The organism is Solibacillus sp., assembly GCF_040273735.1.
Taxonomy (GTDB): domain Bacteria; phylum Bacillota; class Bacilli; order Bacillales_A; family Planococcaceae; genus Solibacillus.
Window position 1 is genome coordinate 116,274 of record NZ_JBELZM010000006.1, and the last position, 57,671, is coordinate 173,944.

56 protein-coding genes (1 of these 56 only partly in view) are annotated in these 57,671 nt (G+C 38.9%); 24 read left to right on the forward strand and 32 right to left on the reverse strand.

The window, feature by feature from the left end; all coding sequences use genetic code 11:
* Positions 1 to 56: 56 nt before the first annotated feature.
* The gene (locus ABS917_RS08245) at positions 57 to 1,310 is read right to left on the reverse strand and encodes a Y-family DNA polymerase (protein WP_350478556.1); all 1,254 of its coding nucleotides are present in this window, start codon (positions 1,308 to 1,310) and stop codon (positions 57 to 59) included.
* Between the two features lie 177 nt (positions 1,311 to 1,487).
* The gene (locus ABS917_RS08250; RefSeq protein WP_350478557.1) at positions 1,488 to 2,279 is read right to left on the reverse strand and encodes a carbon-nitrogen family hydrolase; all 792 of its coding nucleotides are present in this window, start codon (positions 2,277 to 2,279) and stop codon (positions 1,488 to 1,490) included.
* A 151-nt stretch (positions 2,280 to 2,430) separates the two neighbouring features.
* Here ABS917_RS08250 and ABS917_RS08255 point away from each other — a divergent pair, with 151 nt between their 5' ends.
* Entirely contained in the window at positions 2,431 to 3,615 is a 1,185-nt protein-coding gene (locus tag ABS917_RS08255) for an aminotransferase class I/II-fold pyridoxal phosphate-dependent enzyme (RefSeq protein WP_483316052.1), read from the forward strand.
* Positions 3,616 to 3,845: 230 nt separating this feature from the next.
* Here the strand turns inward: ABS917_RS08255 and ABS917_RS08260 are convergent, their stop codons facing one another.
* From ABS917_RS08260 to ABS917_RS08275, 4 genes are all read right to left on the reverse strand, one after another.
* Positions 3,846 to 5,036, reverse strand: coding sequence for a glycine C-acetyltransferase (locus tag ABS917_RS08260; protein WP_350478558.1), 1,191 nt, complete (start codon positions 5,034 to 5,036; stop codon positions 3,846 to 3,848).
* 58 nt (positions 5,037 to 5,094) lie between these two features.
* Entirely contained in the window at positions 5,095 to 5,712 is a 618-nt protein-coding gene (locus ABS917_RS08265; protein ID WP_350478559.1) for a YczE/YyaS/YitT family protein, read from the reverse strand.
* Between the two features lie 14 nt (positions 5,713 to 5,726).
* Positions 5,727 to 6,215 (reverse strand): Cys-tRNA(Pro) deacylase, encoded by a 489-nt coding sequence (gene ybaK / locus ABS917_RS08270; RefSeq protein WP_350478560.1) that lies wholly within the window; start codon positions 6,213 to 6,215, stop codon positions 5,727 to 5,729.
* A gap of 127 nt (positions 6,216 to 6,342) precedes the next feature.
* Positions 6,343 to 6,957, reverse strand: a complete 615-nt coding sequence (locus ABS917_RS08275) for a hypothetical protein (RefSeq protein ID WP_350478561.1) — start codon at positions 6,955 to 6,957, stop codon at positions 6,343 to 6,345.
* A 270-nt stretch (positions 6,958 to 7,227) separates the two neighbouring features.
* Here ABS917_RS08275 and ABS917_RS08280 point away from each other — a divergent pair, with 270 nt between their 5' ends.
* Positions 7,228 to 8,088 carry an EAL domain-containing protein gene (locus ABS917_RS08280; RefSeq protein ID WP_350478562.1) on the forward strand — a complete coding sequence of 287 codons (861 nt, stop codon included), beginning with the start codon at positions 7,228 to 7,230 and terminating at the stop codon, positions 8,086 to 8,088.
* Between the two features lie 67 nt (positions 8,089 to 8,155).
* Here the strand turns inward: ABS917_RS08280 and ABS917_RS08285 are convergent, their stop codons facing one another.
* Positions 8,156 to 8,788, reverse strand: a complete 633-nt coding sequence (locus ABS917_RS08285) for a nitroreductase family protein (protein ID WP_350478563.1) — start codon at positions 8,786 to 8,788, stop codon at positions 8,156 to 8,158.
* A gap of 194 nt (positions 8,789 to 8,982) precedes the next feature.
* Between ABS917_RS08285 and ABS917_RS08290 the strand changes: the two genes are divergently transcribed.
* Both ABS917_RS08290 and ABS917_RS08295 read left to right on the forward strand, forming a co-directional pair.
* On the forward strand, positions 8,983 to 9,753 hold the full coding sequence (locus tag ABS917_RS08290) for an SDR family NAD(P)-dependent oxidoreductase (RefSeq protein ID WP_350478564.1): 771 nt from the start codon (positions 8,983 to 8,985) through the stop codon (positions 9,751 to 9,753).
* Between the two features lie 150 nt (positions 9,754 to 9,903).
* Positions 9,904 to 10,824 (forward strand): EamA family transporter, encoded by a 921-nt coding sequence (locus tag ABS917_RS08295; RefSeq protein WP_350478565.1) that lies wholly within the window; start codon positions 9,904 to 9,906, stop codon positions 10,822 to 10,824.
* A 134-nt stretch (positions 10,825 to 10,958) separates the two neighbouring features.
* Here the strand turns inward: ABS917_RS08295 and ABS917_RS08300 are convergent, their stop codons facing one another.
* Entirely contained in the window at positions 10,959 to 11,327 is a 369-nt protein-coding gene (locus tag ABS917_RS08300; protein ID WP_350478566.1) for a hypothetical protein, read from the reverse strand.
* A gap of 170 nt (positions 11,328 to 11,497) precedes the next feature.
* On the opposite strand from ABS917_RS08300, the gene ABS917_RS08305 reads away from it, so the two are divergent.
* From ABS917_RS08305 to ABS917_RS08320, 4 genes are all read left to right on the forward strand, one after another.
* Complete coding sequence (locus tag ABS917_RS08305; RefSeq protein ID WP_350478567.1) at positions 11,498 to 11,959, forward strand: staygreen family protein; 462 nt, start codon at positions 11,498 to 11,500, stop codon at positions 11,957 to 11,959.
* 107 nt (positions 11,960 to 12,066) lie between these two features.
* The gene (locus ABS917_RS08310) at positions 12,067 to 12,510 is read left to right on the forward strand and encodes a GNAT family N-acetyltransferase (protein ID WP_350478568.1); all 444 of its coding nucleotides are present in this window, start codon (positions 12,067 to 12,069) and stop codon (positions 12,508 to 12,510) included.
* Between the two features lie 11 nt (positions 12,511 to 12,521).
* Positions 12,522 to 12,977: a hypothetical protein gene (locus tag ABS917_RS08315; RefSeq protein WP_350478569.1), complete on the forward strand. Its 456-nt coding sequence runs from the start codon at positions 12,522 to 12,524 to the stop codon at positions 12,975 to 12,977.
* Positions 12,978 to 12,983: 6 nt separating this feature from the next.
* Entirely contained in the window at positions 12,984 to 13,337 is a 354-nt protein-coding gene (locus ABS917_RS08320) for a hypothetical protein (RefSeq protein WP_350478570.1), read from the forward strand.
* A gap of 34 nt (positions 13,338 to 13,371) precedes the next feature.
* On the opposite strand, the gene ABS917_RS08325 is transcribed toward ABS917_RS08320, so the two are convergent.
* Positions 13,372 to 14,346: a helix-turn-helix transcriptional regulator gene (locus ABS917_RS08325; protein WP_350478571.1), complete on the reverse strand. Its 975-nt coding sequence runs from the start codon at positions 14,344 to 14,346 to the stop codon at positions 13,372 to 13,374.
* A 109-nt stretch (positions 14,347 to 14,455) separates the two neighbouring features.
* Between ABS917_RS08325 and ABS917_RS08330 the strand changes: the two genes are divergently transcribed.
* Positions 14,456 to 14,935, forward strand: coding sequence for a GyrI-like domain-containing protein (locus ABS917_RS08330; RefSeq protein WP_350478572.1), 480 nt, complete (start codon positions 14,456 to 14,458; stop codon positions 14,933 to 14,935).
* Between the two features lie 87 nt (positions 14,936 to 15,022).
* On the opposite strand, the gene helD (ABS917_RS08335) is transcribed toward ABS917_RS08330, so the two are convergent.
* The 3 genes from helD (ABS917_RS08335) to ABS917_RS08345 form a co-directional block, all read right to left on the reverse strand.
* Positions 15,023 to 17,383 (reverse strand): RNA polymerase recycling motor HelD, encoded by a 2,361-nt coding sequence (helD, locus tag ABS917_RS08335; protein WP_350478573.1) that lies wholly within the window; start codon positions 17,381 to 17,383, stop codon positions 15,023 to 15,025.
* 363 nt (positions 17,384 to 17,746) lie between these two features.
* The gene (locus ABS917_RS08340) at positions 17,747 to 18,610 is read right to left on the reverse strand and encodes a glycine betaine ABC transporter substrate-binding protein (RefSeq protein ID WP_350478574.1); all 864 of its coding nucleotides are present in this window, start codon (positions 18,608 to 18,610) and stop codon (positions 17,747 to 17,749) included.
* 212 nt (positions 18,611 to 18,822) lie between these two features.
* A complete protein-coding gene (locus ABS917_RS08345; protein ID WP_350478575.1) occupies positions 18,823 to 19,671 on the reverse strand; it encodes an MBL fold metallo-hydrolase in 849 nt (282 codons plus the stop codon).
* A gap of 392 nt (positions 19,672 to 20,063) precedes the next feature.
* On the opposite strand from ABS917_RS08345, the gene ABS917_RS08350 reads away from it, so the two are divergent.
* Entirely contained in the window at positions 20,064 to 21,044 is a 981-nt protein-coding gene (locus tag ABS917_RS08350) for an SMP-30/gluconolactonase/LRE family protein (RefSeq protein ID WP_350478576.1), read from the forward strand.
* Between the two features lie 136 nt (positions 21,045 to 21,180).
* Here the strand turns inward: ABS917_RS08350 and ABS917_RS08355 are convergent, their stop codons facing one another.
* Together ABS917_RS08355 and ABS917_RS08360 are read right to left on the reverse strand one after the other, a co-directional pair.
* Positions 21,181 to 22,611 carry an alanine/glycine:cation symporter family protein gene (locus ABS917_RS08355; protein ID WP_350478577.1) on the reverse strand — a complete coding sequence of 477 codons (1,431 nt, stop codon included), beginning with the start codon at positions 22,609 to 22,611 and terminating at the stop codon, positions 21,181 to 21,183.
* A 260-nt stretch (positions 22,612 to 22,871) separates the two neighbouring features.
* On the reverse strand, positions 22,872 to 24,689 hold the full coding sequence (locus ABS917_RS08360) for a helix-turn-helix domain-containing protein (RefSeq protein WP_350478578.1): 1,818 nt from the start codon (positions 24,687 to 24,689) through the stop codon (positions 22,872 to 22,874).
* 142 nt (positions 24,690 to 24,831) lie between these two features.
* On the opposite strand from ABS917_RS08360, the gene ABS917_RS08365 reads away from it, so the two are divergent.
* From ABS917_RS08365 to ABS917_RS08385, 5 genes are all read left to right on the forward strand, one after another.
* The gene (locus ABS917_RS08365; protein ID WP_350478579.1) at positions 24,832 to 25,542 is read left to right on the forward strand and encodes a DUF5058 family protein; all 711 of its coding nucleotides are present in this window, start codon (positions 24,832 to 24,834) and stop codon (positions 25,540 to 25,542) included.
* Positions 25,543 to 25,561: 19 nt separating this feature from the next.
* Positions 25,562 to 26,269 (forward strand): small-conductance mechanosensitive channel, encoded by a 708-nt coding sequence (locus ABS917_RS08370; protein ID WP_350478580.1) that lies wholly within the window; start codon positions 25,562 to 25,564, stop codon positions 26,267 to 26,269.
* Complete coding sequence (locus tag ABS917_RS08375) at positions 26,266 to 27,456, forward strand: amidohydrolase (protein WP_350478581.1); 1,191 nt, start codon at positions 26,266 to 26,268, stop codon at positions 27,454 to 27,456. Before ABS917_RS08370 ends, ABS917_RS08375 begins: the two co-directional genes overlap by 4 nt.
* A gap of 140 nt (positions 27,457 to 27,596) precedes the next feature.
* The gene (locus tag ABS917_RS08380; protein WP_350478582.1) at positions 27,597 to 28,862 is read left to right on the forward strand and encodes a saccharopine dehydrogenase NADP-binding domain-containing protein; all 1,266 of its coding nucleotides are present in this window, start codon (positions 27,597 to 27,599) and stop codon (positions 28,860 to 28,862) included.
* Positions 28,863 to 29,105: 243 nt separating this feature from the next.
* Positions 29,106 to 29,690: an SET domain-containing protein gene (locus tag ABS917_RS08385; RefSeq protein ID WP_350478583.1), complete on the forward strand. Its 585-nt coding sequence runs from the start codon at positions 29,106 to 29,108 to the stop codon at positions 29,688 to 29,690.
* Between the two features lie 89 nt (positions 29,691 to 29,779).
* Here the strand turns inward: ABS917_RS08385 and ABS917_RS08390 are convergent, their stop codons facing one another.
* Entirely contained in the window at positions 29,780 to 31,969 is a 2,190-nt protein-coding gene (locus ABS917_RS08390) for a DNA topoisomerase III (protein ID WP_350478584.1), read from the reverse strand.
* Between the two features lie 568 nt (positions 31,970 to 32,537).
* Between ABS917_RS08390 and ABS917_RS08395 the strand changes: the two genes are divergently transcribed.
* Positions 32,538 to 32,738: a cold-shock protein gene (locus ABS917_RS08395; RefSeq protein WP_008404655.1), complete on the forward strand. Its 201-nt coding sequence runs from the start codon at positions 32,538 to 32,540 to the stop codon at positions 32,736 to 32,738.
* Positions 32,739 to 32,840: 102 nt separating this feature from the next.
* Here the strand turns inward: ABS917_RS08395 and ABS917_RS08400 are convergent, their stop codons facing one another.
* The 9 genes from ABS917_RS08400 to ABS917_RS08440 form a co-directional block, all read right to left on the reverse strand.
* Positions 32,841 to 33,059: a hypothetical protein gene (locus ABS917_RS08400; protein ID WP_350478585.1), complete on the reverse strand. Its 219-nt coding sequence runs from the start codon at positions 33,057 to 33,059 to the stop codon at positions 32,841 to 32,843.
* 142 nt (positions 33,060 to 33,201) lie between these two features.
* Complete coding sequence (locus tag ABS917_RS08405; RefSeq protein WP_350478586.1) at positions 33,202 to 33,357, reverse strand: LytTR family transcriptional regulator DNA-binding domain-containing protein; 156 nt, start codon at positions 33,355 to 33,357, stop codon at positions 33,202 to 33,204.
* A gap of 155 nt (positions 33,358 to 33,512) precedes the next feature.
* Complete coding sequence (locus ABS917_RS08410) at positions 33,513 to 34,679, reverse strand: aminotransferase-like domain-containing protein (protein ID WP_350478587.1); 1,167 nt, start codon at positions 34,677 to 34,679, stop codon at positions 33,513 to 33,515.
* A gap of 151 nt (positions 34,680 to 34,830) precedes the next feature.
* Positions 34,831 to 36,018 (reverse strand): MFS transporter, encoded by a 1,188-nt coding sequence (locus ABS917_RS08415; RefSeq protein ID WP_350478588.1) that lies wholly within the window; start codon positions 36,016 to 36,018, stop codon positions 34,831 to 34,833.
* Entirely contained in the window at positions 36,015 to 36,431 is a 417-nt protein-coding gene (locus ABS917_RS08420; protein WP_350478589.1) for a MarR family winged helix-turn-helix transcriptional regulator, read from the reverse strand. The genes ABS917_RS08415 and ABS917_RS08420 overlap by 4 nt, the downstream gene beginning before the upstream one ends.
* 289 nt (positions 36,432 to 36,720) lie before the next feature.
* Positions 36,721 to 37,536, reverse strand: coding sequence for an undecaprenyl-diphosphate phosphatase (locus ABS917_RS08425; RefSeq protein WP_350478590.1), 816 nt, complete (start codon positions 37,534 to 37,536; stop codon positions 36,721 to 36,723).
* Between the two features lie 49 nt (positions 37,537 to 37,585).
* Entirely contained in the window at positions 37,586 to 39,778 is a 2,193-nt protein-coding gene (gene helD / locus ABS917_RS08430; protein ID WP_350478591.1) for an RNA polymerase recycling motor HelD, read from the reverse strand.
* Positions 39,779 to 40,057: 279 nt separating this feature from the next.
* Positions 40,058 to 40,612 (reverse strand): NADPH-dependent FMN reductase, encoded by a 555-nt coding sequence (locus ABS917_RS08435; protein ID WP_350478592.1) that lies wholly within the window; start codon positions 40,610 to 40,612, stop codon positions 40,058 to 40,060.
* Positions 40,613 to 40,780: 168 nt separating this feature from the next.
* Entirely contained in the window at positions 40,781 to 41,581 is an 801-nt protein-coding gene (locus tag ABS917_RS08440) for an NAD(P)H-binding protein (protein WP_350478593.1), read from the reverse strand.
* Positions 41,582 to 41,692: 111 nt separating this feature from the next.
* On the opposite strand from ABS917_RS08440, the gene ABS917_RS08445 reads away from it, so the two are divergent.
* The 5 genes from ABS917_RS08445 to ABS917_RS08465 all read left to right on the forward strand — a co-directional run bounded on the left by ABS917_RS08445 (position 41,693) and on the right by ABS917_RS08465 (position 46,374).
* Positions 41,693 to 42,727: a PseG/SpsG family protein gene (locus ABS917_RS08445; RefSeq protein ID WP_350478594.1), complete on the forward strand. Its 1,035-nt coding sequence runs from the start codon at positions 41,693 to 41,695 to the stop codon at positions 42,725 to 42,727.
* Between the two features lie 263 nt (positions 42,728 to 42,990).
* A complete protein-coding gene (locus ABS917_RS08450) occupies positions 42,991 to 43,176 on the forward strand; it encodes an SE1832 family protein (protein WP_251689967.1) in 186 nt (61 codons plus the stop codon).
* A gap of 164 nt (positions 43,177 to 43,340) precedes the next feature.
* Positions 43,341 to 44,921 carry an ABC-F family ATP-binding cassette domain-containing protein gene (locus ABS917_RS08455; protein ID WP_350478595.1) on the forward strand — a complete coding sequence of 527 codons (1,581 nt, stop codon included), beginning with the start codon at positions 43,341 to 43,343 and terminating at the stop codon, positions 44,919 to 44,921.
* A 601-nt stretch (positions 44,922 to 45,522) separates the two neighbouring features.
* Positions 45,523 to 45,924 carry a transcriptional regulator SpxA gene (gene spxA, locus ABS917_RS08460; RefSeq protein WP_008404676.1) on the forward strand — a complete coding sequence of 134 codons (402 nt, stop codon included), beginning with the start codon at positions 45,523 to 45,525 and terminating at the stop codon, positions 45,922 to 45,924.
* 24 nt (positions 45,925 to 45,948) lie between these two features.
* Positions 45,949 to 46,374, forward strand: coding sequence for a MarR family winged helix-turn-helix transcriptional regulator (locus tag ABS917_RS08465; protein WP_350478596.1), 426 nt, complete (start codon positions 45,949 to 45,951; stop codon positions 46,372 to 46,374).
* Between the two features lie 462 nt (positions 46,375 to 46,836).
* On the opposite strand, the gene ABS917_RS08470 is transcribed toward ABS917_RS08465, so the two are convergent.
* The 6 genes from ABS917_RS08470 to ABS917_RS08495 form a co-directional block, all read right to left on the reverse strand.
* On the reverse strand, positions 46,837 to 47,403 hold the full coding sequence (locus tag ABS917_RS08470) for a TetR/AcrR family transcriptional regulator (protein WP_065216674.1): 567 nt from the start codon (positions 47,401 to 47,403) through the stop codon (positions 46,837 to 46,839).
* A gap of 101 nt (positions 47,404 to 47,504) precedes the next feature.
* Positions 47,505 to 47,819: a DMT family transporter gene (locus ABS917_RS08475; RefSeq protein WP_350478597.1), complete on the reverse strand. Its 315-nt coding sequence runs from the start codon at positions 47,817 to 47,819 to the stop codon at positions 47,505 to 47,507.
* On the reverse strand, positions 47,820 to 48,167 hold the full coding sequence (locus ABS917_RS08480; protein WP_008404683.1) for a DMT family transporter: 348 nt from the start codon (positions 48,165 to 48,167) through the stop codon (positions 47,820 to 47,822). It lies immediately after the preceding gene.
* Between the two features lie 151 nt (positions 48,168 to 48,318).
* Complete coding sequence (locus ABS917_RS08485) at positions 48,319 to 48,864, reverse strand: RNA polymerase sigma factor (protein WP_251689971.1); 546 nt, start codon at positions 48,862 to 48,864, stop codon at positions 48,319 to 48,321.
* Between the two features lie 209 nt (positions 48,865 to 49,073).
* Positions 49,074 to 50,591: an aminotransferase class V-fold PLP-dependent enzyme gene (locus ABS917_RS08490; RefSeq protein WP_350478598.1), complete on the reverse strand. Its 1,518-nt coding sequence runs from the start codon at positions 50,589 to 50,591 to the stop codon at positions 49,074 to 49,076.
* Positions 50,578 to 51,135, reverse strand: coding sequence for a glycerol-3-phosphate acyltransferase (locus tag ABS917_RS08495; RefSeq protein ID WP_350478599.1), 558 nt, complete (start codon positions 51,133 to 51,135; stop codon positions 50,578 to 50,580). Before ABS917_RS08495 ends, ABS917_RS08490 begins: the two co-directional genes overlap by 14 nt.
* 170 nt (positions 51,136 to 51,305) lie before the next feature.
* Between ABS917_RS08495 and ABS917_RS08500 the strand changes: the two genes are divergently transcribed.
* Together ABS917_RS08500 and ABS917_RS08505 are read left to right on the forward strand one after the other, a co-directional pair.
* Entirely contained in the window at positions 51,306 to 51,707 is a 402-nt protein-coding gene (locus tag ABS917_RS08500; RefSeq protein WP_350478600.1) for a YrvL family regulatory protein, read from the forward strand.
* Between the two features lie 62 nt (positions 51,708 to 51,769).
* Complete coding sequence (locus ABS917_RS08505) at positions 51,770 to 53,152, forward strand: dipeptidase (protein WP_350478601.1); 1,383 nt, start codon at positions 51,770 to 51,772, stop codon at positions 53,150 to 53,152.
* 651 nt (positions 53,153 to 53,803) lie between these two features.
* Here the strand turns inward: ABS917_RS08505 and cyoE are convergent.
* Together cyoE and ABS917_RS08515 are read right to left on the reverse strand one after the other, a co-directional pair.
* On the reverse strand, positions 53,804 to 54,700 hold the full coding sequence (gene cyoE, locus ABS917_RS08510; RefSeq protein ID WP_350478602.1) for a heme o synthase: 897 nt from the start codon (positions 54,698 to 54,700) through the stop codon (positions 53,804 to 53,806).
* 177 nt (positions 54,701 to 54,877) lie between these two features.
* Positions 54,878 to 55,894 (reverse strand): AbrB family transcriptional regulator, encoded by a 1,017-nt coding sequence (locus ABS917_RS08515; protein ID WP_350478603.1) that lies wholly within the window; start codon positions 55,892 to 55,894, stop codon positions 54,878 to 54,880.
* A 459-nt stretch (positions 55,895 to 56,353) separates the two neighbouring features.
* Between ABS917_RS08515 and exaC the strand changes: the two genes are divergently transcribed.
* Positions 56,354 to 57,671 carry the 5' portion of an acetaldehyde dehydrogenase ExaC gene (gene exaC / locus ABS917_RS08520; protein ID WP_014824816.1) on the forward strand. Its footprint extends 203 nt past the window's final position, so 1,318 of the gene's 1,521 nt are visible here — the first part of the coding sequence; its start codon is at positions 56,354 to 56,356; the stop codon falls past the right edge of the window.

Genomic DNA, 57,671 nt, shown 5'->3' on the forward strand with positions numbered 1-57,671 from the left:
AGCATCATTGCGCTCCATTTAATTGTTCCTCTATCTTTGTTCATCGCCTTCACTCCTTATTGTTTATGCCCGCCTACTAATTTAGCGCGTGTCAGTGCAGTACCGGCTTCCGTATAGGAAACCGCACGCAATATCGCTGTTGTGCCGTATTTTGTACGTAAACGGTCCATCGTTTCTCCAAGCTTGCGGTTACGCCAACGCATTTCATCGAACAGGCTGAGCTGCATTGAATATTCGCTTTCAATATTACTTAATGTAATCGTAACTTTGCGTGCCGGTCGTTCGGCGTAAAATTCGTCGAGTAGCTGCTTGCACACTTCGAAAATTTTCAGTGTATCGTTTGTCGGCTCATCGATCGTACGCGAACGATAAAACCCGCCCCCGAAAGCATCTTTACTGTAGCTGAGCCCTAATGAAATCGTCCGACCGATTTTTTTCGCTTCCCGCGCCCGCCTTGCTACGTCTTCGCACATTTCCAGCAATACGACTAAAATTTCCTTTCGACTGCGATAATCGCGCATCAGCATTTGCCCTTTACCGAAGCTGATTTGCCCTTGCATAATCGGAGCACCGACTGTCGAATGATCGATTCCCCATGCATGGTAATAAAGCTGATTGCCGAGAACTCCGAAGCGCTTTTCAAGTAACGCTAAATCGGCATGTGCCAGATCATAGACAGAGTAAATGCCCATATGATTCAGCGACCTTTCTGTACGGCTGCCGATGCCCCACATTGTGGAAAGCGGCATGATCGGCCACAGTTTTTCCGGTACATCATTATATGTCCATTTTGCAAATCCCGACTTTTTTGCTTCGATGTCGAGCGCCAGTTTTGCCATTAGCATATTTGGGCCGAACCCGACTGCACACGGAATTTCAAATTGATTGTAAACGAGCTGCTGAATGTATTTTGCCGTTTCTTCGGGCGGTCCCCATAACTTTTCGGTTCCGGTTAAATCGATAAAACTTTCATCGACGCTATATACATGAATGGCCTCTTTTGGAACGAACTCGTTGAACAGACGTGTAATTTCCATTGATATGCGAATAAATAATGACATCCGCGGCTCAAAAAGACGAATATCCGGATGTGGCGGGATTTCGTATAATCGTGAACCTGTGCGAATATTAAACCGCTTTTTCATCGGAGGAGACGCTGCAAGTACAACACTCCCCTTTTGCTGAAAATTTCCGACAATCGCAATTGGTACTTCCATTACATTTAAATTTTCAACCGATGCAATACAGCTTGCATAAAAACTGCGCATATCAATACAAATAATCGAACGTTCCGGCGCATTTTCATACATATAGCTCATCTCCTAATATCGAACATTTGTTCTTATATTAAAATGAGACGTGTGAGATGGCAAGTGGAAAGTAGTGGTTGTTTTGGTTGGGAGGAATTTTTTTGGTGTATCAGTGAGTTAATTTGCTGCTTAATGTAAAAAAAGCGTACCGGCATTCAACCAGTACGCTTTTAAACTTTATTCTTTTATCACTTTTTCATAAAGACCCGGACGGCGATCTTCGTATACAGGGATGCGGCCGCGCACTTCATCGACTGTTGAAAAATCAACGTCAATAATCGCCAGCTCCTCATCTTCTGCACCTGTCCAAAGCACTTCACCCCACGGTCCGATAATCATTGACTGACCATTGAAATTTTCCACTTTACGGGCAATACGATTTACCGCAACGACGAAGCACTGGTTTTCAATTGCTCGTGCCTGCAGTAATATTTTCCAGTGATCGATACGTGGTGTCGGCCATTGTGCTGGTATGAACAGCACCTTAGCACCATCCAACGCATGAGAACGAAGCCATTCCGGGAAGCGAATGTCATAGCAAATCGCTCCGCCTGCTTCAAGCTCGCCTAATGCGAAACGGTTCATGTCACTGCCGGATTCCAAATACAAATGCTCATCCATTAAGCGGAATAAATGTACTTTACTGTACTCGCCGACTAATTCACCATCGCGATTGTACGTGTACATCGTATTGTAAAACTTATCATCACGCTTCACCGATACCGACCCACCTACAATATGTACCGCTAATTCTTTTGAAAGACTGCTTAAAAATGCTTTCGTACGTTCACCATTTTCGTCTGCCAGCTCTTCCAGTTTTTCGAGCGCATAGCCCGTATTCCACATTTCCGGTAATACAATGATTTCAGCACCGCCTGCTGCGGCTTCGCGAATAAATTTCTCCGCGCGTTCATAGTTTTCATCTACCTTGCCAAAACCAACATTCAATTGAATACAACCGATTTTCATAACTGCCACCACCTTAAAAATTCCGTGCGAATCTATTTTCGCATATTCGTACTCATTGTAACATCTCACTTCAAGTTGTCAAAATCTTCACTTTACTTAAATGAAGTTTTAGACTAACATTAAGCTTACTATTTTTCAGAGGTGATAAAGAATGATCGAATTCTCGGAAAAGCTGCAACAGTTACCACCACAGTTTTTCGCAGCACTTGTAAACAAAGTAAATGAAGCGCTTGCTGAAGGGCGCGAAGTTATTAATTTAGGTCAGGGAAATCCGGACCAGCCAACACCGGCACATATTATTGAAGCACTGCAAAATGCGGCAAACGACCCGCAAACACATAAATATTCCCCATTCCGTGGTATTGCAGAGCTCAAGCAAGCAGCTGCGGACTTCTATAAACGTGAATATAACGTCGACATTGATCCCGCTACAGAGGTGGCCATCCTTGGCGGAACGAAAATCGGTTTAGTCGAACTTCCGCTTGGACTCCTGAATCCTGGCGATTATATGCTCCTCCCAGATCCGGGTTATCCGGATTACTTATCCGGTGTCGCACTTGCAGATGTAAAGTTTGATACGATGCCGCTTCAAGAGGAAAATCACTTTTTGCCAGATTATGAAGCATTATCCGCAGATATTAAACAACGGGCAAAATTGATGTATTTAAACTATCCGAATAACCCGACTGGCGGTGTCGCAACGCATGATTTTTTTGAACAGACCGTACAGTTCGCTAAAGAAAATAACATTGCGGTTGCCCATGACTTCGCTTACGGAGCACTAGGCTTTGATGGTGAGCGCCCGCCAAGCTTCCTGCAGGCACCCGGTGCAAAAGAAGTCGGCATTGAGCTTTATACATTGTCAAAATCGTACAATATGGCAGGCTGGCGTATTGGATTTGCTGTCGGTAATACAAAAATGATTGAAGCAATCAATATTATTCAGGACCACCTGTTTTGCAGCCAGTTCCCTGCGATTCAGCATGCAGCAGCAGTTGCACTGAATGAGGAGCAATCTTGTGTAGAGGAATTGCGTGCATTATATGAGCGTCGCCGCAATGTACTCGTTGAAGAAGCCCATAAAATCGGCTGGGAAATCACGGCACCGAAAGGCTCATTCTTTGCATGGCTCCCTGTTCCAGCACCATATACGAGTGAACTATTTGCCGACTTTTTACTGGAGAGAGCGGATATTGCCGTTGCAGCCGGCAATGGGTTTGGTGAGCATGGTGAAGGCTATATTCGCGTCGGGCTGCTCGTCGATGAAGAACGTTTGCGCGAAGCAATGCAGCGTGTCGCGAAGCTTGGTCTGTTTGAGGAGAAGGTTTTGAAATAACTTTGGATTATTCTTTATCGGAAATGCGGTATTTTATTTGCCGCATTTTTGTTGTTTATTCCTCAATTCCATTTAAATAATCCTCAATTCATACTCAATAATCCTCACTTGCTCTTACTTAATCCTCAGTTCACTATTTATAATCCTCAATATGCACCAATTAATCCTCAAATCCACTTTTAAATAAAAAAACTCAGCACCATCAAAAACAGTGCTGAGCTTAACATCGTTTATTTAATTACTTCTAACTCGCGGCCTACTTTTTCGTAAATCGCTAATGCTTCATCGAGCATTTCTTTCGTATGTGCCGCTGTTGGCATATTGCGCACGCGACCTGTTCCTTTTGGTACTGTCGGGAACACGATTGCTTTTGCGTACACACCTTCTTCAAGCAAGCGTTTCGAGAATTGTTGTGTCAGCTTTTCTTCGCCGATAATACATGGTGTAATCGGTGTTTCGGATTCACCGATATTAAAGCCAAGTTTTGCTAATCCGTCTTTTAAATATTGACCGTTTTCCCATAGCTTATCATGAAGCTCTGTTGATTCCATGATCATCTCTACCGCGCGTGTAATGGCAGCAACATCCCCTGGTGGTAATGCTGTTGAAAATAAAAACGGACGAGAGCGGACTTTTAGCCAGTCGATCAGATTTTTCTTCCCTGCTACATAGCCGCCGACAACACCGATTGCTTTTGATAATGTACCGATTTGGAAGTCGATATCGTGTTGCAGACCGAAATGCTTCACTGTTCCGGCACCTTTACCTGTAACGCCTGAACCATGTGCATCGTCCACATACGTGATTAAATCAAATTCTTTTGCGATTTCCACGATTTCCGGAAGCTTGGCAATATCGCCATCCATCGAGAAAACACCGTCTGTAATGACCATTACTTTATTGTAAAGGCCTGATTCTGTTGCATCTTTTGCTTTTGCTCGTAAATCATCCATATCCGCATGCGCAAATGGAATGATTTTTGCTTTAGATAAACGGCAGCCGTCGATAATTGAAGCATGGTTTAATGCATCCGATAAAATCGCATCATTTTTATCCATAACAGCAGAAATTGCCGCCATATTACAATTGAAGCCTGATTGATAGCTGATTGCTGCTTCTGTACCTTTAAATTTCGCTAATGTTTCTTCCAGTTTTACGTGTAGATCGAGCGTGCCGTTAATTGTACGAACAGCACCTGCACCAACACCATATGTGGCGATTGTGTCCTGAGCAATCTTTTTCAGCTCTTCGTTCGTCGCCAAACCTAAGTAGTTGTTTGAGGACAGGTTCACAAGCTGTTTGCCTCCAACTTTAATAATTGGACCGTTTGCTCCTTCTACCGGATCGATTTCGTTGTATAAACCTTGTGCTTGTAGTGCCAGTAAGTTTTCATCTAAAAAGGTGTTTAATACGTTTGACATGCGCGTTCATCCTTTCGATATCTATTTCCACTATATTTTAGCACAGAGAATGAAAATTTTATGTAAGTGGCTCTCCGATTATTTCCTCTAGCTTTCTTTTAAAGAAAAACAGTGACGGCTGAATGACATAACCTGTGCCAAGCGCTAAAATAACCGTCCCGAAACCAACAGGACCACCAAGCAACCATCCGGCACCTGTCGCAAAAACTTCCATTACGAGCCGCCCTGTTTTCACAGAATAACCTTTACTCGCAATAATCATCATAATCGTATCTCGCGGACCTTCGCCAAGGCTTGCCGCAATATAGAGTGCACAGCCAAAGCTCATTACAAAAAAGCCGGCTGTAAAATATGCAAGTTCCAGTACAAATATATTCGTCTCTGGCAAGAGCCAGTTGAACAAATCAATAAATGAACCGATGAACAGCATATTTAAAAACGTCGCAAGCTTCGGAATGCGTTTTAAATAAATCGAAGTCCCGATAATAATCGTGAGACCCGTTAAAATGGACCAAGAACCTATCGTCAACCCAATTTGCTTATAAAGACCAATATGGAAAACATCCCATGGAGCTGTCCCGACAACATTCCCTTTAATCGTCATCGTAATACCAAGTGCCATGATCATCATTCCTACAAAAAAACTTCCCCATTGCCATTTAAATTTCTTCGACACAACAATCCTTCTTTCTATGGTGAGACAATCGATGCAAATTTCCCGTTCGTTGCCTTTTGTAAATCTTCTGGTGCAAGCTTGATCTGCATCCCGATTTTTCCTGCACTGACAATCATATAATCAAGTGCAGTTGCAGCTTCCTCAATAATTGTCGGAAACAGCTTTTTCATCCCGATCGGCGAGCAGCCCCCGCGAATATAACCGGTTAAACCAAGCAGCTCCTTAACAGGGAGCATCTCGATTTTCTTTTGCCCTACCACTTTTGCGGCGGCCTTTAAATTCAATTCCGCATCAACCGGAATGACGAAAACAAAATAATTGCCCTTTCCTGCAGTAGCGACCAATGTTTTATAGACGTGAAGGGCAGGCTGGCCGATTTTGCCTGCAACAGTCAATCCATCCACCGCTTCTCCGTCGTTGATCGTATATTCAAAGATTTCGTGTGCGATTTTTTTCTGCTCAATTAAACGAACTGCATTTGTTTTTGCCTGCTTCTTCGCCAAAAAGACCACTCCATATTCTCAACTTTGGAAATATTATACCACTGAATGATTTGCTAAGTGCTGCTTCAATGCAATTTTATAATTTACTTAAATGTAAAAAACCCACTCCATATGAGCGGGCTTAGTGTCATGCAATTTGGGAGAAAACCGATTCCTCTGTCAAACGGTAACCGTTGTTCACCATTGCAATATGGGCACTGTATTTTCGTGCAGCTAGATTGAATGAACGCTGGAATAACCGCTTTTCCAACTCTTGACCAAATATCGACTGCGCATCTGGATTACGTGCAAAATCCTTTTGGAACTTTTCCGGTATTGTAAAGGAAAGAGATTCGTTAGACAACGGGAGTGCTTCCTCGGATTGTACTTGCTCTGTATGTTCGTTTTGAGTGTTTTCCGGCATTAGCGGAATGGAGGTTGATACATTTGCTGCTGCAAGTAAATCTTGAGATGAAGGGACAGCTGATGCTAGACGCATATTATCCAATGTTGGTGTTTGTGTATACGTGATGTCATTTGCCACTGCAAGATTATCGGCCTGCTCGGCATTATCCTGTGTGAGCAAATCTTTTTCAGTTTTACCGGAAAGAAGGTTTTCCAGCACTTTTAGCAATGGATTTTTACTTGGGTCCGTATATTGTGCATGCTTTTTATATACTTCGCCCGCCTCTTTGCGCAACTGGGAGCGTTTTCTTTCATCTAACTCTGAACTAAAGCCTCGTGCCAAGCTATTAATCTTCATCTTCTTCACCCTTTTTGTAAAAGTTGCATTAATTTTTTATTAATATACCAACATATACTGCATTTATATAGAAGATATTCACCGATTGTCATATTCAGAACTTTCCTACCAACCTTTTCTGCTCTCTTAACCTACAAAATGGACTATCTGTTATTTTTAATTCAAGTACCCATTACCTATAATAAAAAAACAATCTTTACACTGCCTTTATAGTACGGAAACAATTCCGGTTTAAAATTAAGAATCATTACTACAGGTAGGGGCACTCCATTGAAAACAATAATAAATTCAAAACTGAATAGCTCGATCGACTTCAAGGAAATGATGCAGCGGATTCTATTAAAGAGCAAAACGATCCGTCATCTATCCCGGTCAGTAGCATTGAAAAATATCATTGCACAGGAGGCAATGAATACATATTTTCAGCCTATTTATGATGTAAAAAACAATATGACATTTGGTTTTGAAGCATTGAACCGTCCTATTGCACTTAAGCTTTTTCAGACGGCCGATATTTTCTATGAATTTGTCGGTCAAACAGATAAAGTATTTTTGTTTGAATGCTTTTGCCGAAACCTTTCGCTCGTGCGCTATCATAAAAAATTACTCAATTACAAAACAACCAAAGATATCACCTTGTTTATCAACATCCATCCAAATGTTTTGCTCGATAAAAATTATCATAGCGGCGAAACGAGGGCTTTACTGGAGAAATTGAACATTTCCCCTGAGCAGGTTGTATTTGAGCTGACGGAGCGCAGCGCTGTCGGAGATTTCGAGGAATTTGCACGAGTCCTTTCCCACTACCGGTCACAAGGATATCGCATTGCGGTTGATGATGTCGGTTCAGGCTACAATAGTTTGAAAACATTAATTTACTTAAAGCCGGAATTTATTAAGCTGGATCGCTCACTTATTCAAAATATCGATCAGCATAAAGCACAGCAGCAACTTTTAACAGTTATTTTAAATTATGCGATCGAATCGGGGACAAAAGTAATTGCTGAAGGAATTGAAACAAAGCCGGAATATGAATTCATCCAATCAGTTGGCGTTCATTACGCTCAAGGCTATGCAATCGGGCGCCCTCATGAAGATTTAATAGAAGGAAGTAATCCGATTCCCAAATGAAAACCGGAAAATATAATAGGCGACTGAATATCCTTTATCGGATGTTCAGTCGCCTAAATATTATTAGTTAATATCCGTTGAAATTCACAAATTCACCGACCGGTTTACGGTAACCTCGCGCGCGTACTTTATCTACGCTTTTCCCAATCGTAATCATCATAACCGGCTCTAAATGATCTGGAATACTGAACTCTTTTCGTAATTCATCGACATTATGGACATGCATTGGGCATGTATCAAATCCGTAATGCTTGGCACTCATCATAAAGAGCATGGCGTGAATCCCTGCATTTCGCATCAGTTCTAAATTTAATTCATGCGGATTGTTTTTTAAGCCGTCACTATACCCTTTAATCAATTCCATCGTCATGTCATATTCCACTTCATCCATCATTTTCAGCATTTTTAATGGACTGTAGATTTTTTCGACTTGCGGCATTTCAATGCTGTTTTTATTACCCATAACAATAACAACACCGCTTGCCGTATGGATTTTATATTGGTTGTAGCTTAATTCCTTTACTCTTTCCTTCTTCTCTTGATCTGTAATTACCAAATAATTCGTAAACTGCAGGTTGTATGCGCTTGGAGCCAGCTTTGTCAGCTCAAATATATTTTTAAAATCCTCTTCTGTCATTTGTTCGTTTTCAATAAAGTTCATTGCGGAATGGCGAGATTTTACTAATTCTTCAAAGTTCATATTATACTACCTCTTCCTTGTAATTTATTTCAAATTAAAGTATCTTTATTTCGAGATAAATTTACCATATTATAAATTTAGTTGTCAATAATTTCATTTCTTTTAGTCGATTGAGAAGTAGTAGAAAGTCCATACTTTCTATAGGAATTCAATTATTTATAAAAAATATTTGAAAGTAACTGGAGATGAAGAAAATGAAATTCGAAAACAAAATCATCATTGTCACTGGCGCAGCAGGAGGTATTGGTAAAGAGGTTGTAAGAAAACTGGTTAATGAAAAAGCAAAAGTTGTATTGGTCGATCTAAACGAAGACGCGATTAAATCCGTTCAAACAGAACTCTCACTTACAGATGAAAACAGCTTAATCGTAAAAGCTGATGTGTCAAAAGAAGACAATGTAAAAAACTATGTGGATCAAACGATTTCGAAATTCGGCCGAATCGACGGCTTTGTGAATAACGCTGGTGTTGAAGGCCCAGCAAAACCTCTTGAAGAAATTACAGAAAAAGAATTCGACTTTGTATATGGCATTAATGTAAAAGGTGTTCTGTTCGGTTTGAAATATGTATTGCCGGTAATGAAAGAGCAAAAATCCGGTTCTATAGTCAATACTTCATCTGTAGCCGGTTTAATCGGTTCTCCAAGTATGGCACTATATAATTCCTCTAAACATGCTGTAATGGGTCTTAATAAGGTAGCCGCTTTAGAAGCAGCAACGTATAATGTTCGTGTAAATACGGTAAATCCAGGTGTGATCAATACACAAATGATGCGTAAAATTGAATCAAATGTTGCGCCGGGCGCTGCTGAGGCAGCTCAAGCAGCCTACAATGATGCTGTACCGATGAAACGCTATGGTGAACCGGAAGAAGTAGCAAATGTTATTGCTTTCTTACTTTCAGATGAAGCCTCTTATGTAAGTTCTTCATCGTTCACAATTGACGGCGCTTTATACAATGTTTAAATGCAAATAAAAGGAAAACCAAAAGAGGCCCATTCTTTTGGTTTTTTCCCAGTTTTTTTATTCCCTACAAAACTCGTCAATCCTGCCACCGCAAGTTATATATGTTAATATAAAATCGTTATTCTCAAGCACTATCGGAGGTTTATAGAAATGAAGATAAATAAAGGCGTATTCTTTGTACTGCTTGGTGCAGGATGCTTTGGTTTTACACCGGTGTTTGCCAAAATGGGATTCGGCCACGGCTACTCACTTGGTCAAATCAATCTTGTCCAAATGGTCATTTCCTTTCTGCTGTTATGGTCGATCGCTTTCTTAAAAGGGGTCGGGTTGAAGGGACTGGCTAAAAAGAACATCCTTCCAATTATGATTACCGGCTGTTTTATTGGTTTAACAAGTATTTTTTATTATGGTGCAATGCAGTATTTACCTGCTTCACTGGCCATCATTTTAATGTTCCAGTTCGTTTGGATCGGCATTATGTTCGAATGGGTTTTCAATAAAATTAAACCCGCGCCGATTACTATATTTGCAATTGTGCTTATTCTTGTCGGTGTATTTTTCGCATCGAATATTTTAACTGGTGATATGCAAGGGCTTCCTATTAAAGGGTTTGTTATGGGCATATTATCTGCCTTTACATATGCTGCCTTTATCTTTTTCAGCGGGAAAGTTGCTGTTGAAGTTCATCCATTAACCCGTACCTCTTTAATGGTGACAGGTTCCACGATTTTAGTATTTATGCTATTTATGAAGGACATCCCTGCTGTATTTCCTCTTGAAGGAAACTTGGTGACGAGCGCTGCCGGGGTTGCATTGTTTGGAGCCGTATTGCCGCCACTGTTTTATGCAGTCGGTGCACCACTCATTTCAGGGGGTTTGGCAAATATATTAACTTCTGTTGAACTGCCTGTCGCGATTTTATCGGCGAGCATTATTTTGGCCGAAACGGTCACACCATTGCAATGGATCGGAATTGTGCTGATCCTCATAGCGATTGTATTAAATGAAATTGGCCCGAACATCATTCGGATGAGAAAAACGTTCAAAGAGAACAATTCTTCATCAGCATAATAAAAATTAATCAGGATGCTAATAAACTGTGCAAAACAGCCGTTGATTAGCGTCTTTTTATTTACAGAAACAAAAAAGCTTATCAATAATTTTCTATTGATAGGCTAAGTTGATATTTCGAGCTTTATATTTAATTATCTGAAGAGATTCAGCATTGCGCCTACTTGTCTCATTGTATTAATTCCATTAGTTAATGTCCCCACATGGCCCATCATTGTATTTAAATTATCCGATAGACCGCTAAAGCGAGACCCTTGCTGTTGTTGCTGCTGTGGAAAAGGGTTGAACTGCTGTTGCTGCTGTGGATAAGGATTGAACTGCTGTTGCCCCTGCCCCTGTCTAGGATTCACTGGATATGGCGGATAAAAAGCTTCCCTCGGTCTTGCAAATTCATTGGATCGAGGCATTCCCATCTGCTGTCTGCCCATTTGCGGTGGAGGACCAAATTGTTGTCCATTTGGCGGAAACATCCCCGCTCTAGAATTTTGCCCAAAAAATGGCATATCATTCACCTCCCTACTAAGTTTGACCTCTAACCTAGTATATGTTCATGATTTTTCGAAATATAGACATTTGAAATACTTGGATGAAACGTTAATTACCCCTAGTCATGCCCCCTTCACCTCCAATAAAAAGAATGCATATGAATAAAGAAAAAGATTGGAGCAATGACATGAACAAATTTAATCCGGAAAGGCTGTCCGTTGAATACAGGGACGATGTTACCGCAACGGAACCTGTTATTTCAAGACATCATACACTCACCCATTCTGATAATACCGGAGAATTATTTTTAACAATCGGAACACAGTTTGCGTGGGACAAAGTGAATAACGATATGAGAGATGAAGTAATTGGCGAATGGAAAACGAATGGGTACTATATTTATTACAACGCCTATGTAATGGTTAACAAAGAAGGACAGGATTCTAATACAGCAATGCGGCGTTATGAAGTATTCAGGCGTGAATTGCCGCTTGCATTGACGGCAATCCGGTATGGTGACCGCTTTATATTCGATGTCTATCCAGCTTTGGACAATGGATTAATCATCGTAAACTTTATATCCACGTACCCACAGTTATATAAACAAGAGACTTTTGGGACTTTCAGCAGTTATTCCACTTTCTTTTAATTTGATGAAATGCGGTAAAATGTAACATTTAAATACAATCCCTTTTATGGTATTAATTGTTAGTGTGTACTGCACAATACTTCACTTTACATGAGAGAGGGAAAAAAATGCTGCATTTAAAAACAATTACAAAAGACAATTGGATAAAAGCAATCTCGCTAAAAGTACGGGAGGATCAAGTGAATTTTGTAGCCACGAATGCGGTGTCTCTGGCACAGCTGAACTTTCTGGAAAATTTCCATGCGAAAGGAATTTACTTTGGTGAAGAAATGGTGGGGTTCACACTTTATGGTCTTGATGATGATGAACATGAGTACTGGATTTACCGTATGATGATCGACCAGAAATATCAGGGGAAAGGTTATGGCAAAGCTGCGGTTCAGCTCGTTATAGAGGATATTCAGACAATGAAAGAACCTCATCATCAAACGATTAGCCTTTCCTATGAACCTGACAATGAGCATGCGAAGCGCATCTATGAAAAAATGGGCTTCCAGGAAATAGAAGGCCTTGTTATTGAAGGTGAGCAAGTCGCACGCTATACGTTTTAGGAGAAACAGCGATGCGAATAATAAAGATGGTGTTACTTGCGTTACTGGCGATTCCAGCGTTCTTTATTTTAATACTCACGATTGCTTCATTTGATTATTTTTACTACCCGATTATCGGCTTCAAAGCAGAGAATGCCGCAGAAGCTTCTCTTGAAGAAAAGTATAATGAAGACTTTGTGATTGATGAATCCACCTATTCCAAACCATTGGGCAATGATTTCGGGGACTACCATATCATCGCACATCCAAAAAAGAAGCCTGATCTGGAAGTTACGGTTTCGGTTAGTGAGGATATGGAACCGTTTTACGATACGTATCTGGAAATGCATTGGCGTGATGAACTGAATATGCGCTTCGGGTTGCTGTATGAAGAACTTTATGGAACTGTCGAAAATTATTCCTATATGGTAAATGTGTCGTTTACCGATGAAATCGAAGTACGATATGACCATAACGACACGTACTAAGATATTTTGCAAAAAGAAGCTAACGGTATCGGAAATATTGTCTTTGCAAATGTTATTCTGGAATCCTCTAACAATATAAACGACCAGCTGGAGAAAATCTATAAGATGATTCAGCATTTTAAAGAGCAGAATTTAAATTACTTCAACATAGAAATTGTGTTCTTTAATGAAGATTTGCAAAAACAGCTGACAAAAAAGGACCGCAAACTTCCCTATAATGAATTTAACTTCAAACATATAGATGATAGAGCTGCCCGATTTTATTTTTCTTTTGAATCAGAGGATGCGGAGTCCGTAAAGGAACTGAATCAGCTAAAATCTCCCGCTGATTTGAAGCAGTATGTTAAAGTTATGAATTGAAATTAGCATTCAATGATGAAACCCACTTATACAGTTAAGTGGGTTTTTCCCCGCAATATACTGACACGCTCTCATGTATTCCTTTTAACACTTCTTCTGGCAATTTTCTGATTGTTATATCCGCTCCTAGAAACAGAAGCCAATTCGTCATCTCTACTATGTCTTCCTCGTTTTTAGTATTGATAAAAGCCTCTAGAATGGCTGTCGTTTGGTAAGGATTTGTATAGGAAATAGAGAGCTTTAAAGGATGATATTTTTTAAACTGTGCAATTGCTTTTGGACCAAGCTCAAGTACAAGGTTATTCTCTTTACTCCGTTCACTAAGCTTTTCTAAAATTTCCTTCTTACTGATTCTATTTTTCCCCTCGTCCGGTTTTACATCGATAAGATGCGAGACAGGAAAAATCCGACTCTTTTCCTCACCTGCATCATAGCCTTCTATCAGCCAGTTCCCCATTTCATGATGAAGGTACAAGAGATAAATTGAATATGTTTTCGTTAATTTCCCTTCTTTGACTGAAATAATTAAATAGCGGTCAATCAGAAGTGTTTGTATAAGCTTTTCTATCACAGGATCAGGTAAATCGGATAAATCCAGCAAATCCGGGTTGTGAGGGTTCGTCCCTTCAAAAAGCAAGATTTGGTTTAATAGCACAAGGTCGTCTTGCTGGTTTTCTGAAATTAAACCGAGTAACTTCTCTGCTAATGACTGACGACTTTTTAAATATGGAAGTTGTTGATTTCTTGTTGCCATAAAGGCAATAAAAAGAGCTTTAATCTCATTATCTGTAAAGCGAACAGCGGGGAGCACAGAATTATGTAAAACACTATAACCCCCTTCTCTTCCGACTTCAGCGACAAGAGGCATCCCGATAGCTTCAATTTCTCTAATATCTCGGATAGCCGTTGAACGCGAGATATTAAACTCTTGCATAATTTCAGAAATGGTAAAGTGGGCCCGGTTATTGATATACCGCATGATTATATTAATCCGTTCAACTTTTTTCATTGGTGCCTCCGAAACAGTATCATATTTTGACATGATTTATGGCTATTATAAACTTATCAAGTAAAAAAACAAATCTTGATTAAAACAAAATTGAAAGAAGGATTATAATATGGCAAATTACACGATTGAAGAGAAGGACAGCTTTGTTGTTTTAGGTTTTGGAACAGAACTAAAGAGCGATTACACAGACTATATGGGGATAAATAAAGAAAAGGCCGATTTTTGGCAAGCGGTCAATGAGGATGGAAGACTGGATGAATTAAAGGCTGTAGCTGCAAACGACTATATTTTTATCGTGAATGAAGCAGTGAATAATAAGATGATGCATTATGCCGGGGTTCTGACTGATAAAACATTACCAGAGGCAACTAGAGTCATTCAATTTCCTAAAGGAGAGTACGTAGTTGTTAAAGGGGAAGCTCCTACTGCAGAAGAGTTGGCCAATACTGTTACAGGAATTGCGTTCGGACAAGCGTTACAAGAAGCAACGGATTATGCCTATGTAGGAGGTCCAAACGCAGCAGTTGTGATGGGGCAACAAAACGGTCAGGTATACGGGGAAATGTGGATTCCGGTTATTAAGAAATAAAGAAAATGAAACGGTCCAAAATTAAAACGAAGTCCGGTACACTCCCGGACTCCGTTTACTTAAAGTTTTCTAATGAAACAACTGTGTTTACCTAATGCTTTCTGAATTCAGCTCAAGTTGTACAAGGTTCTCTTCCAAAGCATTTTGCATAAAATGGCTCGGTTTCCCTACGCTGTACAACTGTAGCACGTGCATTGCTCTTGTACAGGCTGTATAAAAAATTCTGCGTAAACTTTCATCTCCATATACGTTTTCGGATACGTCGTAAATGATGACTGCTTCAAATTCGATTCCCTTCGCTAAATAAGACGGAATGACTACAACTCCTTGCTCGAATTCCGCTGTACCGCTTTTTATCAGCTTAATCCCGTCAATTTTATCTAACGTCTCAAATGCTGTCTTACTTTCTTCTGCTGATTTGCAAATAACTGCGATACTGCCATAGCCTTCACTTTGCAATTCCGAAATCTTAGACATAATACGCTGGTGCAATCCTGTATGGTTTTCCGCTTGGTTTAATACCGGCAACTCGCCTGCGCGTTCAAATGGAATGATTTTTTCTCCATTTGCAATAAGACTCCGTGTAAATTCAATAATCGGCTTCGTCGAACGATAACTTCGGTTCATGTTGACAACTTCCGTCTCTTCTTCTCCATAAAGGTGGTTAAGGAGTTGAAAATCTACCACTCCACTCGCATGGGCAAAAATAGCCTGGTTAAAATCACCTAGCACTGTCATTTTCGCAGAAGGGAATAAGCGCTTCAGAAATTCAAATTGAAACGGCGAATAATCCTGCGCTTCATCAATGAGAATATGCTTGATCGAACGGTTTGTCTGAAAGCCTTGAATCAATTCCTGCAAAAACAGAAATGGTGTCGCGTCTTCATAATACAGCGTTCCCGCTTCCAGCATTTGAATTGTATCTTCACATATCGCTTCCCACTCATCTGGTACTTCTACATTTAATCGCTGTTGCATTAATAATGGAACTTTAAAAAGCTGTTTATAAATGCCTTCTAAATCAATAAAGTCCAGTGTTTGAATTTGTTTTCTTACTGCCTTCAATTTCAGGCGGACGATTACTTGAATAAGCGCATCATGATCCATTTCATAATTAGCCTGCTCTTCTCGTTCAAAGCCTTTTTTCTTAGCTAAATATTTGTGAATTTTATGATACGTCTCATCGCTTAGCAGCTCTATTTCCTCCTCTACCCATGGCTGAGAACGTTCAATTTTTTCTATTTCTTTAATTTTCTTCATTAGCCAATCTTTCAGTTTTTCAAGTCTGCTTTGGAAGCTCAGTGAAATATGATCCCCATAAAACTTCTCCGACAATTGTTGTGCCGAAATAATTGTTTTCCCTCTGAACTTTACATCTTTAAATAGCAGGTCCGATTTTTCCAAAGTTTCTCTGTATAGTTTGATCGCCTCAACATATTTAACAGATGCTTTAAATTGAATGCCTTTAATCCTTGCGCTATACGAAGGGCTGTTTGCTGCAGTCAGCACATATTCCAGTTGATGAAATGGATTTTCTAAGTGGAAATCTTTACTTAAACGGTGATCCAAATACTCCTGAAATGTAACTTGCTGCATATTTTCTTCCCCAAGCTCAGGAAGTACGTTGGAAACATAGCTATTAAACATAGCATTCGGTGAAAATAATATAATTTGGTCAGCTTTTATCCGGTCCCGGTATTTATACAAAAGAAACGCGATTCTTTGTAATGCAGCCGAGGTTTTACCACTGCCGGCTGCACCATGCACGATGAGCATACGCCCCTGATCATGGCGAATAATACGGTTTTGATCCTTTTGAATCGTTGCTACGATGCTTTGCATATACTTATCCGCGCCTTTTCCAAGCACCTTCTGTAAAATTTCGTCACCAATCGTGAGACTTGTGTCAAACATAGATTGCAGTTCACCGTCACGAATAACGTATTGCCACTTTTTCTCGAGATCACCGTGAACTTTGCCCCCAGGCGTTGTATACTGTGCGGGACCAGGTTCATAATCATAATAGACGCTTGAAATCGGTGCTCTCCAGTCATAAATCAGGAAGTCCTCTCCACTTGCATCCATCAGAGATGAAATACCAATATAAATTTTCTCCTGCTCTGAAAAACCTTCTTCAAGGAAATCAATTCGTCCAAAATAAGGAACTGACTTCATCCGATTCAAGACAGCTAATCTTTTGGATGCGTGATGATGCGTACTTTCGCCAACAGCTAATGCCTGCGCTTCTTGTCTTAAGTTAATAACTGTTTCCAAAAAGTCATCAAACGAATCCGTATTCACCTTGATTTCATCCCAAAAATGCTTACGAGTATTTACTACTTCATTTCGGAGCTTTAACGTTTCTGATTCCAGTTGAAGTGTTTGATCATTAATTACATTCACAACACTACTTAACCGCCTTTGTTCGTCCAGAAAATCTGCTTTCATAACATTCACTCCTTGAAAATATTTAAGAGTTGACTAATAAAGAATTTTTATATATAATTAAAATAAGGGATAATATACACATGAATATTATTTCGCGCATATCTATATAAATTTACCACGTGTCAGCATATTTTACAATGCTTTTGGCAGGTGTATTTTTTTGTTTGTAAATAAGGCCAATTTAAATACGGTTCATAGCAGAAGAAATTACTTGCGATTCACTTCTTATTATATTTAGAAAAAGAACCACCCAATTGTTGATGGACAACGAATTGGGTGGTTCTTTTCAGAAATCGCAGCCCCTTTGCATGATGGCTTACGATTTATTTATCATCCGTTCAAATTCACTTTATTGCTAGGTAATTATTTGACTCCTTTTGTCCAATCAGCAACTTTAGCTTCATTTTCATCAATCCATTTTTTGGCTGCATCTTTCGGATCAATTCCTTCCATAATATCGTACATAACACTTTCTATATCTTCTGGCGTCCAGTGGAAATTATCGAGAACACTGTATGCCCCAGGATTATCCTCTTTGAATCCATTCCGCGCAAATGTGCCGATATACTCTTCAGTTCCGTACATCCCTTTAGGGTCATCTAAATATTTCAGATCAAATAAGTTAAATTTCCAGTGAGGAGACCAACCTGTCACTATGATTTCTTCTTTGTTCTCAATCGCTTGTTTAAGAGCCCCTGTCATTGCTACTGAAGATGAGCTTAGTACTGTCCACCCTTCAAGATTTGGGTATATCTCATACGCCTTTTCTGTAGTTCCTGTTATATTTGCACCTGGTTCAATGCCCGTTATCGTTTTACCCGCTTCATCTGTTAAATCTTCGATGGAGTCCACATCCATATAACTAGGGACTACTAACCCAATTTTTCCGCCTAACAGATTTTCACCTAAATTATCTATACGGCCTTTGTACTTCTCAACTTGCGGGGCGTGCGTCTGAGGTAGCCAAGCTGAAACCATGCCATCAACCTCTCCATTTGCAAGGGCTTCCCACATAATGCCATTATCTAAAGGCGTCAGTGTTACATAATATCCTAAATCTTCCAGAACTTGTCCTACTACATGAGTGGAGGCAACTTCAGTCTCCCATTCAACATAGGCTAAGTTGACAGCTTGCTTTTTTGTTCCTTCAACTTCCGAAGAACACGCAGCTAATAATAAACTTAGACCTAAAATTAATCCTAGCTTTAATAAACTAATGCGTTTCATAAAATCTCCCTTTCTGATTGTTTTGTTGGCGTGTGTCTTATGTAAAAATTTACATCTACTAACAACCTATAATTATAAAGGGGTTGTTACTTTTGTCAAATAGGTAATTATTACGGATATTTTATATTTTTTCAAAAAAAAAACCGCCCAAGCGTTGTTCATCAACAACTAGGCGGTTCTTTCAGAAATGTATTGTGATAACGAAGTGTCATTTAATACCCATCCACAAAATGAGAAATGGTTTCTAATTCCTCTTCGGTAAGTTCCCTTTTTACATAGTCTCCGTATTTCTTCACTATTTTCTTCTGATCCCCATTACAATCCTCTGTATATTTTGCAATCGTTCTAAGCATAGCAACTTCCAGATCGAAATCTTCTTTTGAAATTGGTTGTTGATGTGAAGGAATATAAATTTCTGCATCAAATGTGTCCAATAAATCTAATACTCGTAACGTTTCACTAATTGTATAGTGTACTTTTTCAGCATACAATCTCGGATAAATGCAGTCCCCAAGGAACAGAATCTTCTCTTCTTTAATATACACAATGACAGAATCTGCAGCATGATCTCCTCCAACATGCTGTACGATACAAGTTACACCACCTAGATCTATCTCTGCTCTATTCTCTATTGTAATATCCGGCAAAGTAATTTTTATGCTCCGGTGATTTTTGTATTCTTCCTTAATTGCTTTAGCACAAAATTCAATTTCCACGCCTTCCTTTACTCGTGCATTTATAGCTTCATTAGACCACGAAAACGGGATAAGCTTCTCCATTTCGCTTTTAGTTTCTTTGGACGCAATTGAAACAGCATCAGATAATGCGGAAAGCCCAAAAATATGGTCCCAATGCCAATGCGTTACAACAACTAGATCCGGATTAGAAATTCCCCTTTTATTAAGTTCCTCCAAAAAATAATTTACATGTTCTTCCGAGTTGCCTGCATCAATCATTAAAGTCTTTTTACTGCCAACTACCATTCCTAAAATTGGGCGGTCAGTCGACGATACTGGAGTGATATACCAAAAACTTTTCCCTAATTTGTGTACAGAGTGCATAAGGTCGCCCCTTTCTAATTATAATTTGAGTTAAGTGATGTTTCTATTCCTCATATTTCATTATAAAGATGGAATCCAACAAACAGGCTTACTGTTTTATAAATTACATTCTTTATAATACCTACAGTCGGATTACCTAGTAAGTATATTGTTTTCGTTTCAATAACAATCTAAATTTTCAGTATAACAAATAAATAATTTTCTAAATAGATAAAAATACTACTTTTTATTAGCTTCATTCGAGTGCTTTTTCTGCTATTTAGACCGGCGAACAACTGATATGATACAAAGAATATAAGCGCTTATATTCTAAATTAGTTAAAAAAGTTATTACTTCAATCTTCCTAGGATACTGTTTTTAAAAATACTGTCAAAAAATTCAGGAGGTATTTATGAGGTCTAAAAAAGGTGCACTTGCATGGATATTGGTTCTTGTTCTCTCCCTTATAACGGTCACATTCGTTGGTGCAAAGACATTGTATGAAACAAAACCAGTGCCGGCAAAAGAAAGACATGATATTTCTGAAATCATTCATCAGAGTAGTAAATGGGAAAAGGTTGCTACAGGTAATGGATTCATGGAAGGTATTAACTTTGATCGTAAAGGAAACATCTGGTTAGTTAGTCCGACAACTGGTGAAATCCTAACTATTAATGACGACAAAGTTAAAACCGTTTTAGGGGATAAAGATAAATTAATGCCAATTGGAGCAAAGTTCCACAAAGATGGTCGTCTATTTATTACGGATGGTAAAGGAGAACTTTATTCTTACAATCCCGCTTCTGGTGAACGTAAAACTGTTGTCAATTCTTACGATGGAAAACCTTTAAACGGTTTAAATGACCTTGTTTTTGATGAAACTGGCGGACTTTACTTTACTGAGCCAATGGGTTCTAGTGCCACTCATCCAACAGGCCGTGTCTTCTACTTACCTCCTGGCGAAACTGAAGCAATCCTCTTCTCAGAGAATATTGCATATCCAAATGGAATCGCAATTTCAGCAAATGGCCAGCGCGTCTATATATCAGAGTTTGATAAAAATCAAATTCTATCTGTACCTTCTGTAAATGCTGCAAATTCTCCTGAATCACCGTTTATTTTCGGTCGTTTTGAAGGTGGAATTGGTCCGGATGGATTAGCTGTAGATGCTGAAGGTAATCTGTACGTAGCCCATTTCCAAGCTGGAGAAGTTGTAGTGCTTGACGCCAATGGTTTTAAATACGGAACAATTCGCCTTCCTGAAGATGCAGGAACATTCGCAACCAATTTAGCTTTTTATGATGGTTACCTCTACGTAACCGAATCCTCAAAAAATGAGGTTTGGCGTATCCAAGTGAAAAAGAAGGGTCTGCAGCCATACGGGTTAAACTAGACGCTTCTAATAATGTTTCTTTGGATTATATAACCTTCTTCTCTTCAAAAAAACCACCTAATTCGTTGTGTATCAACAATTAGGTGGTTCTTTTCAAGTATCAATATATTTTTCGTAACGGTGGTACCACTTTAATTTAACGTTTTCCTTCTATTTCTTCATCTTCTCCCCAGCATTCCACTTCACCTATATTAGGTACGTTTTTCTTATAGAACACTGGATCTTTGCCTTGCTTGCGCTGATTTAAATAATCATTAACAACCGGTTTGGCTACTTTCCAAAGTTGTAGAATAGCAATTAAATTGATGATTGCCATAAAGGCCATAAATAGATCCGCTAAATCCCATACAACTTGTACTTTTGCAATTGAACCAAACATAACAAAAAGTACGACAAATATGCGGAATACTAATAAGCCCATTTTTGACTCTTTTATAAAACTAATGTTTGATTCACCATAATAGTAATTGCCAATAACCGTACTAAAGGCAAACATAAATACAATGATCGCTAAGAAGCTTCCTGCCCAATCACCTAAATTTCCAACTAAAGAGGCTTGCGTTAAATTAACTGAAGTTGCATCAGATTGAAGATATGCATCGCCTAATAATACGATTGCCGCAGTTGCAGTACAAACTACTAATGTGTCTATAAAAACACCAAGAGCTTGAATCAATCCTTGCTTAACTGGATGGGAAACAGCTGCAGTAGCTGCTGCATTAGGCGCAGACCCTATCCCTGCTTCATTGGAGAATAATCCGCGTTTAATTCCGTTCATAATTGCCGCACCAATCATACCCGCAAAAGCCTCTTCCAATCCAAAGGCAGACTTTATGATAAGAAGAAACACACTCGGAATTTCCGAAATATTGAGGAATACAACAATAAGTGCGATTACAATATACAAAATTGCCATAACAGGAACAACTATTTGAGTAAAGCTTACAATTCTTTTTAGCCCACCGAAAACAATAATCCCTGTTAAAGCAGCCAATACTAAACCTACAACAAAACGATTGGCACCAAAGCTCTCTTCAAAGGCAATGGAAATCGTATTTGCCTGGACGGAATTAAAAATAAAGCCATAAGTAATAGTAATGACAACGGCAAAAAGAATGCCCATCCATCTTTTATTTAAACCTTTTTCCATATAATAAGCAGGGCCGCCACGAAACAACCCAGTACTTTGATCTTTAACTTTATATACTTGCGCTAATGTACTTTCAATTAGTGCAGATGCCGCCCCGATGAGCGCAATCATCCACATCCAAAATATTGCACCGGGACCGCCAAGAGCAATTGCCGTCGCAACACCCGCAATATTACCTGTTCCGATACGTGAAGCCGCAGATATTGTAAAAGCTTGGAAAGAAGATATTCCTTTTTTACCCGACTTATCTGTTGGCGCCGCTTCTGTTATAAGTTTAAACATATCTTTGATTAATCGAAATTGAATAAACTTTGTTTTGAACGTTAGAAATATACCTGTCCCTACTAATAAAATTATTAATACATATGAATATAATATTGTATTTACTTCACCCAATATATTGCCAAACCAATCCATTGTTTCACATCCTCTATTTTTTCAACTTATTTCAGTCGGTATGTAGATTGTCCTACTCCATCAACTATAAAAACTCTTTATCTTCCCAAATATAAAGTCACTTCCCTACGCAAACCGTTGCCAACATATTTTTTTAATATATCATTATTACCCAATACTGACTTTTCCTATTTTATACTCACTTGAATTTTTAGTATACATTTTTATTGAGGTGCATTAATTTACCAGAAAGACAGTTATCCTCTCCCGCTCCTCTACATTTACTCTCGTTTATCTGCAGGTGTTAAATAATTTTCCTTTAAATAACACGCTAATTGTACTTTTAAAGCGTCCTCCTGTATTTGCAAAGAGATATTTAGCATTTGCTCAATCCGGTTTAAGCGCTGGTAGAGTGTGTTGGTATGGATGTGTAAATGCTGTGCTGTTTGCTGAATTGAACGGTTAAACTTAAAATAGGCCAGCAATGTTTCATATAGGTGGGTTTTGTTCGACTGAACTATTAACTCCCCGATTTGTTCATGTATGAAGTTTGCCAAATCTTGTGGCGGGATTTGTAAAACTAGCTGATTGAGTCCGATTTTATCATAGCTTGTAATTGTCCATTCATCACGAACATGTAAAAAGCGCAATGTTTGCAGTGCTTCCTCGTAAAGAGCAGAAACGGTCTGAAGTGTTTTATATTGTTTACTGATCGCACAACGGAAAATCGGCTTATGCTGTAACTGCCACTTTTTTTGAAGCCTCGAGAATGTTTCGTTTAATGTTGAAAGCATTATTGGCGACGGCACACCGATTAACAGAGTAATCTTGTTTTTTTCATAAAACAGTAATTTCCGTTCACCTGAAAATTGTTCTTTTAGGAGCGAAATGAATTGATGTAAATGTTGATCAATCGATAACATGTCCGTCGTTTGTTTGAACTCGATAATACATAGCCGGTAGTAATCCTGCACATCCAAATCCAAGTGGTACGCCATAGATACAATTGATTTTTGATTCGGTGCATCGATAATTTGATGGAATGTTTCCTGGATTCGTTTGTTATGGAGTTCTTGAATATTTTTGTTTCGTAAAATTTGCAGCGTTAATATATTGGCCCCCTGTTCCAGTGTTTGCTGATCTTTGTAGGAAATGATGCCTTTCTGTTCAATAATCATGCTCCCTAAACAAATATCCAAATTATAGAGAGGATAAACAATAAAGCTGCGGTCATTTTTAAGCCGGTATTCAAATGGACTCATTTTAAATAGTAATTGTTTTTTTATTTTTGTTTTGGTGTGATGGGGAATTAACAGAACCTCTTCAAAAAACACATCATCATTTGCATCATAAAAACCAATTGGCAATTGCGTTAAATTTTGCAGTTCGTTTAAAATGACGGATATTGATTCATTTTGCAATAGCAATTGATTTAATCTGGCATGCACATCATAGCGTTGTTTAAGAAGGGCATGCTTTGTTTCTAATGCCAGAGATAATTCGTGCGCTTCTTTTACTTTTTCAATCATTTGTTCATAATACTGGGCTTTTTGAATTGCCACCCCTACCTGATCGGCAAAGGCTTGAAAAAATAATAGATCTTCTTGTGTGAGGTCTCTTTTCTTTTGGAGTTGGTGAAGGATCATGATGCCAATTGGCTTAGTATCTACAGTTATCGGTACACACAGCGCCGCTTGAGGAACATGTGCACTCTTTAAAATTGTCCGTAAGTTACGGGGGCTTACATTTTGATGGTACATAGCATCCATAATTTCATCGTAACTGTTAAAGAACTCACCGATTCCTGTCGCAAATACACGACCAGTGATGGCTTCATTTGGCCTTGTTTGAAATTGCTCAATAAGAGGCGGAAAATGAATATAGGTTTTAGGAATAAGGCATTGTTTTTGTTCATCAAAAAGCATTAAATACCCGGCATCCGCTTCAGGAATAACATCAAGTGCATGACGCATGATTGTATGTAATACTTCATCAATATGGAGTTTGGAAGTAATTGTCCGGATACTTTCCACGAGGATAGATAACTGTTTATTGGATAGTGTTAATTGACGTAGAATTGCTTCTTGTCCATCTGACATAGACATTCCCCTCTCTCTTAAATATATAGAATATTCCATAATTTTATTTATAAATATAGAGGATTACACATTGTTTCGCAATAAGGAAACAAAGTATAGTGTAAAAAACTGAATTGTTCGTCAATTAAAAGGAGGGGTCTTATTGAACTTAGCATCAGAAATTATGGATCATCCGGTTTTATGGGTTTTAGCATTTGTCGTTGTGCTCATCGTGATTTTCCAAGCAATTGTCTTTATACGTATTTCGAAAAAAGTTGCACCGGAAGTCGGCTTAACGAACAAAGAAGTCACTTCAATTATTCGAACAGGTGCAATTAGTTCACTCGGTCCGTCATTTGCCATTATCATCGTTGCCATTTCTTTAATTACTTTAATTGGTGAACCAACAACAATGATGCGAATCGGTATTGTTGGTTCAGCACCAATCGAAACAGTAGGAGCAAGTCTCGGGGCCGAAGCAGCTGGTGAACAGTTGAGTGACAGAAACTTCTCAGCACAAGCATTTACAGCAGCGGCGTGGACAATGTGTTTAGGTGGCATGGGCTGGTTGCTTGTAACAGCTTTATTCACGAAATCACTTGGCCGTCTTCAAAGTAAGCTAACAAGTGGTGACGGCAACCGGGCAAAGTGGTTAAGTGTCGTTTCTACTGCAGCAATGATTGGTGCTTTCGGCTATTTTGGTGGGGGCCAGATTGCAAAAGGCATGAATGAGACGATTATTTTTATAGTCGCTTTAGTTGTAATGCCGGCTATTATGTGGGCGGCACAACGTTTCAACCAAAATTGGCTCCGTGAATGGTCGCTAGGATTAGTTATTTTAATCGGTATGAGCGTCGGGTATTTCTTAATTTAATAGAAGGAGGAAGATTAAAATGGTCGTTTTAGAGCGTCACACTGCAGTTGCTTCACCTACAAAAAGCGAGGAAAACTTTGCAACGTTTCATAGTCAAGCGCATTTCTGGGGTCGTCTTACTATTTGGGGTGTCATCATTTGTACGATTGCCCTTCCCCTCTATTTATCATTTGGCCTAGGGTATCATCCAGGCTGGTCTGTTATATTAACAGGATTTTTAAGTTACGGGGCCGTTGTAGCAATCATCTGGTTTGTCGAACCAATTAGCTATTACCCTATTTTAGGTGTATCGGGTACGTATTTGGCCTTTCTAACAGGTAATATCGGAAATATGTGCTTACCTAGCGCATCTATAGCACAATCCATCGTAAAAGCAGAACCAGGAACGCGCAAAGGTGAAGTTACAGCAACGTTAGCGATTTCTGCAGCTTCAATTATGAATACAACAATGTTAATTGCTGTGATTTTAGGTGGTTCTTACTTAATTAATGCGCTGCCGGAGTCGATCCGTGCCAGCTTCAGCTTTGTATTGCCGGCAATTTTTGGTGGAGTGCTCGCACAGTTTGCCCTTAATAAGCCTGTTTGGGGGATCGGTGCAATCGGATTAGGTATTTTCGCGGCGCTTGGACCTATTCCGCCGTCGTTTCAGACATTTATTTGTATTGCTGGAACAGTCATCTTTGCCATAATTCTTGAAAAAATGAAAGGGAGTGAACAAGCATCATGACAATTAAACAACAGTTAATGGATAAGCTAGTAGCTAGGAACGATGAGATGATAGCGATTCGCCGTCATCTGCATGAAAATCCGGAACTTTCCTTTGAAGAACAGCAAACGGCGCAGTATATCGCGGATTTCTATGAAAATAAAGACGTTACGATCCATCGTAATGTCGGCAATGGCTACGGAATCATTGTAGAAATTCAAGGCCGTCATCCCGGTCCTGTCATTGGAATACGTGCAGATTTTGATGCTTTACCAATCGAAGAAGAAACAGATGTCCCATTCAGATCGAAAAACCCTGGTGTCATGCATGCTTGCGGTCATGACGGTCATACCGCTTATTTGCTTATTTTAGCGGACTGCCTTATTCAATTAAAAGATGAACTGCACGGAACAGTTAAAATTATTCATCAACATGCAGAGGAAAAACCCCCCGGTGGTGCCAAAAGTATGGTGGCTTCCGGTTTGCTTGATGATTGCGAAATTATTGTCGGAGCACATTTATTCCCAACATTTAAAGTCGGGCATATCGGTTACCGTGCTGGCGCTGCAATGGCCGGCCGCTCATTTTTCAAACTTGTTGTCCATGGTACAGGAGGGCATGGTTCGTCCCCTCACCTGGCAAATGATGCGATTGTCGCAGCCGCAAATTTTGTAACGACAGTACAAACGGTTATTAGCAGACGGTTAAACCCGTATGATATGGGTGTCATTACAATCGGTTCCTTTGATGGGAAAGGTACGTTCAATGTTATTAAAGATGCCGTAACACTTGAAGGTGATGTCCGATATATGAACGACGCAGTTCACGCTACGATTGAGCAGGAAATTAAGCGTTTAGTGAATGGTTTGGAAGTACAGTTTAATGTTACCTGTACGCTTGCATACGAAAAGGATTATCCGCCGTTAGTAAACGATGTAGACTTAACAAACTTTGTTGTCGAGACATTGGAAGCTTCGGTACAGGAAGAAATCATCACCGTTGAAGAAGCGCCTTTATTCTCTGGTTCCGAGGACTTTGCCTATTATGCACTTGCAAAGCCTTCCACTTTTTATTATATAGGCTGCCAACCGACGTATTTGGATGTACCTTATATGAACCATCATCCGAAGTTTGATATTGATGAACGGGCACTATTAGTTGCAGCAAAAGCTGGCGCTGAAGTCGTTGCTAAATATTGCTTAAAGTAAAACCGCCGAAATGCCATTATTCTCTGTAGGAGGAAATGGTATTTTTTATTAAATAAATTTCTTCTAACTAGTTAGTCATACATACACCCCTCTTCAAAATTTCATACGCTATAGGAATTACAGGAAAAGGATGTTTTGCTGTGGTTCAACTAGATGAATATATAATCACGATTCTTGGAAGTACGGGGGGTGTGGCGAAGTCGGTCCTATCGATTTTAAATTACTCAGCTGCCGATAAAAATGATCCCATCCATCAAGTTATTGTAAATTCGAAGCTTTATTTAATCGATATCAATCAAAAAACAATGGATTACTATCATCAACTGTTCCCTAATTTAAAGAATAAAATAATTGCCGTTCAATTTAATTTGAATGACCTTGATCAATTTACTGAACATTTACGGTCCACCAGCACCAAACTAGTAATTGACGTATCCTGGGCTGATACGATTGAAATGGTCGAATGCTGCAATAAGCTTGGCGTTCATTATATCAACTCGGCCTTAGAAAACACTGCAGTTGATCTAGACGAAAGCTTGTATGGCTTTCCGCTTACTGAACGGTATACCCGGTTCGAAAAAAAGAAAGAGGCCTTTACCAATACGAGAGCTATTATCGGCTCAGGTATGAATCCCGGTGTCGTGCAATGGATGGCGATTAAACTATTGAAGGATCATACGAGTGACCCACCTCAAGCTTGCTATATTTTTGAGCATGACAGTTCTTTTTACAAAGACGAAAACCTTGTCGATCCTAAAACGATATATACAACATGGTCTGTTGAATGTTTTCTCGATGAAGCCATTTTAAGCTATCCTATGTTTGTCCGCAATCAGATTCCACTCTACATGTACGATCATGTGTATGCGACCGAATTTAAAATTACGTTAAGAGATCGAGAATTTTACGGATGCCTCATGCCCCATGAAGAAGTACTGTCATTAGGAAAACTATTTGATTTTGAGTTGGGCTTTATTTATCGGGTCAATGAACATACAACGGAACTAATCCGAAATAATTTAGATGATGTGGATGACCTTTGGAATTGGAAACAAACGTTAATCGACCCTGCTGAAGGGGAGGTTGAAGGAGAAGATCTTGTCGGGGTTCTTTTAGTTTACGAAGATAAGGAAATCTATATGTATAACACGATGAAAAGTGAAGATATATTCGAAAAATACAACACGAGTGCCACATACTTTCAGGTAGCGTGCGGAATATATGCAGGTACCGCAAGTTTACTATTAGATACGATTCCTTTAGGTGCCTATTATGTCGATGAGTTATTAATGAAGACCGAAAGTAATTACGGAAAATATTTAGCTTACTATATGCAGGATTTTGTTTTTGGCGAGAATAACAGCTCGGATGGATTATTGCACCAAAGAATAAAGAGAATTAAATAATCGTATTAGATTTGTGAAACAAACCATGTAGAAGTAATTTTTCTACATGGTTTTCTAATGAAATGGACTCCGCAAAACAACATAAAATTCACGTGCATCATAGCCTCTAAAAAAGACGAAAGCCTATTCCAAATAGAAAGTAATAACATAAACATATTAAAACAATCTGATTTCAAGGAAATAGCATAACCCCCACTCAACAAAGCGTTTGAATGGGTTTACTTTTAAGGAGGAATAACAAAAATGATGCACCCGGATACAGAAATTCAATTTGTCAGTGAGCAGGTAGGCGTCGGTGTCTTTGCAACAAAATTAATACCAAAAGGAACGATTGTCTGGATTAAAGATGAGCTTGACCTAAGGCTGACAGAGGAGTTTATTGAAAGCCTTGGTGAATTGCAAAAAGCGGATGTCTACAAATACGCGTATTTAGAATCTGACGGAATCTATGTTCTTCATTGGGATCATGCAAAATATATGAATCACAGTTTCAATCCAAATTGTGTCGATACAGCATATAATTTCCAAATGGCTGTGAGAGACATTCAACCTGGCGAGCAATTAACATGTGATTACGGAACTTTGGGAGATGATGAGGAATTTGAATGCATCCCTGAGGAAGGTACATCAAGAACAAAAGTAACGGCAAATGACTATTTAACCTATTATGAAGAATGGGATGAGATGGCACGGGAAACATTCAAATATTTTAATGCAGTAGAGCAGCCGTTAAAATATTTAATCGACAAACAATATGTTAATAAAGTGAATGCTGTTGCGAATGGCGAAGCCTTAATGGATTCCATTCTCAAGCTATTCATAAATTAAAAAAAGAAACTTCAGAACCCCTTTAAAACATGAAAACCGCACTTGTTTAAAGTACGGTTTTCCAATCGAGCATTTAATTATTTAAATGATTAGTCATCAAATTTCATGCCTTTTAATAAATCAGCAAATGCGTTATTAATTGGCTCTGCTTCTTTTTCTTGCTGCTTTAAATAATTTTGAACACTGCGTTTATCGACTTTACCGCCGCCTTCTTTTTTACGGCGTGCTTCAAATGCGGATAATTTTTCGCGGTAACCGCATTTGCATACGAAAATCTGGCCGTCTCCTTGTCCGTGCAGCTCCAACTTTTTCTTACACTGCGGGCAGCGAGCATTCGTTACGCGTGAGACGTTTTTGCGGTGACCACATTCACGGTCCTGGCATACGAGCATTTTGCCTTTTTTCCCGTTTACTTCAAGCATCGGCTTTCCGCAATCCGGGCAGGACTTCGTTGAAATATTATCGTGCTTGAACTTTTTATCGCTGTTTTTAATGTCAGCAACGATTGCTTTCGTGTGCTGCTTCATTTCATTAATGAAGACATCTTTTTTCAGCTTGCCTTTAGCAATTTGCTCAAGCTTTTGTTCCCACTGTGCTGTCGTTTCCGGAGATTTCAGTTCATTCGGCACTAAATCCAGCAGCTGGCGGCCTTTTGACGTAATATGAATATCTTTTCCACGCTTTTCAATAAGGAATGAATTGAACAGTTTATCAATTATATCAGCACGTGTTGCAACAGTTCCTAATCCGCCAGTTGACTTTAATGTATCGGCAAGTGCTTTATTTTGCGTATTCATATATTTCGCCGGATTTTCCATAGCTGTCAGTATCGTTGCCTCTGTAAAACGCGCTGGCGGTTTCGTTTGACCTGAAGTTTGGGCTAGTAATGATACGTTTAGCACTTGTCCTTTTTCAAGGCGCGGTAACAGCTGTTCCTTTACATCTTCTGAAGTTTCCTCGTCATCAAAACGATTCGAGTACACTTCTTTCCAACCGGCAGTAATTACCGTTTTACCGCGTGCGATAAATTTCTCTTTCCCGATTTCGGCTTGAACTGTTAACTGCTCATACTCATGTGCAGGGAAAAGAACTGCAAGGAAACGCTTTACGACTAAATCGTAAATTTTGCGTTCTTTATCATTAAAATTCGCAAAGTTTACATATTCTTCAGTCGGAATGATTGCATGGTGATCCGAAACTTTACTATCGTCAACAAACGATTTGTTTGCTTTAATCGGCTTTGTTATTACTTTGTTCGCTAAAGTACGGTATTCTCCTACTGCACATGCTTTAAGACGTTCAGGCAATGTGCTGACAATATCAGATGATAAATAACGTGAATCTGTACGCGGGTATGTGAGCACTTTATGTGATTCATATAGCTTTTGCATAATATTCAGCGTTTCTTTTGCCGAGTAGCCGAATAATTTGTTTGCATCACGTTGTAATTCAGTTAAATCATATAGTCCTGGTGAGAACGTCTTTTTCGGTTTACGTTCAATGTCGATTACTTTCGCATTTTGCTTATCCAGTGTGTTGACGATTCGATCAACCTTTTCTTTATCGAAACTGCGCGAATTGCCGTTTTGATCTTGCCAAGTTAATTTCAGCTCTTTCGTTTGGGCTTCAATCCCATAATACGTTTGAGGATTAAAATGCTTAATTTCATCTTCACGGGCCGCAACTATTGCGACAACCGGGGTCTGTACACGACCTGTATTAAGCTGTGCATTGAATTTCGTAGATAATGCACGACTTGCGTTCAGCCCGATATACCAGTCGGCTTCACTTCGGGCAACCGCTGCATAATATAGATTTTCATATGCTTTCCCCGGCTTTAAATTCGCAAAGCCTTCTTTAATTGCTTTATCGGTAACAGATGATATCCATAATCGTTTAACCGGCTTATTTACTTTTGCACGTTCAATAATCCAGCGTGCAACTAATTCCCCTTCGCGACCTGCATCAGTTGCAATGATAATTTCTTTGACATCATTACGTGTAAGCTGTGATTTTACTGCATTGTACTGTTTGCTTGTTTGCTTGATCGTTGTTAATTTCAGACGTTCAGGCAGCATCGGTAAATCGGCTAAATCCCACTTCTTATATTTCTCATCGTAGCTTTCCGGATCTGCCAGCGTTACTAAATGTCCCAACGCCCATGTGACGATATATTTGTCTCCTTCTAAAAATCCATTACCTTTTTTATGACACTTCAGCACATTTGCAATATCGCGTGCTACTGAAGGTTTCTCTGCTAATACTAAGCTTTTAACCATTGAAAACAATCCTTTCGTAACTCTTTGAACCAACTATACCATACATTAATAGTGCCAAGATGTATTTGAATTACGACTCGTTTTTGGAATAGATTTTAAGATGTCACAGAAAATTTGTTATAAGAATATAATTTGATGTTTAGCTTTTAAAAAGCTGGGGTATATTAGTATTAAGAAACAAAATTATTCAAATAAAACTTAAAAATTGTTTGTGGTTAGTTGATTGTGAATATGTTCTTTGGTAAAAGGTAAAAAAATTATTTGTATACATAAATTTTTACTTATTATTCCTTTAATTCAATAGTAAAGTACTATTAACTCGATATATTCAACTCATACTTTCCCTTCATTTGTACGAAAAATCAAAATTTTCTTCTTCTTTTCGAATATTTTTAGTAGACATTTGGATAATGTTGTTATACAATAAACTTAATTAAATTGCTTAAGCTGTTTACGATCAATTCACATATTAAAAAAGTGAACGTGTACGCTCCGCTCCCTTTTTTAATGTGTGAATTTTTTATACATTTAGCAATTCAATTAATTAATTTTTTGGAGGTTTTCTCTCATGCAACAAGGTACAGTAAAATGGTTTAACTCAGAAAAAGGTTTCGGTTTCATCGAAGTTGAAGGCGGTAACGATGTATTCGTACACTTCTCAGCTATCCAAGGCGAAGGTTTCAAAACTTTAGACGAAGGTCAAAAAGTTGAATTCGACGTTGAAGAAGGCAACCGTGGCCCACAAGCTACTAACGTTACAAAACTTTAATTCTAACGAATTAAGTTCACATAGTTAGTTGCAAGAAGCATACTCTATCGGGTATGCTTCTTTTTATAGTTTCATAATGATAAAAAACAGCTGTGCCAAAGTTTAACTTACGGCACAGCTGTTTCTATTTCCAAACCTATTGTACGTTTCTTGAATAATATAATCGATATGATAACAGCTACTATTGGAAGCTGGGGACATCACGAGACCGCGTAACATATTGGCTTGCCCGTTCGTCTGTGTTAATTGAGGGGCTAAAATTTTTATTGCTTCTTTCCCAAACTTCATTTGCAAATTTTGAACCTCTATAATGTTTGCCATTATTTGTTCCTCCCTTGATTCGTTGTTACCTTTAATTAATGGAGAATAGAAATGACGGCATTATTTCGACGGTGAATTGTCGCAAAATGAAGGTGTTTGGTGTTATAGATCGATAAAATACACGGGCTATTTCCCAGGAAATCTATATTCCGACAATTTCTTTTACCTCCGTAAGCTTTGTGCGAGATAATGTTACTTCCGATTTGTTTGTACCTTGAAGGGATAAGCTGTAAATGTTGCTGGTCCACGTAATTATTTCCCTTACTTTTTGTAAATTGAAAATATAAGATCGGTACACCCCAAATGGTGCAACCGCTTCTCAAGTTCACTCAAAGTGAGCGTGCAAGGGTACCCTTCTCGAGAACATATCCCCCTTTTGTCCTTCTCCAAATTCACAAAATAAGAAAAAGCTATCACTCGGATTTCTCCATGCAATAGCTTCCCTAAATTTACTTATAAAATTTCCGCTAAACGTTTAATACCCTCTTCAATAATTTCAGGTGTTGCATTTGTATAGTTCAGACGCAGTGTATTTACCGATTCTTTATCTGTGTAAAATGGATTTCCCGGCACGAATGCTACTTTTTTCTCCATCGCTTCCGAAAACTTATCAAGCGCATTTACACCTTCCGGAAGAGTTACCCATACAAACATACCGCCTTCAGGTTTCGTATACTTTACATACGGCGGGAAGTATTTTTCCATTGCATCCAGCATTGCATCAGCCTGTGTTTTGTAGAGCGCTATAATTTTTTCAACATGCGCTTCATACTCATTCGTCGTTAAATACTGATGCAAAATATATTGTGCGAAAATGTTTGTATGTAAATCCGTTGCCTGCTTCGCTGTTTCGACATGATTCAGCAGTTCATGGTTTTTTGTCAAAATATAACCTAGGCGCATACCAGGTGTAACCGTTTTTGAAAACGAACCTAATACGACACTGTTTGTCATCTTCCCTGCCGCGATATATGGCAGATGTTCCCCAGTAAAACGAAGCTCCCCGTATGGATCATCCTCGATAAAAATGACATCTTGATCTTTTACCGCTTCAAATACTTTTTCACGGCGCTCTTTCGTATACGTTAACCCAGTAGGATTTTGGAAATTCGGAACTGTGTATACCATTTTCACATTTGGCTGTATCAGTGCATCCTTCAACTGTTCTACATTCAGCCCTTCTGTTTCCAGTGTTACACCGTAGAAACTTGGTTCACGTAATGTAAAAGCCTGGATCGCTCCTAAATAGCCGGGCTCCTCAATAACAACCCCGTCCCCTTTGTTCAGCAGAACTTTAGAAATAAGTTCCAATGCCTGTTGTGATCCTGTCGTAATAAGTACATCATCTGCTGTATAATTTAAATTCAACTGCTTGTTATTATATTTTTCTGCAATATACTGACGTAGCGGCAAATAGCCTTGTGTCGTAGAATATTGAAATACCTTTGCACCATTTGCATCAATCGCATCATTTACCGACTGCTTTAACTCGTCAATTGGAAATGAGATTGGATTTGGCAAGCCTCCCGCAAATGAAATGACGTCGAATACATCCGTAACTTTTAAAATATTTCGAATGAATGATGACGGTGTTTTTAAAATACTATCAGAATATTGCATAGTGAATTCTCTTCCTTTTTGTAATTTTCAAAAAATTTTATCACTTTTTAACGGAATAAACAATAGGCATGTACCATTTTAGAAGATACATGCTTATTGCTAGTAAGTTAATGTCATGAAGCTGTTATTCTAATCAATTACTTAACAGAAATTATGCCAGCCTTCGCTTTCTTCCTACTAATAAATAGTAAAGCGGGATACAGATAAGTATTAGCGGAATCATCGATACGAATATTGTACGGTATGTTGTATAAGGTTCAATCATCCCTAAAATAAATGGCCCGACACCTAATCCTAAATCATATAAAATAAAGTATGTGGATGTTGCTAAGCCAAATCGATGTGGCTCCGTTACTTTAACTGCAATCGTCTGGGCAATGGAATTGAAGTTTCCGTAGCCAAAGCCAATAAGGACGGCTGCCAATAAGAGCATCCATCCTGCTGATGCCTGACTAAACAACAGCATTCCAATAGCGAAAACAGCTAGACATGGATAAACAATAATATTTGGGCCACGCACATCCATCAATTTCCCGGTAAATGGACGTGAAATAACGACAACCCCCGCATAGGCTAAGAAAAAGTAGCTTGCCGCTTCCACTAAATTAATTTCTCTTGCATAAAACGTAATGAACGTCATAATTCCCGAGTATGCAAAACCAATTAATAAGGCAATAAATGAAATCGGAAGCGCTTTTGGTTCAATGAATTTTTCCAGGAATGAAAGCTTCTCTGCCTGATGCCCATTTTGTTTATTTGGTTGTGGTAAAGAAATTTTAACAAAGAAATACGCGATTAGTAATATAAGTGACAGCGCGGTGTTCATATAGAAAATGACATCAAAGCCATTTTCAAGCTTCAGCATAAACATGCCGACAAACGGCCCAATTGCTGTTGCCAAAATTGCGCTTAAGCTAAAGTATCCAATTCCTTCCCCTTTACGTGATGCCGGTAAAATCGTAGCAACAATCGTTCCTGTCGCTGTTCCGACCGTTCCGACAGCAATCCCTTGTAATAAGCGGACGATCAATAAATAAACAACGCCCCATTCTATCAAATAAAGTGTTGTTGTTACGAAAAATAAAATAAGACCAATTAAAAGCATCTTCTGTGGACCGCTACTGCTGATGAGACGTCCTGCCCCTATCCGACCAATCAATGACCCGATAATAAAAATACTCGAAACAAGTCCTGCAATACTTGTAGAAACTTGGTACGTGTCTACTGCATAGCTTGAAATGGTCACCATTAGTAGGAAGAATATTAAGATTGCAATAAAATTAATGATCGATACAATGATAAAGTCCTTCGTCCAAATTGGTTCTTTTATTTCCTTCATTCTAGCCCTTCTTTCAATATCTTCTCCATATCAGACAGCGCTTTTTTAAAAAGCTCCTGTTGTTCGTCTGTCAGGTTACTTAATAGCTGATTTTGTAGAAATTTAATTTCCGGGGAAATATTTTCATACAATCTTTCTCCCTTTTCCGTCAAACTTATATATTTTTCCCGTCTGTCATTGCCTTGTTTCATTTGAATCAGCCCTCTTTGCGTCAACGTTTTAACATTTGCAGAAACAGTCGGCTTCTCAACATCCCAATATTTCGCGATCTGACTCATTGTTGCCAGTTCTTCATTCGCCAAATATTGCATCAAAGACCAGTTCGCATTGGACAGTTCATGCACTACCAGCATATTAGTAAGACGCTGCGTATAACGTTTATGCAAACGGTGCAATTGTAAAAAGAAAGTCATTTTAGATTACCTCCCTATTTTTTCTAAAATGGTTAGTTAACCTAACTAATTAAATAGAAATCTGCTTCATTTGTCAATCTTTTTTACTGGACCCAGTGGAATTTGACACGTAGTAGGTTGCTAAATTCTTTGGGAAGGCTGATAAATTAGATTATGCACTTACAAGAAAAAAAGAGGAAGCAATTCCGCTTTTTTGGGAAAAAAATGATAAATTACCGGTAACTCCACCTTTCTTTAAACTAAAAAACACGCTTTATAGCCTTTAAGACTACAAGCGTGTTTATCCATTCTAAAAGAATATTAATAATAAAATACCAACTAAAAAGCAGTAATATGTGAAGTAATGCAGCTTTCCGTTTTTCATGATCCCCATGAACCAGCGCATGGCGAAATATGTCATAAACAATGTCGCAAGGAATGTGACTGTATACGGAAGAGCTAAATCCATTTTGTTTGGCTCATCGAGGAAGTCTGTAAACCCTAATACGACACCGCCTAAACTCACCGGAATATACAGCATGAATGAGAAACGCAGTGCTGTTTCCTGTTTCATTCCGACAGCGATTGCCGAAATAATTGTCGCACCCGATCGGCTAATCCCCGGTGTTAATGCAACTGCCTGCCCAAAACCTACTAATAAGGCATCCTTTGCTGATAAATCCCCGTCACGTTTCGTTCCGCGTAAATTACGAATTAACCATAAGGCAATCCCTGTCACGAACAGCATAATCGCGATTGTCGTCATGCTAACATTATCTGCAATAACATCGCTCAGCAGAACACCTAAAACACCTGCTGGAATCGAGCCGATAATGATGTAAAGCGCAAAATTAAAGTCAGCACGGTAACGCCGATTACGTGTCTTAACAAACATTAGAAATCCAGTAATTAACCGAATAATATCTTCACGGTAAATAAACATAATCGCAATCAATGATGCCGTATTCGTTAGGATCGCGAATGTAAAGCCCTGTTCGCCCATTCCTAGAATTTCACTTACAATCATAACATGCCCACTTGATGACACTGGAATCGGTTCAGTTAAACCTTGGACAATACCGATAATAAAATGCTTTAACACTAAAATTAAATCAAAATTTTCCATTTGTATCTCCTAAAAAAGTAGTCCTCTTCTGTTAGACGCAAAAAGACGTCTAAATGTTCACTTCTTTACGATAATACTGTTCTCCGATGTGTGCAAGCGCTTTTGGCAATGTTCCGTCCGTTACTAAAAATAATTGACGTGTGGCACGTGAAGCAATTGTATACAGTAAATACGCATCCATCTCTTCTCTGTATACATGGGCATTGGCATCTGCTACAAGAACAGTCGTAAACTCAAAGCCTTTCGCCATATAGCCGGGCATGATGAGCAGCCCCTTCATATATACCTTCTGTTCTTCTGTAACGAGCTGAAGCTGTGGAAGAAGCGGTTTTAATTCGTTGTATAATTGTTCGCATGCCAGCTTATTTTTGCATAAAATAACGAAGCTTTCTTCTTCTTTATAATGCGAATCGACAAGGTGTGCAATTGTTTCGCGCACTGCATTAGTTTCGATAATTTGTGGCTTATCCCCTGATACACCAAGCGACTCGGTTGTCGTGTTGTTTAAAATCGCGCTCATAAAATCGGTAATTTCATTTGTCGAACGATACGATTTATTTAACTCGACTGCTTTGAAGTGCTTGGACAATGGACCTGCAAGCGAGTCCTTCATTTGCGGATGCACGACCTGGTTTTTATCCCCCAGCAACGTGTAATGCGCTTTTGGATGCATAGCTTTAATCGTCAGCAGCTGCAAATACGAGTAGTCCTGGATTTCATCAATGACAATATGTTTAATCGTATTATCTGTATACAAGCCTTTTACAACAGCTTGCATATACATGATTGGAGCCAAATCTTCGTAATATAATATGCGTTGTTTCAGTGTTTCAGTCGTTGTAGCCTGAATCGTTTGTGTTTTTAAATTATCATTTTGGTATGTTAATGAATGCAGATACATTTTGTTTAAATTTACAAACCCTAGCTGATGAATCGCACTTTCAAGTTTGCCGTACCTTTTTTGCAGCTTTTCATTTGCCTGCTGCTCGATTTCCTTATCTGTCCCGATATACGTATTGACCGACTTTAATTCCTTCATCAATACTTTGCGATCCTTTGTTTTTTCCTGCTCTATTTTTTCCAGCAGTACTGTACGAATTTTCTTCAATCGAAAATCAATATCCAATGCGCCGAACTTGTCGTAAAACAGATCCGTCAGTTTTTTGGCCGAAATGAACAGTTTTCCTTCAATCTTTAAATTATAAAACGGCATGCCGCTCTTCTTTAGACTTTCAATATATTTCAGCAGCTGCTTTACGTATGCATGCGAGCCTTTAAATGCATAGTGCTCGCGTTCCTCCTTGCTCGCCTTTTGAAGACGTTCAATATTTTCGTAGCTTGTTTCTGCTTTATAATAAGATAACTTTAAATCGCGCAACAAACGGTAATACGTCGTATGCTGAACATTGTCCTCACCTAGCTCCGGTAATACGTTCGAAATGTAGTCATTGAACAAATCGGACGGTGAAATAAGCAGAATACTGCGTGCATTCATTGTTTGGCGGTATTCATACAGTAAATAAGCAATTCGCTGCATCGCAACAGATGTTTTCCCGCTGCCAGGCGGGCCAAGTACGATTAAATTATCTTTATTAGATGAACGAATGACGATGTTCTGGTCACTTTGGATTGTTGCGACAATTGACTTCATCTTTTCTTTTGCCGTATCCGACAGCAGGCTTTGCAGCACTTCATCGCCTACATATATATCCGCGTCCAGCACTTGCAACAGCTCATCATACTTTACTTTATACTGACGGCGGCCTTGAATCGTAACCGGAATATATTCTCCATCCGGAATTTGATAGCGTGCCTTTCCGACCTTATTTTCATAAAAAAGGCTTGAAATCGGGGCACGCCAGTCATAAATTAGCACGTCATCCGTTTTTGGTTCGCGGAATGTCGATAAGCCAATATATAAATGTTCCCGATCGCCTTCTTCATTTTCAATTGAAATACGCCCGAAATACGGACTTTTATATAAAATTTGCATTTTGCTTAATTGTTCACTGGCATTCAGATACTCCCGTTCGCGCAATTGCATCGTTTGCAGCATTTGCGAAAACTGGATGGCACTTTCCCCTGAAACATCGTTAAACTCCGAAGATGCTTGTGAGCGTTCTTCAACAATGTCTCCTTTTTGCTTTTTTAAATGATTGGACTGAATTTTTATTTGCTGTTTTAGAAGAGCACTAATTTCTTTTAAGTGTGTCTCTTCCTGTTGCCATATCGTTTGTTCCACTATTGGTTCGCCTCCAAATGCTCCGGAAGTAAAATCTTCTCTTTACATAAATATTCATGGTACTTCAAAATGACGTTAGATTCAATTGAAACTATTTTGAGATTCCTCGCCATTACAAAATTTAACAATTCTATTATAGCATCTTCCTAACTTTAAATTATGTTGATTAAAGAAATATATTATACGCGGATTTATATTCATGAATTTTTTGAGGCGTGATGATGTATTAGCCGAAGGAAATAAAAAAGAAGCTTCCATATTAATGGAGGCTCCTAATCGTTATTGCATATCAACTGCTTGTTTTGATAATGTTTTTGTCATTTCACAATATTGAACGAATACACGTGCAAGTTCGCGCAGGCGGTTGTGCACATCTTCATCGATAATTTTGTTCTCTTTATCAAAGTGATCCGCATGTGTGTATACATAGTTTGGTGTAACTAGGCAGCGGAAGTAATCTAGGATCGGACGCAATTGATTTTCCAGTACTAAGTGATGCTGGTATGTTCCGCCATTACCGATGATAGCTGCCGGCTTGTAACGTAACGCTTTTGGTGGAATCATATCAAAGGCATTTTTCAGTACGCCCGGAATCGATGCCTGGAAAATCGGTGATGCGAAAATGTAAGCATCTGCTTCTTCAAATTTTTGAATCATATTTTTCATATCATCATTTAGCGGACTGCCGTCTAAAATTTGATGCTGTAATTTTGAGAAGTATAAAATCTCTAATTCTAGCGAAGGGTTGAAAGCTTGAATATATTTTTGAACCTGTTCCAAAAGAACGCCGGTTTTACGACCAAAAATGGTTCCATCGACAAGTAATATTTTCATAAATGTTCCTCCATGTAAATCATTGTACTCATATTGTATCAGAATAACATTGCGTTTTAATAGGTAGTTGCTTAGTAAAGTTAAATTTCAGTCTTTCGTCTTACATTGTTATATCGGGAAATGAATTTGAATAATTTTCCAAACCGCAATGTAAAGATTGGTTCCCCACTATTTACCTTGCCCATCAATTTTCAGACGTCCCTCTTCGTCCTCACTATTTACTGGCGGCAATGTGTCTTCTTTGTATTTATCCCAGTTAAAGGTCACTTCTTCATCGGCTAAAGCTTCTCCCTTTTCGATAATGGGCATTTGCATTTCCAGTAGCTCATCGGATAAGTAAATTGATACTTTTTGCTCTTTTCCGTGAAGCGCGATTACTTTCATTGCCAATGCTATTTGCGTTGCTGGTATGGAATGCAGCTTTTTCAGCGGTCCGACTAAAATCGGGTTAATTACCTTTAATACCTTATCGCCAATCGTTTCTCCTAGTCGGAATTCAAGGCGATTCCCTGTAATGAGTGATGGACGTACGATTGATAATCGAGGGAAATCCATTTTAATGAGTTCTTCCTCCAATTTTCCCTTTACCTGACTATAATAAGCAAGTGCCTTTTCATTTGCTCCCATTGCGGAAATAACAATGAAATGACCGACCCCGCGGTTTTTTGCAATCGCTGCAATCGTTAACGGATATTCAAAATCGACCTTTTCAAACTGCTGCTTTGACCCCGCTTTTTTCATCGTTGTTCCTAAACAGCAAAATACCTCATGAGCAAACTCAATATCCTTATCGGCAATCTGATCAAACTCGCACAGCTTTACAACTAATTTTGGGTGCGTAAAATCAAGCGGTCTTCTCGAAATAACGTTGACTGCAGCATACTCCTCACTCTCGCATAATAACTTCACAAGCGAAGAACCGACCAATCCTGTTGCACCTACAACCAACGCTGAGCGCATCGTTTTCATATGTTTCCTCTTTTCTTTATTTTGATGTATGTATATGTAGAAAACTCTCTCATTCATAATTTCGGTAATTCCGCCATATTTTATAGAGATAGTGGAAAGGATGGGATTTACGTGCAAAAAAGAAAAATTATATGGATTATCGAGCATTGTGAGATTAAAGGAACTTATCCTTTTGAGCGTGCAGTAACCTTGGCAAATCTGTTGCAGGATGAAGAGGTCGTTCTCTTTGTGAAAACTGCAAATGAACAGCTTCTTGATAAATTGGCCCAAACAGGCTTAAATATTGTTCAGTTTGAACGTTTTATCGAACTCAGAAAGAAAATTCGTGAATTGGAGCCTCATTTAATCATCCATGAAGGCAAAGATACCCAAGTTGACCAAATTGAAATGATTAAACCGTTTTGCCCGACGATTGTTCATTTTGATGATTTTGGCATGGGTGCACAACTTAGCGACTGTCATATTGTTTCATTGTTTGGGGAATCCCATGAAGAGTCGCATACACATGAGCTTGCCGGCAGCTATGCGTTTGCCGTACCGCCAAATTTAGAAAAAGTCGCACATCAAATCCTTGAAAAACCCGATAGCTCAATTAAAGAATCACTTCCGCATATTGTTGTCGCATTTGAAGATGGGGATAGCAACAATCTGACTTACCGTACTTTACGCCACTTAACCCAACTGCAAATCCCATTAAAAATTTCAGTTGCGATTGATGATGACTATCATCATGACATCGATAGTCTAAAAATGATGGCGTTAAGCCGAAAAAATACCGTCATCGTTCAAAAACCTGATGCCCTGCTCGAGTTGATGCCGCAAGCAGACTTGATTATTTGCAATGCCAACTATACGCCATATAAAGTGGCAGCAGCCGGAATTCCTTGTATTACAACGGCCCAACAGGATAATGAACTTAATTATGCATTTACACGCGAGATGAACGGCTTTATCCATATCGGGTTAGGCCGAAAAATGAAGCAGTCCATTATTCAAAATGCCGTGATGGAGCTCTTGCTTCATGAGCAGCGCCGTGAACGTGCTGTCCGCAAGCAGCGCAGTCTTGAAATTCTGACAAACAACGATATTCTGAAAAACCTGCTGCTTGATTTAGCTTATGCCCGTCATAATATGGCACATATTTAACTTAAAAAATTAGGCTTTCCCCATCACATATATGTATGCATTATGTTACAATACAAAGAGATTAAATTGATTCAGTAAATCAATTTAAAGCCTCTGGCAGATGTTACAAATTCGGTAAGGAGTTCTTAAAAGGAAGTCAGCCTAAAAGCGTCGCATCGTGCGACAACGTCTGACTGACCCACATCCTGTGGTCCTAAAGCCGAATTTGAACGCAATTATGCCAAGGCATAATTGATTATCCGCTTAAAAAGGAGCAATTAATGATGCAAACAAAAGACCAGCTTCAGCAGGAAATCGCTGAATTAAAGAATGATTACATCAATCTTCAAGGCGATATGGAAAAGCTAGAATCACTTGGCCATGCAGACTCAGTAAAACAAGCGCTCGCACGCCTTGAAAATATGGAAGCACGGCTAGCAGAACTTAACAAACAGCTCGCAGCACTTTAATGTTGCGGGTTTTTTTTGAGCAAAAAGCAAGGTAATATAATGCCGTTTTTGGTACTTGTTGATTCCCGTTCCGGCGGCTCCAATCAACTAAATTAAATGCTAATGTTATATTACTTTTTACAATACTATTTCTTACACAATAAAAACACTCGGAGGATTATTATATGGCAATATTAACTGTTGAAAATTTAGGTCATTCATTTGGGGATCGTACGTTATTTAAAGAGGTTTCGTTCCGTCTTGTTGAAGGTGATCATATCGGACTTGTTGGTGCAAATGGTGTTGGAAAATCGACATTGATGAGCATCATTACGGGGCAAGCAATTCATGATGAAGGAAAAGTGGAATGGCTGCCTGGCACACATTACGGTTATCTAGATCAGCATACCGTTTTAACAGCCGGCCGTTCGATGCGTGATGCATTACGTGACGCATTTGCACCTTTATATAAGAAGGAAGAGCGTTTAAATGAAATTTCAGTGGAGTTAGGCGAGCCTGACGCAGATTACGACAGTCTATTGGAAGAAATGGCTGAAATCCAGGATGCATTGGATGCTGGTGACTTCTATAGTCTTGATATGAAAATTGATGAAATCGCTCGTGGCTTAGGATTGGATGCAATTGGTCTGGAACGAGATGTTGCCGCTTTATCTGGTGGACAGCGTACAAAAGTTTTACTTGCTAAGCTTTTACTTGAAAAGCCTAAAGTATTATTACTGGACGAGCCGACGAACTATCTTGATGAAGAACATGTTACTTGGCTGAAAAATTACTTGAAAAACTATCCGTATGCATTCCTGTTAATTTCGCATGATACGGAATTCATGAACAATGTTGTTGATGTTATTTTACATTTAGAATTTGCGAAGATGACGCGTTACACTGCGACATATGAGAAGTTTATCGAGCTTGCGGAAATCAACAAGCGCCAGCATATCGATGCTTATGAAAAACAGCAGGAATTTATTAAGCAGCAGGAAGATTTCATTGCCCGCAACAAAGCACGTTATTCGACAAGCGGCCGTGCAAAGTCACGTGCGAAACAGCTGGATCGGATGGAGCGTATTGATCGCCCGGAAACTGCTGTAAAACCGGAGTTCAGCTTTAAAGAAGCGCGTACACCAGGTCGTTACGTAGTGGAAGCGGAAAACTTAGTAATTGGCTATGATAAAGAAAAACCATTATTACCGCCACTTACATTCCAAATAGAACGCGGGGAAAAAATTGCTTTGGTCGGAATGAACGGTGTCGGAAAATCGACATTACTGAAAACAATGTTAGGCAAAGTTCAGCCGCTGGACGGAAAAGTAATTTTAGGCGACTATTTGGAGCCGTCATACTTCGAGCAAGAAGTAAAAGCAGATAAAATCACACCGATTGATGATGTATGGAATGCGTTCCCTTCTATGGAACAGGCGCAGGTTCGTGCAGCATTAGCACGTGCCGGTCTAAAAACGGACCATATTACTCGCCCACTGAATTCACTTTCTGGTGGTGAACAGGCTAAAGTACGTCTTTGCAAGTTGATGATGGATCAAACAAACTGGCTGATCTTTGACGAACCTACAAACCACTTGGACGTTGATGCAAAAGAAGAGCTTAAACGCGCCATGAAGGAATTCAAAGGTACAATAGTTCTTGTATCGCATGAGCCGGAGTTCTATGAAGGCTTAGCGACGAAAGTATGGAACGTGCAAGACTGGTTCACGACTCGTGAAACGAAGGAATTAAACGAATTTAAATAGTTTTTTAATGAAGCAGTGCACTCTTGTTATGGAGTGCGCTGCTTTTTTTGTAGAAATCTTCAGAAGAATTGTGGCAAATATTTGAAAGCAAAATGCAGTTGTTAGAATTTTTCGCCAATATATTAGCGCTTAGCAAGGATTTTTTAGTATAGCTGACGAATGTATTAGATGTTCGAGCATTATAAAAAACCTGACATACTTATATTGGGTAATCGCAGTCCAATATCCTGTGTATCCCGGAAAAACTTTTTTAGTAGTACGTTCTATATGGAATATTTCATGAATATATTAAAAAGTCGCGGTCTTTTAGAGCACTCCACTCCCACTACATATTAGAAAAATTTCCTGTTCAAAACTAGCCGCGCCCAGCAGTCCCCTCTCTCTTCTAGTTTCTACTTTACAAAACTGTAATATTAAATTAGAAACTTTTTATAGTTTTATACGTATAATTTATTAGAAGAATGGGTAAACAGTTAAAGGGAAAGATAAAATAAACTTATTGCATTATAAATAGCTTACTGGTAAGATATTATTATAAGTAAATGTCTTACAACTAAGCTATCACCAAATTATTGATTATGGGAAAGCGAGGAAATTAATTATGACAGTAACAATCTATACACAATCGAGCTGTTCCTCATCACGAAAAGCATTGAAATGGCTAAACGAAAATAATATTACTTATACTGAAAAAAGAACAACTTCTCAATCTTTGACTTTAGCAGAGTTTAAACATATTTTAAGTATGACAGAAGATGGCACGGATGAAATTATTGCGACAAACTCGAATGATTTCAAAAACCTGGACATTGATATTGACCAGCTATCCATTCAAGAACTGTACAACTTAATACAGCAGCATCCTCGTATGTTGCGCAGCCCTATTTTACTTGATGAAAAACGCATTCAAATCGGCTATAACGAAATGGACATTCGTCGTTTCATCCCTCGTAAAGTGCGTGCATTTGAATTAAATGCCCTTCAAAAACTAGCCGTAGAATAGTGATAACATTTGGAGTTGACACTGATGAATGAGCATAAACGCGAGCAGTTAACCGAACTTTTTGAAAAGATGACATCGTTGGAACGCAAAATTGCTAATCAATGGAACAGTCAAAATCAGTTAGGCTTCTCGAAATCACATATTTTAATTTTGGCTTACTTGCATACAGACGGTCCAAAGCGCCCTTCTGCCATTGCAGAAAAGTTAAAAGTGACAACAGGTGGCGTAACGGTTTTGACGACGAAGCTCATTAAGGCGGGGCTCATTGAAAAAACACAAAATGAAACGGATCGCCGCGCTTCGCAAATTCATATTACCGAAGCAGGAATCGAAGTGCTCGAAAGCTCTCGTCAGCAAGTAGACAACCTTTTCGAAAACCTGTTCGGCATGTTAACAGAGGATGAAATTAAAACTTTAACGGCAATTTTTGATAAATGTACGAAGTTTTAAAAAAGCGAGCAGCTCTTTGCTCGCTTTTTTCTGTTGAAACAAAATGTTTGTTGCTCTGACTACAGTTTATAAACGGTTATGACGATATTCGTCAACATTGATAATATAATATCCGTTCCATACCTTTAAATTTTACTAAATATATTAAATAGAAAACTCCTAACACTCCCCAAATGATCCCGAAAACAATAGAATTAGTATCCAAATTAAACAACAAGTATATTATGAAAATCGAACCTAAACTAGGAATTGTTAGGTAACGAATTATAGATGAAATAGATCTATTTTTATTTTTTGTAAAGTAAATAACTGCAATATTTACAATTAAAAATGCAATTAAAGCACCAAAGTTAATTAATCAAGCAGCTAGAGTTAATGTCATTACAAGTAAAAATTTCTGCTTTATCAACTTATTTTCTAGAAAAATCCACTAGTCTCATAGATATAAAATAAAAAACGCATCTATTTCAATGCGCTTTTCGTAAATTTAACAAGTTCCTCATATTGGGCCTGAATTTCTTCAGTTGTCGTAGAATCATATAGATATAATTGCTCCGCTGTCGACTCGAATAAACCGATTAAAATTCGCGATGTACGTGAAGCATCAATAGTTGAACGAATTTCGCCTTTTTGTAATGCTTCATTCAATAAATTATACACCCACTCATAAAACGGCGCATATATTGATTCCCATTGTTTTAAATGTTCACTTTGTGCAAGACCTGCATATAAAATAGCAAACAGCTCTTTTTTCTGCTCATTAATTTGGAACACCGCTTTAATAAGTTGCTCAATTTTTTGGTCAAAAGACTCATCTAAATTAACATTTTCTTCGATACTTTTCATAATTTCATCTACAGCATATTTAGCAATTTCAGGCATGACGGAAAATTTTGAAGGGAAGTACAAATAAAATGTGCCTTGAGCAATTCCAGCGGCCTTAACTATATCTGAAATTTTTGTGCCTTCTACACCTTTATTTATAAATTGCTCAATTGTTGCTTCAATAATTTTTTGTTTTTTATTCAATACGCCATCCCCTATCTTGTTGAATGAAGTTCATTCAGAAACTACTTTCATGATAACGAAAGTTCAAAGAAGAAACAATGTACCAAAACAATAATTTCATGCTATGAAACATATTTTAATCCGGAAACTCCAATAACAATCACAAACACAGCCACCATTCTTCCTATGCTCCTTGACTCGCCGAAAAAAAGCATATTAATAATGACTGCTGCTGTTGTTCCAAGACCAATCCAAACAGCGTAAGCAATACTTACCTGCAAATATTCAAAAGATGCATATAAAAAGTAAAAAGCACTACCGAAACCCGCAACAAGTGTTACTAAATCTTTCGGCTTCTTCGAGGTACTAAATTTCTTAAGTCCAATAACCCCAATTGTTTCTAATATTGCAGCGAAAATCACAAAAATCCATCCCAATTATAGCGCCCCCTTTTCTACCTTCCGTTCAGACAATGTATCCGCTATATTTAACATCATCACACCTATTACAATGATACTTATGAATACAATTTTCAATGTTGTAAAGGATTCACCAAATAAATAAACATCCATCAATGCCGTACCAATTGTCCCAATGGCAGCGAAAATTGCATAAACTGTTCCAGTCGGTAGTCCTTCACACGCTTTTGCTAAAAAATAAAAATCAACAGTGATAAGTGGGATAATAATTGCCCAATGCCATGACGCACTTGCTACATTGAAGCCGTAAATCCATAATAATTCGCACAAACTTGTTAACCCTACATAAATCCATGACTTTTTCATCTCTTACCTCCTACAATTAATGACTGACGTTCATTCATAATTTAACATATTATATTATTGAAAGCAAATCACGTATTAATAAAGGTTTGATCTCCAGGCAATTAAAAAAAGCCACGGCAACTTTCTGCCATAGCTTTCGTCCTATATTTTACTAAGCCAATACTGCTTCTGCGACACCATTGTCGGATAATAAAATTTCCTTTAAGCGTGCTTTTGCGCGGAACAGGCGAGATTTCACAGTACCGATTGATACTTTCATCAGCTCGGAAATTTCGGCTAATGAGAATTGGTCCACATAGAAATACCATAATGTTTTTTGGTAAATGCTATCAAGCTGGCCCATTTTCTCCTGCACGATTTTTGTGATTTCTGTTTTTTCCACAAGTTCTTCTGTCGTAAAATCATTGTTGGGAACCAAATCTAAAATCGGTACGTCTAATTGTTCAGGTTGATTCATCATGTATTTACTGCGACGTACATTTTTGCGATAGCGGTCGCGGAATGTATTCATCGTAATTGTTGTAAGCCATGCTTTTACATGGTCTACTTTTGATACTGATTCTTCATAGCGTACAACTTTTACCCAAACTTCCTGCATTAAGTCCTCTGCTTCGTTTTGATTGCGTGTAAGCTTTAAGCAAAGATGGTAAATGTAGCGGTTGTATTCATCATAAATAGTCGTTAATAATTCATTCATTTGAAAGTCCTCCGATAGATTTTATATTAAAGTGCGCCTTGGCATAATTACATCGTATGTGTATGTTAAATTTCCTTATGACCTTATTGTGCCAAATTAAACTATTACACTCTATCGGATTGGCTTTCAATTACCTTACAATGCTGTAAGATTGATTGTAATCATTTGAACGAAATAAATGTTTCTGCATCCCCTGCATAGTCCTCCCTCTATAAAGTTTCCATTACGTAAGTAAGCAATTCATTTAACTTTTTAAAATCTTTTTCAAAATTAGGTTGGATTGTGCTGATTTGAGCGATATTGCGTTCTCTTAAATATGCGCTGTCGCCATGCAGATAAAAACCATTTAATTCGCATGCAGTAAGGATTTCAGCTATTTTTGGGTGCTCCCATGTAGCAATCATCGGATAAGTTGCTGTTACATCAAGCGTTGAATTCTTAATTGCCTCCATCCGCTTTTCCAATACTTCAAAGCGCTCCGGATACAACTTTAGTGCATCGTTTACTGCCTCCACATAATAATGAGGTAATGTGAATGGAATTTGCTTCTCAATATAATACGGCAAATTCAAATACAACGGCGCATCACTCGAAACAGGCTGTTCCTTACAAAAGATGAAAGCAAGCCCCGCAATTGTTCCGAGCGACTTCCCGCTAACCGCAGTTGCATAATGAAGCTCCTGCATCGAAAACGGCACGGAACCAAACGAACTAATACAATCCGCACATAGCTTTATATCATATTTATCCGCCAGCTCCCCTAATGAGTCGAGCGGATTCAATGTACTGTTTGACGTTTCGCCATGCACAAATACAATGTACCGATAACTGCCCATTTGTAAATATGCTTCAATTTGCTTAATATTAAATGGATTTCCCCATCCAACATCGATCTTTTCAATATGTAGTCCCCACTGTTTCGCCTGGTTATAAAGACGATGACCGAACTCCCCGTTCACTAATACTAGTCCGGCATCATGGGGAAATTCACTTTTCAGCTGGCCAAGCATCGCATCATTGGCAAGTGTCCCTGTACCGACTAGTGGTATTACGTAATTCGCCTTTGCTAGCTTACATAACTCACCTTTCAGATCTTCAAGCTCTTGCAGGAATTTTGCGGAGCGATGAGAAATCGTTGACGGTATGAGCGGCTTTTCCAAAGCAACCGGTCCCGGGAAAAACACTGTATTCTGTTCACGCAGACGTTCACGGAAAACCGCACTGTCCTGCCGTGTTAAAACCATCGGCAAATAACGTGCTTCCTCTGTTCCGACAGCTGAAGCAAACTGTCTGAATCCCATTTGCGTATACATTTTTTCTTCACGAACCGTACCGGAAATGACACATGCGGTATACCCCGCATCATAAAAATAGCGGTAGATCGCTGTTGCAAGCTTCGTAAAAACACGTCCGTTCCGGTGATCCTTTTTCACCGCGAGCAGTCGGATTTCACATAAATGTTCACAAACTTCCGCATCCAAATAGTTTTCTACATCCCCGATTTTACGGTCGATTGAAAATGGACGTGTATCGCGGAATGCGACCATACCGACCATTTCCGTATTTTTATAAACAATTACATACACATTTTCACCATGAAATTTATCGATGAGACGACGTGACGGGTTATGCTCATGCTGGGGAATTTCCTCCACAAATGTTTCATAGTTTAATGCTGCGATTGCATTGAATTCTTCATCTGTTGCTGCAATTTTACTCCAGTACATTTGGTTGTTTCACCCTTTCTCCAATACTATGACGCTGTTTCCAAATAACGAGAACAAGTGAAATCGCTATGAAATATCCTGCTTCTATATATACGCTCATAACTAGTCCATAGACGATGAATCCGCCTGTCATACTTAATGTTGCACTTTTTGTTACCAGCAGGCTCAATAAAAAGCCAGCTAAAAACACTAAAATCAGTATTGGCGAAAAAGCGACCATTGCCCCAATTACCGTTGCGACTCCTTTTCCACCTTTTCCCCGATTCCAAAACGGGTACAAATGACCAAGCACTACAGCAATGACGGCAAGCGCAATCGTCAGTTCAGGAAGCTCAAGTATCCTTCCTGCCACTACTACGATCAGCCCTTTCAAACCATCCCCCACTGCCACTAGGATAAAAGCCCATTTTCCTAATGTGCGTCCGGCATTTCGCGCCCCAAGATTGCCGCTATGCGCATGTTGCAGATCAATTCCTTTTATTTTCCCTATAACGACTGCAAAAAGGATTGTACCGAATAAGTAACTTAGCAATATATAGAACATCCTGATCACCCTTGTAATTTCTGGATTTATTATTTTTATCGTAGCGTATTTGGAAGGAAGTTGCACCTGTTGAATTGGTTTTTCCGTCACCTGGCTGGAGCGAACTTCCCTCTTTTTTTCGGAAATCATTTATACTAACAATGATCTATTCAAAATTGTTAGGAGTCTACATGAAAAATTTCGGAGGTTTTATTGGCTTTATTTTTATTGTTTTACTATTTATAGCGATTATCGGAGTCGCGATTTCTGTGGAAGTTGGTATTTTACTGCTTGTCGGAATTGAATTTGAAGGTTGGGGCAACTTAATTTGGTTCATCCTAATCTACGGAATCATAGAATTTGCGCTTGTCATGTTATCAGATGTCCTGATTGAATTAAAAACAACGCAGTATCACCGATTCCATAAATACTTTGCGCATTTACTCATCTCCTTCACACTTTTAATGACAATTTCCTTCATGATGGAATCCATCTACTTGCCTTTGTTTGGCGGAATTGTCTTTGCGATCGCAACCGCGACAATGTATTGGGTGTTTGATGCAGGCTCAAAAAAAGGAAAGATGGGAAGCTGATTTCAATTCGTTCTATGCTATAATTATTTCCATAACCGAAATAAAGGGAGGCACTCAAACATATGAGTCATTTAGAAAAATTAGATACTTACTTTACGGAAAACCGTGATCGTCATTTAGCGGAATTAAATGAATTTTTACGCATTCCTAGTATTTCCGCTTTATCTGAGCATAAGGCAGATATGCTGTCAGCGGCAAACTGGCTGGCAGACCACTTAAAATCATTAAACATCGAAAACGTATCAGTAGATGAAACAGCTGGTCATCCAGTCGTTTACGGGGATTGGCTTCATGCTGAAGGAAAACCGACGATCCTGTTCTACGGTCATTATGATGTACAACCAGTGGATCCACTAAACTTATGGGAAACACCTCCTTTCGAACCGGCTATCCGTGACAATAAACTGTTTGCGCGTGGTTCCTCGGATGATAAAGGACAAGTGTTCATGCATTTAAAAATGATCGAAGCGTTATTCGCGACAGAAGGTACATTACCGGTTAACGTGAAGTTCATTTATGAAGGTGAAGAGGAAATCGGCAGTCCATCTCTTCCAAAGTATACAGAAGACAATAAAGAAAAATTAGCGGCAGACTTGATCGTCATTTCCGATACAGGTCTTTATGCTAAAGGAAAACCGGCAGTATGCTACGGCTTACGCGGATTAACAGGTGTGCAAATTGATGTACGCGGTGCAAAAGGTGATTTGCACTCTGGCCTTTATGGCGGCGGTGTTCAAAACGCGATCCATGCGCTTGCAGAAATTTTAGCATCTTTCCGCGACGAGCATGGGACAATTCAAGTGGAAGGCTTCTATGATTCGGTGCGTCCCCTATCTGAAGAAGAGCGACAAGCTTACCGCGATCTGAACTTTGACGAAGAAGCACTAAAAGAAGAAGTCGGTGTTAAAGAATTATTCGGTGAAGCTGGCTATTCTTACTTGGAACAAACATGGGTACGTCCGACATTGGAAGTGAACGGCGTATTCGGCGGCTTCTCTGGTGAAGGCATTAAAACCGTATTACCTGCTGAAGCGGGTGCAAAAATTACATGCCGCTTAGTACCGGACCAAGACCCGGAGGAAATTGTTGCATTATTGAAAGCACACATTGAAAAGCATAAGCCAACAGGTGTCGAAGTAAAGATTTCTGAATTCGATAAAGGAAAACCTTATCTAACACCGTTTGACCACCCCGCAATTCAGGCGGCAGGTCGTTCATACGAAAAAGTATATGAAGTACCGACAGCCTATACACGCGGTGGCGGGTCAATCCCGATCGTAGCGGCATTCGATGAAATTTTGGGCTTGCCTGTTGTGCTAATGGGCTTCGGTCTTTCAAGCGAAAACTTCCATGCTCCGAACGAACATTTCCATCTGGAAAACTTCGACCAAGGCCTACGCGTACTTGGCGATTACATGCATGAAGTAGCTACAATTAAATTTTAAAGATAAAAGTGCTAAAAGCGCCCGTCTAACTCCGAGTTGGCAAAACGCCACGTCCCTGTGGCATGCCCCCAATGACTCACATCGTGCGAGCCTCTGACATTGGAGGACCCGACGCAAAAGTAAACGCTTCAGCACTTTTGCTCGAGGGACCGAAATGTCCAAGGCGTTGGCGCTTTAGCCTGGCCTTAAACAAAAAAGACTCCAATGCTCACTACAGCATTGGAGTCTTTCTAATCCGTACAAGACCATATAAAAATAGGGGGGTTTATATGTTGTCGAAGTCAAATACGAGATTTATGAGTAACATAGCATATCAATGAGGGAGCAAGCTTGCCTACCATGCAACCCGCTCTTCTTGATAAACCAATAATAGCATGTCTCCTTCTATCAAAGAATACGAGGGATCTCATTGTCATATTATGCTCACATTTTCTGTTCACAATTTCTCAACAAGCGGATATAAAATAGTAATATTTTGATGTTTTTAGTTGATTTCCGATGAATACCTATAATTTATAAGGAAAAATACTCCCCTAATAAGCATTTATCACTAAACAAGAAAGAAAGATCATACATGTGCTCAACCTCCATAACAAAAAAACTCATTCATTTTCTCTATAGGAAAATGAATGAGTTTTTTATTCTACATTGTTAAAGCACATTTAAAATCATACCAACTGTTGCATAAATAAAAACCGTTCCAAATACAGCCATCATATGGAAGAGCGAGTAGGCAAACATAATATTTGCCCATTTTTTCTCACCCTGATTTTTGGATGCCGCAATACTCATGCATAGCCAAATGACACCAAGTACAAGAGAAACGATTGTTAAACCTAAGCTAAGCGGTAAAAACAAAAAGCTCGATAAAATTAGCAGCACGAGATAAATATTTGACTGAATATATGTGCGTTGCTCCCCTTTTGCTACAGGCAGCATCGGGATATTAGCCGCGGCGTAATCCTCTTTTTTACGAATGGCAATGGCGTAAAAATGCGGCATTTGCCAAATGACCATAATTAGGAACAGCGCCCATGCAGCCGGATGCCAAAGATCCGGAGCAACGGCTGCCCAGCCAATCAGTGGCGGCATAGCGCCTGAAATACTGCCAACTTCTGTATTCCAGATCGTACGGCGTTTTGTCCACATTGTATAAGGGACAACATAGAAAAATACACCTAAAAACCCTAACAAAGCAGCTAACGGTGATGCTAAATAAAGAGCCGTACATCCTAGTATTAATAAAATCGTCGCAACGATTAGCACTAACTTTGCAGAAAGTTCTCCAGTAACGGTTGGACGTGTTTTTGTACGGGGCATAATCTGATCAATATCCCGATCATATACGTTGTTATATGCACCTGCAGCAGCTATAACTGCCGCCGAACCAATAATTGCATAAATAATAGCGGGAATATGTTCAATAAAATTTAATTCATACGTATACAGGGCGAGCATTAATGCCGAGATCATCGGAATTAAGTTAGATTTTATAATGCCGGTCTTCACTGCTTGCGCCCACAACTGTCGATTCGATTGCGTTTGCATGTTCTTAATCCTACTTCCTAATTAATCACTTTCTCTAGTATAACCTAATCGGGACATAAAGGGTTAGCATCCAGGCTTTTTTCTCATTTTTCCATTTAAAATGTCGTGATAATGCTGTCACAATTAATCGTTCGAATTGTTGGGCAGACACTTAACGAAACAGTTCATCAATCATTGTTATACAGGCTCTTCCCTCTCTCGGTAAACCCACTTAATAATAGGAAGCACACATAAGAATATAAACAGCAAACGAAACAGCTGGAAAACCGTTACAACGGAAATATCCGCCTTTACCGCAGCCGCTAACAGCCCCATTTGATCTAGTCCACCAGGTGCCGTACTTAAAAAGCTTGTCGCAAAGCTCAAATCTAAAAACCGGGCGATGAGCAAGCTTGTGCCGTATGTGAGAATAATCATCGCAACGGTACTGGTCACCCCGCCAATTAAAACTTTCAATGGAAGACGCAATGTTTCCGGCTTTAATAACAGCCCGATATAGGCGCCTATTAAAATTTGCGCGATATGAAGAACATCACTCGGCATTGTCGGTGCTTCAATCCCAAAAAATTTTAATCCGATGACAATGATGATTGGTGTTAAAAAGTGCGCGACAGGCAGTTTTAATTTTCTGCCAAGCGGTACGGCAACAGCAGCGAGCAAAATAACCAGAATTACTTGCCAAACGTTCCATGTTAACGGAATACTCGCACCCCCAACAACGTGACCTGAAACTAAAAAAGGAATGAGCAGCACGACCCCCAACACACGCACAATATGAAAATAAGTGACCGCTGTTAAATTGACATCCCCTTCTTCTTCTGCAAACAATACAAGCTGAGACAATCCGCCTGGGACATTGGCAGCGACGGCTGTTTTAAATGAAAGCCCGGTTGAACGTGCAATGATCCATGCAATACCTAAACAAAATGCAAATAATAGAACATTGACGATGACCATAAAGAACAGCAATGATTTAAAATCGGAAAATAGCGAGAAATCAAATTGCTGTCCAATTGCGACACCGACGATTATAAGTCCAGTATTGCGTAAGACTGCTGGCCATCTCAGTCGATCTTTTATAAAAAATTGTGCAATTAATACCGAAAAAATAGGACCGATCAGCCATGGAATCGGCAGGGAAAGCGCGGAGAATAGAAGTGCCCCAATAAGTGCAATTACGAATACAAGAAGCATAACTCCTCCCCTTTTCTTTTGATGAATACGTTCATTTTAACTTAAATTATTTCGTAATGCGAATAACTTAGATAATTTTTAATGCGGTAGAATATGTACAACTCCAAACATATAAAGCTACTAATTAATAGAAGGCAAAAGAAAATTGTAAGTTTTTTTATAAATAATTATGTATTTTTATACAATATATTTCATCTAATATTGTTGTTATATAATAACCACTTATTATAATAATATAAGGTTTAACCCACTGTTTTATCATTATGTCACCCACCTCCTACCTCTGTATCAGTACATAAATAATTCCTCAAAAAATGATTTCTCTTTGCAATTTTGTTTTACAAGTATAATGACATTAGTAAGTATGTAAGCATTTTCATTTGCTATTTTACGTACTTAGTTGCATAATGAGGACATAAAGTTACTATAACTTTAAAACAATAATAGAGGTGTTAATAGATGATCTATGCAAACCCTAATACTGCTGGTGCAGTAGTTAACTTTAAAGAAAAATACGATAACTTTATCGGTGGCGAATGGGTAGCTCCTGTAAAAGGACAATACCTAGATGTAAAATCACCTGTAACTGGTAAAGTATTTACTTCAGTTGCACGTTCAACTGAGGAAGATATTGAATTAGCATTAGACGCAGCACATGCAGCTAAAGGTGCCTGGGCACAAACTTCTGTTGCATACCGCGCGAATATTTTAAATAAAATTGCAGACCGCATTGAAGAAAATTTAGAAAAAATTGCTGTTGCTGAAACTTGGGACAACGGTAAAGCAGTACGTGAAACATTAAATGCTGATATCCCTTTAGTAGTAGATCATTTCCGTTACTTTGCTGGTGCGATTCGTGCACAACAAGGCGGAATTTCTGAAATCGACAACGATACAGTAGCATACCACTTCCACGAGCCAATCGGGGTTGTCGGTCAAATTATTCCTTGGAACTTCCCATTATTAATGGCTTCTTGGAAAATTGCTCCGGCATTAGCTGCTGGTAACGTAATCGTGATGAAGCCTGCTGAACAAACACCAGCTTCAATCATGGTATTAATCGAATTAATTCAAGACTTATTACCAAAAGGCGTATTCAACGTTGTTAATGGTTTAGGTATTGAAGTTGGTAAACCACTTGCTACAAACCCACGCATTAACAAAGTGGCGTTCACTGGTTCTACTGGAGTAGGTCGTTTAATTATGCAATACGCTACAGAGAATATTATTCCTGTGACATTAGAGCTTGGCGGTAAATCACCAAACGTCTTCTTCCCAGACGTAATGGATCATGACGATGAGTATTTGGATAAAGCTATCGAAGGTTTAGTAATGTTCGCATTAAACTCAGGCGAAATTTGTACTTGTCCTTCACGTGCATTAGTTCACGAATCTATCTATGACAAATTCATGGAACGTGTATTAGAACGCGTTAAAGCAATCAAAATCGGTAACCCGTTAGATACAGAAGTAATGATGGGTGCTCAAGCTTCAAATGAGCAATTACAAAAAATCTTATCTTACATCGAAATCGGTAAAGAAGAAGGCGCTGAGCTACTTATCGGCGGCTACCAAAACCAATTAGATGCTGACCAAGAAGGCGGCTACTATGTGGCACCAACAGTATTCAAAGGTCACAACAAAATGCGTATCTTCCAAGAAGAGATCTTTGGCCCAGTTCTTTCTGTAACAACTTTCTCTACTTTCGAAGAAGCTATGGAAATCGCAAACGACACTGAATTCGGTCTAGGTGCTGGTGTATGGTCACGTAACATGG

Coding starts and splice junctions, on each gene's coding strand:
- ABS917_RS08285 (WP_350478563.1), bottom strand. CDS start 8,788: ATGAACTTTGAAGAATTAGTAAAATCTCGCCATTCCGCAATGAACTTT.
- ABS917_RS08515 (WP_350478603.1), bottom strand. CDS start 55,894: ATGCTTCTTGTATTCGTAATTGCACTTATTGGGGCACTTCTATTCTCC.
- ABS917_RS08245 (WP_350478556.1), bottom strand. CDS start 1,310: ATGTATGAAAATGCGCCGGAACGTTCGATTATTTGTATTGATATGCGC.
- spxA (WP_008404676.1), top strand. CDS start 45,523: ATGACAGTAACAATCTATACACAATCGAGCTGTTCCTCATCACGAAAA.
- ABS917_RS08290 (WP_350478564.1), top strand. CDS start 8,983: ATGAAATTCGAAAACAAAATCATCATTGTCACTGGCGCAGCAGGAGGT.
- ABS917_RS08385 (WP_350478583.1), top strand. CDS start 29,106: ATGATGCACCCGGATACAGAAATTCAATTTGTCAGTGAGCAGGTAGGC.
- ABS917_RS08295 (WP_350478565.1), top strand. CDS start 9,904: ATGAAGATAAATAAAGGCGTATTCTTTGTACTGCTTGGTGCAGGATGC.
- ABS917_RS08420 (WP_350478589.1), bottom strand. CDS start 36,431: ATGACTTTCTTTTTACAATTGCACCGTTTGCATAAACGTTATACGCAG.
- ABS917_RS08480 (WP_008404683.1), bottom strand. CDS start 48,167: ATGAAAAAGTCATGGATTTATGTAGGGTTAACAAGTTTGTGCGAATTA.
- ABS917_RS08340 (WP_350478574.1), bottom strand. CDS start 18,610: ATGAAACGCATTAGTTTATTAAAGCTAGGATTAATTTTAGGTCTAAGT.
- helD (WP_350478573.1), bottom strand. CDS start 17,383: ATGAAAGCAGATTTTCTGGACGAACAAAGGCGGTTAAGTAGTGTTGTG.
- ABS917_RS08360 (WP_350478578.1), bottom strand. CDS start 24,689: ATGTCAGATGGACAAGAAGCAATTCTACGTCAATTAACACTATCCAAT.
- ABS917_RS08250 (WP_350478557.1), bottom strand. CDS start 2,279: ATGAAAATCGGTTGTATTCAATTGAATGTTGGTTTTGGCAAGGTAGAT.
- ABS917_RS08400 (WP_350478585.1), bottom strand. CDS start 33,059: ATGGCAAACATTATAGAGGTTCAAAATTTGCAAATGAAGTTTGGGAAA.
- ABS917_RS08350 (WP_350478576.1), top strand. CDS start 20,064: ATGAGGTCTAAAAAAGGTGCACTTGCATGGATATTGGTTCTTGTTCTC.
- cyoE (WP_350478602.1), bottom strand. CDS start 54,700: ATGCAAACGCAATCGAATCGACAGTTGTGGGCGCAAGCAGTGAAGACC.
- ABS917_RS08315 (WP_350478569.1), top strand. CDS start 12,522: ATGCGAATAATAAAGATGGTGTTACTTGCGTTACTGGCGATTCCAGCG.
- ABS917_RS08495 (WP_350478599.1), bottom strand. CDS start 51,135: ATGTTCTATATATTGCTAAGTTACTTATTCGGTACAATCCTTTTTGCA.
- ABS917_RS08435 (WP_350478592.1), bottom strand. CDS start 40,612: ATGAAAATATTACTTGTCGATGGAACCATTTTTGGTCGTAAAACCGGC.
- ABS917_RS08355 (WP_350478577.1), bottom strand. CDS start 22,611: ATGGATTGGTTTGGCAATATATTGGGTGAAGTAAATACAATATTATAT.
- ABS917_RS08370 (WP_350478580.1), top strand. CDS start 25,562: ATGGTCGTTTTAGAGCGTCACACTGCAGTTGCTTCACCTACAAAAAGC.
- ABS917_RS08410 (WP_350478587.1), bottom strand. CDS start 34,679: ATGCAATATTCTGATAGTATTTTAAAAACACCGTCATCATTCATTCGA.
- ABS917_RS08375 (WP_350478581.1), top strand. CDS start 26,266: ATGACAATTAAACAACAGTTAATGGATAAGCTAGTAGCTAGGAACGAT.
- ABS917_RS08450 (WP_251689967.1), top strand. CDS start 42,991: ATGCAAACAAAAGACCAGCTTCAGCAGGAAATCGCTGAATTAAAGAAT.
- ABS917_RS08255 (WP_483316052.1), top strand. CDS start 2,431: ATGATCGAATTCTCGGAAAAGCTGCAACAGTTACCACCACAGTTTTTC.
- ABS917_RS08330 (WP_350478572.1), top strand. CDS start 14,456: ATGGCAAATTACACGATTGAAGAGAAGGACAGCTTTGTTGTTTTAGGT.
- ABS917_RS08505 (WP_350478601.1), top strand. CDS start 51,770: ATGAGTCATTTAGAAAAATTAGATACTTACTTTACGGAAAACCGTGAT.
- ABS917_RS08260 (WP_350478558.1), bottom strand. CDS start 5,036: ATGTCAAACGTATTAAACACCTTTTTAGATGAAAACTTACTGGCACTA.
- ABS917_RS08275 (WP_350478561.1), bottom strand. CDS start 6,957: ATGAAGATTAATAGCTTGGCACGAGGCTTTAGTTCAGAGTTAGATGAA.
- ABS917_RS08395 (WP_008404655.1), top strand. CDS start 32,538: ATGCAACAAGGTACAGTAAAATGGTTTAACTCAGAAAAAGGTTTCGGT.
- ABS917_RS08455 (WP_350478595.1), top strand. CDS start 43,341: ATGGCAATATTAACTGTTGAAAATTTAGGTCATTCATTTGGGGATCGT.
- ABS917_RS08425 (WP_350478590.1), bottom strand. CDS start 37,536: ATGGAAAATTTTGATTTAATTTTAGTGTTAAAGCATTTTATTATCGGT.
- ABS917_RS08440 (WP_350478593.1), bottom strand. CDS start 41,581: ATGAAAACGATGCGCTCAGCGTTGGTTGTAGGTGCAACAGGATTGGTC.
- ABS917_RS08345 (WP_350478575.1), bottom strand. CDS start 19,671: ATGCACTCTGTACACAAATTAGGGAAAAGTTTTTGGTATATCACTCCA.
- ABS917_RS08310 (WP_350478568.1), top strand. CDS start 12,067: ATGCTGCATTTAAAAACAATTACAAAAGACAATTGGATAAAAGCAATC.
- ABS917_RS08415 (WP_350478588.1), bottom strand. CDS start 36,018: ATGAAGGAAATAAAAGAACCAATTTGGACGAAGGACTTTATCATTGTA.
- ABS917_RS08485 (WP_251689971.1), bottom strand. CDS start 48,864: ATGAATGAATTATTAACGACTATTTATGATGAATACAACCGCTACATT.
- ABS917_RS08465 (WP_350478596.1), top strand. CDS start 45,949: ATGAATGAGCATAAACGCGAGCAGTTAACCGAACTTTTTGAAAAGATG.
- ABS917_RS08500 (WP_350478600.1), top strand. CDS start 51,306: ATGAAAAATTTCGGAGGTTTTATTGGCTTTATTTTTATTGTTTTACTA.
- ABS917_RS08300 (WP_350478566.1), bottom strand. CDS start 11,327: ATGCCATTTTTTGGGCAAAATTCTAGAGCGGGGATGTTTCCGCCAAAT.
- ABS917_RS08390 (WP_350478584.1), bottom strand. CDS start 31,969: ATGGTTAAAAGCTTAGTATTAGCAGAGAAACCTTCAGTAGCACGCGAT.
- ABS917_RS08325 (WP_350478571.1), bottom strand. CDS start 14,346: ATGAAAAAAGTTGAACGGATTAATATAATCATGCGGTATATCAATAAC.
- ABS917_RS08490 (WP_350478598.1), bottom strand. CDS start 50,591: ATGTACTGGAGTAAAATTGCAGCAACAGATGAAGAATTCAATGCAATC.
- ABS917_RS08305 (WP_350478567.1), top strand. CDS start 11,498: ATGAACAAATTTAATCCGGAAAGGCTGTCCGTTGAATACAGGGACGAT.